The sequence below is a fragment of the Granulicella sp. WH15 genome (genome assembly GCF_009914315.1).
Taxonomy (GTDB): domain Bacteria; phylum Acidobacteriota; class Terriglobia; order Terriglobales; family Acidobacteriaceae; genus Edaphobacter.
The window spans coordinates 1-57,671 of the sequence record NZ_CP042596.1 but is presented as its reverse complement, the minus strand read 5'-3'; the positions used below and the strand labels follow the sequence as shown (position 1 = coordinate 57,671).

Below are 57,671 nucleotides of genomic sequence, written 5' to 3'. Positions count from 1 at the left end.
CCCACGTCGCCACCGATGGCGAGTCCTATGGGCACCACCACAAGCACGGCGAGATGGCCCTCTCCTTTGCCATGCACTGGATGGAGGAGCAGGGGCTGGCCCGGTTGACCAACTACGGCGAGTTTCTGGAGCTGTTTCCGCCCACGTGGGAGGCCGAGGTGGCCGAGGACACCAGTTGGTCCTGCGCCCACGGGGTGGAGAGATGGCGCTCCAACTGCGGCTGCAACGGCGGCAAACCGGGATGGAACCAGGAGTGGCGCGGCCCTCTGCGCGAGTCGCTGGACTTCCTGCGCGACGCCACCGCGCCCCTGGCCGAAAAGCTGGCCACCGGTCTGCTGAAAGACCTGTGGGCCGCGCGCGACGCCTACATCCACGTCGTGCTGAACCGCACGCCCGAGTCCGTCAACAGCTTCTTCAGCCTGCACGCCACGCGCCAGCTCTCGCCCGAAGAACGCACCACGGTGCTCGAGCTGATGGAGCTGGAGCGGCACACCCAGTTGATGTACACAAGCTGCGGCTGGTTCTTCGACGAGATCTCGGGCATCGAGACGGTGCAGATCATCGCCTACGCCGGGCGGGTTCTGCAGTTGGCCTCGGAGCTATTCGGCACTCCGGGTGCGGCGCTCGAGCCTGCTTTTCTGGCTATCCTCGGCAAGGCTATCTCCAACGTGCCAGAGCTGGGCACCGGCGCGGATATCTACAACCTCTATGTGAGCGGGATGCGCATCGGCCTGGAGCAGGTGGGAGCGCACTACGCGATCAGCTCTATCTTCCGCTCCTACCCCGAGGACGGCGAGCTGTTCTGCTTCGACGTGCATCGCGAGTCGCACGAGGTCTTCGCCTCGGGCCGGGGCAAGGTGGCGCTGGGGCGGGCGCAGATCCGCTCGCACATCACCGAGGAGACCGAGGATATCTGCTTCGCCGTGCTGCATCTGGGCGACCAGAACCTCTCGGCCGCGGTCAAGAGCTATACGGCCGCCGATGCTACCGGCTTCGACAACTTCTCCACCGATGTCCGCAACGCCATCCGCAAGGCCAACCTGCCCGAGATTATCCGGCTCATCGACCGCTTCTTCGCCCCGCCGTACGACCGCCGTGCGGGCGGCACTCCTGCCAATCTGCCGACCGCGCCCGACCACATCGTCCTCGACCCTGTCGACCCGCAGCCCGGACAACCTGAATCGGCTCCCGGAGCCGTGCAGCCGGGCGTCGCCCATACCCTCTTCATGCCGCCTGCGCCGCCGCCTAGCCAGCGCATCCCCATCGCCTACTCGCTCACCTCGCTCTTCGCCGACGAGCAGCATCGCATCCTCGAGACCATCCTGAACCAGACCATCGGCGAGATGGAGCACTCGCTACGCAAGATCTACGAGGACCATGCCTCGCTGCTGCACTTTCTGACCGAGGCAGGGATGACGCCGCCGCCCGCGCTGGCGCTGGCCTCCAGCTTCGCCATCAACGCGAGCCTGCGCCGCGCCATCCAGGAGGACGAGTTCGATCCGATCCTGATCTACGACCTGCTGGCCAGCGCCAATAACGATCACGTCACGCTGGACACGCATCTGCTCGGTTTTACCGCCGGGCTGCGGATGAAGCAGGCGATGATCCGGCTGGAGGCTGCTGCGGCAGAAGAGTATCCGGCGGCGGCGGCGCTGCATGAGTCGCTCAATGTCGCCAATACGATCCGAGACATGCCCTTCGAGGTGAACATCTGGCAGGCGCAGAATATCTGGAACGATCTGCTGCGGCGGGTGGATGCGACTTACTGGTCGGATGAGTGGAAGGAGGGGTTCAAGCGGCTGGGCAAGGCGATGAATATCTGCGTGGACCAGTTGGTGATCGAAGAGGGCGTCACCTCGTTTTGAGTACTTCGGCACTTCGTGCTGTTCTCGGGGCAGTATGGGAGAACCACGCGAAGCTGTAAAAGGCGTGCGAACGCCTGCCCGGCAGGATAAAGGCATAGATCGGGCCTATCCCCGGATCCAAAGACTTAGGGAACCAACGAGCTTCCAGCTCCGTATCCCATATAGTCTTTTCACACCCACCCTGTTCCCGCGAGCATCCAAACCCTATGAAAGCCACGCCCTTCTCCGCGTACGCCATACAGCTCACCCGCTTCGGCCTGGTCAACTGCTACCTCGTCCGTGAGCCCGGCGGCAACGGGGAGCAGGGCGACTCCTTCACCCTCATCGACACCGGCGTCTCGGGTGCTGGGGACGCTATCCTGGCCGCCGCGAAGGCTGCCGGTGCGCCCATACGGCGTGTCCTGCTGACGCACGCGCATGTGGACCACGTCGGCTCCGTCGATGAGCTGATGGCGAAGCTTCCGGCGGGCACCGTGCTGGCCATCAGCACCCGCTCGCTGCCACTGTTGCAGCAGCCTCCTAACAAGACGCTCGACCCCGGCGAGCCTGTTGGCGAGATCAAGGGCGGGCTGCCCGGTATCGTCTCCCAGCCTACCCATCTCATCGCCGAAGGGGAGCTGTTCGGCTCGCTCCGGTGCATCGAAACACCGGGGCATATTCCGGGACACTTTTCGTTTCTCGATGAGCGGGACGGCACCCTCTACGCCGGAGACGCGTTGGTTGGGGTGCGTCGGCTGGCGATTCCGGGGTTCTGCCATTGGTACTTTCCGCTGCCGAATGGCGGGACGTGGAACCGGGAGATGGCGCGGGCCAGTGCCCGCAAGCTGCTTGGGCTTCCCATCGAGCGTTTTGCCTGTGGGCATGGGCGGGTGCAGGAGGGTGGGACGACGGTGCTGCGGGAGGTTGTGGACGCGGCGGGCAGGGTTGGTTTGTAAGAAAAATTCTCAGCAGCTCAAGACGATACTTCTAGCTGCGCCAGTGCAGCGTTACCGGGCCGGTCAGCGGATGGGCTCCGCTGCCGCTCAGGCGGGCCTGCTTCAGGGCGAAGTACCACTTGGCGGGCTTGTCGGCGTCGTCGATCAGCATGAGGCCGGGGTGGAAGCGCAGCCCTTGGGCCTGCTCGATCATCGTCTCCTGATCCTGACGGACGAAACGCGCGCCGAAGAACTTGGCGATGGTCGTCACCAGCGGCACATGGTAGAAGATGTCCCATGCCGCGGCCACGTCGATTCGGCACGTTGATGGCGTCACCGGGGTTACGGTGGTCAGGCTGGCGAACCACTTGGGGCCGCAGCGGATCGTCTCGTAGCGGCGGTTGGGCAGCACGAAGTCGATCTGGGTCGTGATCGGCTCGCCGTAGACGCCCAGCAGCTTGTACGGCGCGCTGTTGCCGCTGGGGGCGTGCGCCGACATGCGGAAGCCCTCGGGAATCGGCTCGAAGTGCTTGGTCTTCTCGTGGATGGACGCGCGGCTGCGCCACCACCAGGCCTGATGGACGAACGGCCCGTGCGCCGGGTCCATCAGGCCGATGATGCCGTGGTCCACGTTGCAGGGCAGGTCGGCGGTCAGGTGCGCGGTGCGGTAGCGGCCGGAGAACTTGGGGACCTCCGGCACCGGCGGTAGCGTGCCCGTGACGCGGCCCACGCCGGGCGGGGGGACGTAGACCCAGGCGTAGCCGTCGCGTTCGACGCAGGGGTAGCTGGTGGTGAAGATCTTTGTGGGCTCCAGGGTGTCGAAGCTGGTCAGCGAAGGGATCTCCGTACACTGGCCCGAGCACGGCTCGAACTTCCACCCGTGGTACTTGCACTGGACGTTCTCGCCGTCGAACCAGCCCGCGGAGAGCGGGATGCCGCGGTGCGGGCAGAGGTCCTTCATGGCGAAGACGCTGCCGTCGTTCTTGCGGCCCACCAGCAGCGGGATGCCCAGCAGCAGCGTGGTGACGGTCTTGCCCTTGACCAGCCGATCCGACCGCAGGGCCGGATACCAGTCTCCGAAGATCAGCTCCGCCGGGGGAGCCTGCCCCATACGAGAATCCAGCGGGGTCGGGTTGTTCGTGCCATCCACTCGATCATCATAGCTGGCTAACCTATTCGAGAGCTGTGACGTGTACCCTAAACCCGTGACTCCACTCCTCCCCGAGCCGCGCCCCGCCCGTGGCAACCGCCTGATCCTGCTGGTGCTCTGGTTCGCCTTCTATGCCAGCTTTACGCTGTACGCACCGCCGCTGCTGGACGACGCGGACTCGGTCCACTCCGAGGTGGCGAGAGAGATTCTGCTGCGGCACGACTGGACGACTCTCTACGCCAACGGTATCCGCTACCTGGAGAAGGCACCGATCCTGTATTGGTCGATGGCCGCCAGCTTTAGGGTCTTCGGGGTCTCGGCAGCGGCGGCGAGGCTACCACTGGCGCTGGCAGTGCTGGCTCTGGCACTGACGCTGGAGAGTTTTGCGCGGCGGGCCTCACGCAGCGCAAAGGCGGGGCTCTATGCCGGGCTGATTACTCTCTCGAGCTTCGGCATCTTTATCTTTTCGCGGATCACTATCCCTGACGTCGTCGTCTGCCTGTGGCTGACGCTGGCGCTCTTTTTCTTCTGGCTGTCGGAGGAGTACGAAGAGGCTCCGCTGCTGCTTTGCTGGCTCTTCGCCGCTGCCTGCGCGCTGAATGTGCTGACCAAGGGATTGATCGGCATCGTCTTCCCCATCGCGATTGTGGCGGTTTATCTGCTGCTGACGCGCGGGTTCAGAGGCGCATGGCGACGGATTCGCCAGCTTCATCCGCTCTCGAGCCTTGTGGTCTTCTTCGTGCTGGCGACGCCGTGGCACATTCTGGCGGGGCTTGCTAATCCCACTCAGGGGCATCCCGGGAATCTCTCGTACGGCAACGGGCACTGGTCCGTGCCGCTGCCTACCGACGGCAACGTCCACGGCTGGTTCTGGTTCTACTTCGTCAACGAGCAGGTGCTGCGCTACCTGAACCTGCGCGTGCCGAGGGACTATGACACGGTTCCGCTGGTGCTCTTCTACGGGCTGATCTTCATCTGGCTGATGCCGTGGTCGATCTTTCTGCCCTCGGCGATTGGCCGCGCCCTGCGCAGGGTTCTCGCGCCCGAGAGCAAGGGCAATCTGCTGCTGCTCCTGTGGGCTGCAATTCCACTGCTCTTCTTCTCGCTCTCGACGCGGCAGGAGTACTACGTGCTGCCCGCGCTGCCCGCGTTGATCCTGCTCATCGCGATTCATCTGGCCCAGCCCGCAGAAGCTCGCTCCGGTATGCGTGTGGCTGTTGCGCTCTTTGGCGTCGGCACAGTGGCCGCAGCGGCGGCGCTCTTCTTTGTCTTCCACTCCAAAGCGCCCAGCCCTGACACCGACCTTGCCAGCCTGTTGCAGCAGAACCCCGGCGACTATGCGCTCTCCTTCGGGCACTTCCTCGACCTGAACGCGCAGGCCATGGGGATGTTCCGCGTGCCGCTGATCGTGACCGCGATCAGCCTCTTCGGCGGCACGCTGGCCCATCTGCTGCTGCGTCGCAGTGGCAGACCCCATGCGGCTATGCTGGCCTTGGCTGCTGGGGCTTTTGGCTTCCTGTTGGCTGCTCATCGTGGGCTGGTCATCTTCTCGCCTACACTCACCTCATATCAACTGGCGCAGGCCATCGCGCCGAGGCTGCGCTCGGACGACCTCATCGTCCTGCATGGCGAGTACGAGGCCGGATCGACGCTGGGCTTCTACCTGCGGCGCAACGACCTGCACATCTGGGATGGACGCTCCTCGAACCTCTGGTACGGCAGCTTCTTTCCCGATGCGCCGAGGATCTTCGAGACCAACGCATCCATCGCCCAGCGTTGGACCGGGCCGCAGCGCATCTTTCTGTGGCAGGACCCCGGCGACCATGACCGTCCGCTACCCGCGCTACCGGGGCCTGTTTACACAATCGCAACGTCGGGGGGCAAGACTATCCTGAGTAACCAACCTGACCGACCTTGAGCTGCTAAGTGTTTCTAATTTCTTTGTTTGGCTATCTTTGCTATCGTCCGAACGAGACCCCATACCCGAGGCCCTGACCGATGGCATGTCAATCCCATGAACTCCGCCACATCCCGCTCTTTGCCCTGCTCGACGACGATGAGCTTGCCGTGCTCGCCGCGCAGGTGGAGCTTCGCACCTTTGCGCCACGCCAGCGGATCTACAAGATGGGCGACCCCGGACGCGCCGCCTACGTCCTGATCTCCGGCACCGTGACTGTGAGCACGGTCGATGAAGACCATCAGGAAGTCGTCGTCGATGAGCCGCTGCACGGCGACTTCTTCGGGCTGGCCTCCATGCTGGAGCAGACGCCGCACCAGACCAGCGCCACGGCCCAGGAGGAGTCCAGCTGCCTGGAGCTGGACCGCAGCGACATCGCCGTGCTCATTGAGAAGAAACCCATGGCCGGGATGGACATGCTGACCGTGCTGGCGCGGCAGTTTCACGCCTCGCAGCAACTGATCCGCGACCGCGCCAGCCGCAACCCGAACGAGTTGATCGAGGAGGAGTCCACATTCGGCGAGCGGATTGCCGATTCGGTCGCCCGGTTTGGAGGATCGTGGACCTTCATCATCACCTTCGGCGTCGTGCTTGCGGTCTATACCGCCCTCAACGTCGCGCTGCGCGGCAAGGCATGGGACCCGTATCCGTTTATCCTACTGAACCTCTTCCTGTCGATGCTGGCTTCGATTCAGGCTCCGGTGATTATGATGAGCCAGAACCGGCAGGATCAGAAGGATCGGGTGCGCAGTGAGCTGGACTTTGAGGTGAATGTACGGGCCGAGAGTGAGATCAAGGAGCTTTCAAGGAAGCTCAATTTGATTGAGGATAAGCTCGATGACCATGATGATCTGTTGAGAGGGCATCTCTCCAGCGGCAAGCCCACGACTGAGGATGGAGAAGCGATCAATCCTTCGTAGCACTTCTATCTCCGACCAACGGGAGGACCACGCGAAGCAGTAAAAAGGTGTGCGAACGCCCGCCCCGAGCGCAGCGGGCCCGCCCGGCAGGGCTGTCTTTGCGGCTTTTGAAGAAAGCATACCTCGGGGCTAAAGCCCGAACCTACCCCAGGAGCAACAGCAAAGACAGAAGCAGATTCCTCCGCTTCGCTCCTGAATGACAACCAAGAAAACAGGCAACGGCAACCGATAAAGAACAAGCAACGGCAACAGCGCCCTTGCGCCGGGCGGGCGGCACTTCGTGCGGTGCTCGACGCTACGCGTGTTTTTCTTTTTTAGCTGGCTTTGGCTATGCCCTTGTTCACCAGGGCGATGCGGCCCTCATGTAACCGGAACCGGTCGCCACGCCAGACCACCGTGTCCCCGGCAAAGCTCCAGATCCAGAACAGCAGGCCGAACAGGTCGCGCACCGGCAGCAGCCAGAGATCGCGCAGCACCTGATCGTCGCGCAGCACGCCAACCCCCACCACCAGCGCCACCGTCATACGGACCAGCACCACCACAGCCAGCAGCGTGAAGCTCCACAGAGCAGCTCCGCTGGCCAGCACCGTCATCAGCGCCCAGGGGACGCAGTAGGTGACCCCAAGACCCACGTAGCCCATGCGGCGCGAGTCGCGTGTGGAGCGCGCCCAGCGCATCTGGTGGTCCCAGAAACCAATCAGGTCGTAGGCAGGCACTGTCGTCTCGACGATCTCGCCGCACAGCTCCACGCGGTAGCCCGCGGCGGCGATGCGCTTGCCCAGCTCGTAGTCGTCGGCGAGAAACTCGACCAGTGGACCCAGGCCTCCGGCAGCCACCATCGCCGTGTGCGTGACTGCCAGGGTCGAGCCCAGGCCGAAGCGGATGCCCTGTTCGAGCTTGCGGGCCGTCAGCACGCCGGGCATGAAGTCGGTGGAGATGCCCAGCGCCTCGAGCTTGGCCCAGATGGTGACCTCGCGGCCGCCCAGACCGGTACGGCCCAGGTAAGGCGCGGTCACCATGCCGACGGGGACCTCATCGGGCGTAGACCCGAAGTAGCGCATGACGCCGGTGAGGTAGTGCGGGGTGACGTAGATGTCGCTGTCGTTGATGACCAGGTGCTCGTACTCGGCCGCGGCCAGCATCTGGACCAGGTTGCTGACCTTGCCGCTGGTGCCGAGACGATCGCTGCACTCGACCAGTTTGATGGGGACGTCTGGGAACTCGGCGCGCAGGCGCTCGACCTCGGCGACGGCGGGGTCGTCCAGGCTGTGGACGCCGAAGACGATCTCGAACCGGCCCGCGTACTGCTGGCGGCAGTGGCTGGCTAACCCCTCGTACATGCGGGCGTCGACGCCCTTGAGCGGCTTCAGCAGGGTGACGTCGGGAGTGTACTCCCGCTCGGAGGCGCGGCGGCGTACTGTGCGGGTGTAGTCCCGTGCACCCCACAGCGCCAGCAGCATGTATGCCAGACCCGCGAGTGCCAGCAGAGTCGTGATCAGCTCGATTGCGCTCGCCATCCTGATAGTCTAACCAACCGCCTCGCGCAGGAACACCCGAGAGGAACCAAAGAGGCTCCTTTATTCACAGTACTTCGTACAGTTCTCGGGGCGACATGGGCAGGATCGTCTTCCTGGGCCTCCCGTTGGCCGGCAGCGAGAATCTTTATTCCCGACCAACAGGAGGGCCATGCGAAGCCGGGTACAGCACGAAGTGCCGCTCTCCTCGCGCGTAGCGGGCCTGTCCGGCAGGACTCAGCGGGCGTAGTAGCCAGCGCGGGCGCGCACTATCAGGCCGGGCCGGGTCGATTGGATGACCACCTTGCGGTATGATCCGTCGCGCACCCGGTTGGTGGACTGGTAGGCGACCCCGTACAACGACCGCAGCTCGCCTGCAATCTCCGTGAAGGCCTGGCTCACCTTCATCTGGTGGGCGTCGTACTGCTTGCCCCCGGTCTGGCCGGTCAGGTGCTCCAGAGCCCGGACCCCGTAGCGGTCGCGGGCGTTCATCTTGCCGTGCTCGAGATCCGTATAGCGGATGGCGTAGACCAGCACGTCGGCATTCTGGGCGGCTTCGATGGCGTCGAGCAGATCATGCTCGCTGGAGTTCTCCTCGCCGTCGCTGAAGACCAGCAGGACGCGGCGGCGCTGATGCACGTTCGCCATGCGCTCGGTGACCGAGTAGTACACGGCGTCATCGAGGGCGGTGCCAAGCTCGCGCTCCTCTATGGGGCCAAGCTCGGGAAAATGGCCTACGTCCTTATCGAAGCTGCGCAGCCCGTCCATGATGGCAGCGCCGGAGCCGGTCCAGTCGCTCACCAGACGCAGGTGATTGCCGAAGCAGACCGCGAAGGCCTGGTCGCCGGGAGCGAGGACCTGCCGTAGAAATTCGGCGATGTCGCGCTCGTGCTCCTTGACGAACTTCTCCTGGCTGCCGCTTGCGTCGATGACCAGACCGATGCTCAACGGAAGCTGCTCGGCTCGGGAGAAGAACCGGATCGTCTGGGGCACGCCATCCTCCACGATGGAGAGTTCGTCTCGGGTGAGATCCTGCACCAGGCCGCCGTCCGGCGTGTGGACGCTGACGGTGGTGTCGATCAGGTGGGTCTCCACCTTCAGGACCGGGATGCTCTGCGCCCTTGCTTGCAGCGCTAGAACGCCAAGCGCCATACCAATTGCCAGACCAAACCCAAAAAGCCGCACGCCTGCCTCCTTCGAAGTATCGAAGATAGCCACAGGTACGTTGCCACCCGGCGATCCGTTCCCCCCTACGTGTGATGCCCATTATTGAACCGAACTGGCCCAGGTTGGGCCTGTTCCGTATGGGAGGCGACAGAGCGCGCAAGGAAAGTTCCAGTTACAACTTCGATTCGCGATAAACTCGGCCAACAGGAAAAATTTATTCGATGCAGATTCTCTCCTGGGCCGACCACCGTACCTTGATCGCTTGTCACTGCCTCCTCGCCGCCGTCTTTATGGTGGTGCTGCTGATCCTGCGACGCTCCCATCCTGAGCTGCGCGGCATCGGTTCGATGGCCCTCGGCTTCTCCTTCGCCATCCCCGCCACGGCGCTGCTCTCGGTGCGCGGCGTGGTCTACTCGACGTTCAGCCTGGTGGCCACCAACACCTTCGCCTTTCTCTGCTACATCTTCTTCTACCGGGGTATTCTGCACTTCTGTCAGTCGCAGTTTCCCGCGCCGCGGGAGGAACGCTCCGTGGTGGGAAGGTTCTGGGGACGCAACGGCTTCGTGCCCGTGCTCTGGCTATCCAGCCTCCTCTCCACCGCCGCTATCTTTTACTTCAGCCAGGTCCACCCCCTAGTCGTTCCCCGCATCGTGGCCGTCTCGATGACGGTAACGCTGGCGCGCGTGCTGATGGCGGTAACGCTCTTCCGCTATGCCCACGGACGCCTGCACATGATCTTCTTCGGCAGCTCGCTGCTGGGCTTTGCGATGCTCAGCAGCTCGTTCGCCGCCACCATCATCCTCAAGGGCTCGCCCCGCGACTTTATCCTGAGCGACAGCACCCAGAGCTTCGTCCTGCTGGCGGGCTTCGTCTTCATCTGCATCGACGGCATCTTCTACGTCACCATGATCGGCAGCGCGATAGCCCGCACCATCGAGCAGCGGGCGCAGCTCGACTTCCTGACCGAGACGCTGAACCGGGGCGGCATCGAGAAGGCCCTGGCCATGGAGATTGCCCGGACCCGCCGCAGCCGCAGGCCGTTCTCGCTGCTGATGATCGACCTCGATCACTTTAAGCCGATCAACGACCTGTACGGCCACGCGGCGGGAGATGAGGCGCTGCGCACCGCTGCCCAGGCCATCGGCTCGGTGCTGCGCCTCTACGACAAGCTGGGGCGGTTCGGAGGAGACGAGTTCCTGGTGCTGCTGCCGGAGACCACGGGCGCAACAGCGATGCAGGTGTCCGAGCGCATACGCCAGGCACTGCGGACCCGGAGCATGGGCACGCAGGAGAGACGGTATCCCAGCCATGCGCCCGGAGCTGCAAACGCCATGCCGCCTTACCTGACCCTCAGCATCGGCATCACGCACTGCGCCTATGAGGAGGACGCCATCGATATTCTGGCGCGGGCCGACTCGGCGCTCTATGTAGCCAAGAACGATGGGAGAGACTGTGCGCGGCTTACGCTGCCTGCCAATACCAGGGGGGCGTATATCGAGTCCAGTACGGAATCGTTGTCCTGAGCGCATGAGGGGCAGCCACTCGCGGTACACTTGAAGAGCAGGCGGCCGGACGATCGCTGCCCTCCGCACGCAAGTGTCTATCTTGGGTGTCGGAGGGGGGAGGAAAGTCCGAACTCCGCAGGGCAGTGTGCCGGATAACGTCCGGGACGGATGCTTCAAGGCATCTGGACGGCCAGTGCAACAGAGAATATACCGCCTCGTCTTTCGCAAGAAAGACAGGGTAAGGGTGAAAAGGTGCGGTAAGAGCGCACCGGTTTTTGCGTAAGCAAAAACGCTTGGTAAACCCCACACGGAGCAAGACCAAATAGGCAGGGAGTCCGGTTGCCCTCTTCAGAGCAGCCGGCGCGCATCGGCCCGGTGCGCCCAGGTGAAGAGTGTTGTGCCGGAACCTGCGGGTAGGTTGCTAAAGCGCCGCAGTAATGCGTCGCGTAGAGGAATGATCGTCTAGAACAAAATTCGGCTTACGGGCCGTCTGCAGAAGTAATGGTCCCGAGGTCGCTGATGCGACTTCGGGACCACCAACTCTCTTACTCTTTCATCTGCGGGAGCTGCATCAGCATCTGACCGTTGCCGGTCTCGACGCTGGGCAGGGCTCCGTTCCAGCGGTCGATCAGGGCCTTTTGGTTCTCGATCTTGCGAAGCTCCAGAAGCTGAGGGGTCAGGCTCGTCTGGCGGATGCGGTTGGCCTCCGCCTCGCCCTGGGCGCGGGTTACGGCTGCTTTGGCTTCGCCTTCAGCCTCGGCTACGGTCTTGGCTGCCTCGGCCTGGGTCTTCTGCAGCTCGTTGCGGGCGCGTTCGGCGTCCTGCACGGCCTGCGCCTTGCCGGTGATGGCCGCGGCGATGACCTCCGGCACGCGAGGCGCGCCAATGAACCCGAACTGCTGCACGACGACGCCGACAGGGTCCATCTTGGTCTGGATGAGCGCCTGTACCTTACCCAGGAACTCGGCCTTCTGCTCGCCGTAGATCTGCTCGACCGAGTAGGTCGAGGCGACCTCGTTGAGCGAGTTGCGGACCACGTCGCGCAGGATGCCGTGCGTGAAGACGTCCAGGTCGCTGACCCGGTACTTGACGTAGAAGTCGGGCACGCGCTTCGGCTCGATGGCGTAGCTGAGGCTGACGTCCGAGTAGATCTCCATACCCTCCTTGGAGTTGAAGCTCATCTCCTCGTTGGCGGCGCGGCCCTCGCTGACGTCGCGCGTCCACTTGACCGTCTGGACGAAGGTGGGGAACTCGATGATCTGCGAGCGCAACGGGCTGTAGAAGACCCAGCCGGTGCGGATCGGGATCTCGCTGGCGCCGCGCTGGGAGCCGCTGAGCACTACCTCCACGCCCTCGTAGCCCGCGCCGATGCGGGTGAGCGCCGCCACGTAGTTGAAGAACAGGATGACTGCGATCAATACCGCGAGTCCGGCGGTTCCGAAGCCGATGGCGCGACGCACCGTTCTGCTCTGCGCATCCAGATCCTTTTGATTCGACGACGGCGTATTGAACTGATCGAACAGCGACATACATGCCCCTTTCGGGCTGGATAAAAGCCCGGGTTAGAGATTCACTCCGGCGCGTCTGGACTGCTTGCGGACGCGACGGGTCCACGCCGCGGAGAGATGTCTCCGCGGCAGCAAAGTTGGTGAGATGGAGGTCAGTCGATGGTGGTGGGGAACCGCTGCTTCAGCCCGTTCGTTGCGGTCGCTTCCACCAGACAAGACGAAACGCGGCAAAGCCACCCGCCGCAGTGAGCAGCAGCAGGCACACGCCCTCCAGGACGGCTCGATCACTTGGAAGATTGAGGAGGTGGAATGCGGTCACCATGCCTTCGAACATCAGCAGGAGCACCAGCAGAGAAGACAACGACTTGATCAGCAGGTACGACACAGGTCCTCGGCCATTCTTTCCCGGCCCAACAACCGTCATCCATTATAACGCCTTTTGGTTTTTCTCGCGAGGCGTCCGGTACCTCACAAAGTGCTGCTCGCCCGGTATTAGGGAGTTTTTGCGGTTGGATGCCAAGGACAAATCCTTGGCATCCAGACCGGAGCTACCTATTCAGGCTGGCTTCGAGTGCTGCCGGGTTGTGGCGCTCGGCGCTCTGGACTACGGGGTGGGCCGTTACGACCGGGTAGGTGCCGTAGTCGATCGTGAGGATGGCCTCGCCGCCGATGCGGACGTGGGTGGTGGAGACGTTCTGCGCGGGGAGCCAGACGCCGGAGCGACGGAGGTAGCGCGAGTCGAAGTGGGCGCGGTTGGTCCACCAGGAGGGAGCCTTGGCAGGCTCACCCTGGATCCGCACAATGGCGTAGTCATCCTGACTGATCCAGACCCGGCCGTGGTAGGTGAACTTATTATCGACGCGCGGGGTGACGCGCAAAACCCATGTTTTGAGACCGTTAGGAGAATCGGGAAAGGCTACGGTCTCTTCGCCGATCAACTCGGCCTTGTAGTTTTCGGGGCTGATCGTAGTCTGCCGATTGGAGTTCTGGACCGCCTCTTCTTCGCTCTGCACCAGCTTGCGCAGAACCTTCTCGCAGAGGAATTTAGCTCCGGACTCGGAGACGATGGTCAGGTGCTTCTGGTCGGGGCGGGTGTACTCGGCGTGGACGGCGATCTCGGCTCGATGCTCGCCGCCGGTGCCGTGGTACTCGACGCGATAGGTCCGCTCGGTGGTGTAGCTCTCGAGCGCGGCAAGGCGCTCTCGGTTGTGTTCGAGCATCCTGCCGACGATCTCGTCGGCCTTCGGGGCGGGGCTTGCGGTCGTGGTGCCCTGGGAGCGTACGGGCACGGCTACCGCCATCGTGAGGCACATCACTAACGGAAATACACGCCACTCTCGCATGGAAGTCACCTCTGAGTCAGATTGCAAACCTTGTGCCCGTTTTTTGTGCAAACGGTTCGAGATAAAGTGAAGATTTTATGGTGAATTGTGTACCACGTGCGGTTCTCAGGCCGATAGAGGGATTTTGATTCCGCGCGAAGTGCGTGTGAACACCCGACCAGCGCGTAGCGGGCCGTCCGGCAGGACAGGTCTGTGGCAGGGATGGGCCGGGCCTTCAGCCCTCATTTGTCGCCCCATACGTTTACTGGTTATAGGGTGCGCCTTCAGCGCTTTTTGGAACAGACGAAGGTATGGATTGGGGAAAGAAAGCATACCTCGGGGCTAAAGCCAGGACCTACCCCAGGGACAAGAACAACGGCAACAGCAAAGGCAGAAGCAGATTCCTCCGCTTCGCTCCTGAATGACAACCAAGAAAACAGGCAACAACAAAAGCCAGTGCTGATCGTGGCTGCGGAAATAGCGTGGGTTTGGGTGGGTTAGCCGGTTACTATGCCCAGCGCCAGGATGGCGAAGCCTATGGCGATGGCGTCTTCGACCAGGGCTACGGCGAAGTCGCGGAATCCTTGGGTGTGGACCATCCAGTGGCGGAGGTGGAAGCCCAGAAAGGCTCCTGCGATGGCGCTGATCGCGCCCAGGATCGTGCCCTCTACTGCCGAGCCCGACAGGCCTGTCGCCGCAAGTGCGCCGACCAGACCGCCAAAGGTGATTCGCGCCAGCAGCGGGCCGAGGGAGATACGGTCCACCATCTTAGGGTGCTTGTCGCCTAGAAGCTCGCAGAGGGCTAACGCGGTGAAGATGAGGGTTGTGACCGGGTTCGCGACCCAGAAGGCCCAGGTGCCGCTGACAGGCAAGTTGCCGAGCCAGGCGAACCAGCACAGCACCGCCATCGGCGTCATAGTGCGCAGGCCGGTCATGCCGCCGAGTAGGGGAATCGCGAGAATCCAGGACAACACCGCCATTGCCATGGTGTGGAGCCTCACAGTTGCTGAAAAAAAGTCGATCCTGCAGGATGATCCTACAAGATCGACTCTCGCTTGCCGGAAGTGGTTGTCTTAAGACTGCCGCAGCCAGCCGTAGAGGGGGAAGCGCTCGGCCAGCTCGAGGACCTCGGCGCGGACCTTGGCCAGCTCGGCGGCGTCGGTGCGGTGCTCGAGAGCGCGGACGATCCAGGCGGCGATCAGGCGCATCTCCGGCTCCTTCATGCCGCGCGTGGTGAGAGCGGGCGTGCCGATGCGGATGCCGCTGGGCTTCATGGGCGGGTTGGTGTCGTAGGGAATCGCGTTCTTGTTGACCGTGATGCCCGCTTCGCCCAGAGCGTGCTCGGCTTCGGAGCCGAACATGCCTTTGGCGAAGACGTCGATCAGCAGGAGGTGGGTGTCGGTGCCGCCGGAGACGATGCGGAAGCCCTTCTCCGCGATGGCTTCGGCGAGGACCTTGGCATTTGTAACAATTTGGGTTGCGTATGTGGCGAAGTCAGGCTCGAGTGCCTCGCGGAAGGCTACGGCCTTGCCCGCGATGACGTGCATGAGCGGCCCGCCCTGCTGGCCGGGGAAGACGCTGCGGTCGACACCGGCGGCGAACTCGGCCTGGCAGAGGATCATGCCGGCGCGGGGGCCGCGGAGTGTCTTGTGCGTGGTGGTGGTGACGATGTGGGCGTGGGGCACGGGCGAGGGGTGCGCTCCTCCGGCGACCAGACCGGCGAAGTGGGCCATATCGACGAAGAGGTAGGCTCCGACCTTGTCGGCAATCTGGCGCATACGGGCGAAGTCGAACTGGCGAGGGTAGGCGCTGCCACCGGCCACGATGACCTTGGGCTTCTCGCGCTCGGCCTGCTGCTCGAGGGCATCGTAGTCGATGGTCTCGGTGTCCTGGCGGACCTGGTAGCCGACGACCTTGTAGAGCTTGCCGGAGAAGTTGAGCTTGTGGCCGTGGGTAAGGTGGCCACCGTGGGCGAGGTCGAGGCCGAGGATGGTGTCGCCGGGGTTAATCAAGGTCATGTAGGCGGCGGCGTTGGCCTGGGAGCCGGAGTGGGGCTGGACGTTGACGTGATCGGCTCCGAAGAGGCGCTTGGCGCGGTCGCGGGCGAGGTTCTCGACGATGTCGGCGAACTCGCAGCCGCCGTAGTAACGCTTGCCGGGGTAGCCTTCGGCGTACTTATTGGTGAAGACGGTGCCGACGGCCTCGAGGACGGCGCGGCTGACGAAGTTCTCCGATGCGATCATCTCCAGGCCCTCGTGCTGGCGGGAGATTTCATTGCGGATCTGGGCGGCGATCTCAGGGTCGGCGCTGAGAAGAGGGGCGTTCAGGTCAATCGACATGAGTTCATCTTACCGCTTAGGTGTGGGGTGGCTTGGGCGAAAAGGCGCGTAGTTCGTTCCCGACCAACGGGAGGACCGATGGCGTTTGAGTTGGCAAGACAAGTGTGAAAGTCACGAAGTGACCGCCCTCCGCGTAGGAGGCCCGTCCGGCAGAACAGGGTTGTGGCGGGGATAGATCGGGCCTTCAGCCCTTGTCTGCCGCCCCATACGATGACCTAGGGCTTCGCCCTAGGCTGGTATAAAGCGCGCCTTCAGCGCTAAGAGCAACGGCAAGAGCAAAGACAGAAGCAGATTCCTCCGCTTCGCTCCTGAATGACAACCAAGAAAACAGACAACAGCAAAAGCAAGAACAAGCAAGGGCAGGACAGACAACGGCTTGTCGTGGCTGGGCAATTGTGCGCTTCCCCATCCTCACGATGATGATGCCGTCGTGAGGATGGGGCGCCCGGAATGTTGGGGTAGGGTTAGGCCAGGGCGGGTTGGGGTTGGGTGGATGTTTGGTGCAGGCGCTTGAAGGCCTTGTAGACAAAGGAGCCCAGGTACCAGCCGTCGATGTACTTGTAGGGCGTCTCGCCCGTGGTGTAGTGGCCGCAGGGCAGGACGCGGGAGACGTAATCGACCTTGTGTTTGTCGAAGTTTTTCAGGACATCGAGGGAGAACTCCGCGAGGAAGGTCAGGTCGTAGGTGGCATGGACTACCAGGACTTGCCGGGGGGCGGAGGCGAAGCGCTCCATGTAGGCCATCGGGCTGAGGGCTACGAAGATGTCGCGGACCAGGGGTTGGGTGAGGTCGGCCTGCTCGAAGGCGGCGCGGATGTGGCGGGTGCTCTGGCCCGTCCAGATGACGTCGCCGAACCACGTGGAGGCGTGGTTGAAGGCGCAGACCTGAATGCGCGGGTCGTGGGCTGCGGCGATGAAGGCGTAGCAGGAGCCGAGGGAGGTGCCGAGGACGCCGAACTGCTCGTAGCCCTGCGATTCGAGCCAGTCGATGGAGCTGCGGATGTCGACGACCGCCTGGCGGCAGGCTGAGAGCGTGCGGCCTATGTTGGCGCTGACGGCGTAGTCTGAGCGCTCCAACTCGGCGGGGCGGCGGATGTCGTGGTAGGGCTTCGAGAGACGCAGGCAGGAGATGCCGAAGCGGTTGAAGATCTCGCAGAGGGCGTTGTGCGAGAAGGCGTCGGCGTTCCACTGGGGCAGGACGATCATGGCCTGGAGAGGCTTGCCCGCACGGAGTAGCTCGGCCTTCTGGCCCTCGCTGATGGGATACCAGCGGGCGTTGACCTGATCGTTCTCCGGGTGGGGAGTGGTGACCGGAGAGGTGAAGCGAAGGAACTCGGCCTGGTCCAGTTCGCCCGAGGCGGCGCGGCGCTTGAAGTCGGCGTCCTGGGCCAGGGTTTCGGGCCGGACGTTAGTGGGGAAGAGCTGGGGGTGGCGACGCTCGAGCCGGAAGTCAGTCGGGGTGGCGTAGCCGAAGAACTCATCGGAACGCTCGGCGATCTGCCGGTTGAGGGCGATCATGTGATCGAGATCGGAAGAAGGAACTGCGCCGGAGAGAGGCGGGAGCCAGTCGAAACCCCACTCGAGGGGACGGACGATGCGGTTGGTATCGCGGGTGGTGAGCGCCGTCTCCCAGGCGAACATCCACTTTGCGTATTGCCTGGAGAGCATGGATTGAGTTTACCAAGAGGCGTGAGAAGGGGATGTCAATTTGGGAATTTTGCGGGCGCCGATGGCGAATAAAAAGCGAAACTACTAGGCGTGCATCAGCTTACCGGCGAAACCTTGTGGAAAATCGCCGGAAAAGCCCCCTAACTATTGAAGTGAATATTGTTAGTGGTTTTGCCAACTCTCTGGAAAAAACGAGCGTTGACACGGGTTTTTAGGCCAGCTATAACCTTGAAACTTTCCATCTTCGAGATGGCTTGAAGGAGACAGGTCCGAGGGGCCTGTATGGACCCCCTTCGGCTTGAACGAGATGGACGCAGGGGTGACAGATCCGCTCCCGGGATGCTGCATCCGTTGTGCAGAAGGAGAAACTGAGGTGCCTTTGGGGGTGTCGACCAGATCCGGGAAGAGGTCTGGCGATGTGACCGAAGGTAGCTCCAAGCAGCCCGAGCGAGCCCTATCCGACCGCGTAACTTTCTTGAGGCTCGCCGGGGGAGAAGAGAGCATTGGAGAACGAAATGAACTACTTGTGCATGGATCTGAAGGTGTGTGAGGGATGCGGAGCGTTGTGGCTGCGCTCGGGTTCGACAACTGGCGTCTACTGCCGGGGATGCACGGAGATGTTTTCGAACTTTCCACCGCCGCGGGGCCGAAGAGCGGGGCGGAGACGGACGAACGCGACAGCGCCCCACCGGAAGACGTCGGTGACGAGCACAGTAAGAACTACAGTACGGATGCAGGCGATCGGCTGCGTGGGAGGTGCACGATGAGCGCGGCTGTGGTGATTCTCCCGCGGATATGGGCTACTGCTGCACGGCAGGGGGCTATGGCAGGGAGGAAGTTCGGGCCAGGTTCTGTTGTGGGCGCCGTAGGGCTGGCGCTGGTTCGGCCGCTGCCTTCTGCAAAAACACCCACTCGGCTGGAGCTGGTGCAGGCTAAGGCTGAACCTGCTGCGCGGGTCGTGGCAGCGGAGCTGGCGTTCTACCGCAAGTACACCGAGGGGATGCTGAGGCGGTATATGCGGCTCTCGATGCAGGGGGGAAGGACGCCGTCGCTGCTGGGCCGCGAGCTGTTCCGCGGGAAGGTGACGAGCTACAAGATGAGGAGCTTCGATGACGTGGTGATCTTTGTCCATGACGTGAACAACTGCCTGGAGAGGCTGGGGATGGGGAAGCAACACCTGATCCGGCGGATTGCGCTGCAGGAGTACACGCAGGGAGAGACGGCTGCGATGTTGGGGCTGAGCCTGAGGACCGTGGTGCGGCAGTACTCGGAGGCGATCGACGAGCTGACGGCCATGTTCCTGGAGAAGAAGATGCTGGAGCCGCATAAGTAAAACCCGTGTCAAGGGGGTAAGGAGAAAGATAATTTCTAACTTACTGATTTGAAATGGGTTTCGGACAGACGGGAATGGCGTAGTTGATCGGCGCCGACTGCTATTCTAGAAAGGTAGCAAAGAAGCGGGAGCAGAGCCGAAGAGGCACTGCTCCCGTTTTGTTTTTGGATTTGTTTCTTGCTTTTGGGGGCTGCGGCATGGAGGGAAGAAAGAGAGACAGTACTGGACGCTTCGCACGGGTGGTGAAGGAGCGGGAGACAGAGGAGGCTAAGGAATCCCAGATTGAAAGTACAAAGGCTCCGCGGCCTCGGTACTGCCGCTTGTATGTGAGGACACGGCTGGCGAAGGAGCTGCCGGGGATCGTGGACAGCCTGATCAAGAAGGCGAAGGGCGGGAGCGTGCCGCATATGGCGCTGCTGCTGAAGACCGCCGGAATGGACAACAGGGATGAGCTGGTTCCGCCTCCGCTGAAGAAGCCGGAGAAGAGCCTGGCCGCGATCCTGCTGGATGGCTGGGAGCGGGAGAAGTCGAAGTGAAGCGCAGCAACGAAGAGGGAGGCAGGATGGCGCATGAGGTTTGCAGGCCGAGGGCGATTGGCTCTCGGAGCCGGACGATGGAGCTGCGGGCGATGGCGGTGGAGTTTCCCGAGGTGCAGGGGCATCCGAACCGGCTGCCGTTTGAAGGGTGCCTGACGCTGGTGGATGTGGCCAGTGATAAGGCTCCGAGTGGGGCGCGGGGGCATCGGGTCGTGCTGACCAGGGCGGCGGCGGAGGCGGCTCTGCCTAGTCTGCTGGGCATGGCTGTCGACTACAAGGCCGGGTGGGATGGGCATGACGCTAGGCAGAAGTGCGGGATCATTACGTCGGCTGAGTTGGTGGGCAGCAGGCTGATGGTGAGCGGGTTTCTGTTTGCGCGGGACTTTCCGGAGATGGAGCCCGCGATGGATGCGGCGGCCAGCCAGTCGATGGGCATGAGCTACGAGCTGGCCGATGCGCATGTGGCCGATATGAGGGCGCAGGTGTGGACGCTGACTCGGGCGACCTTTACCGGAGCGGCAATTCTGCTGCGGGAGAAGGCCGCTTATCGGGGGACTAGCTTTCGAGTTCGGCGTGAAAGCGCAGGGCACGCGCGGGCGGCGAGTGTTGGACGGTAACGAAAACCAAGGAGGATGAGTGAGTTTTCTGGGTGTACTGGAGACGATTGGTAAGGGGTTTGCCAAGGGGCTCGCGTGGGCGGTGACCTATGCGATTCCCGTGGAGAAGCTGGTGGCGCTGCTGTTTCCTGCGGCTGCTCCGGCGGTGGATGGGCTGGCGGATGCTACGTCGCTGATCCAAAATGCGGTGCTGCTGGTGGAGCAGAAGTATGCCGCCGCGGGTGTGCAGAGCGGCACGGGCGCGCAGAAGCTGGCGGAGGTGGTGTTGCTGACTGAGCCGGTGGTGACGGGTCTTTTGAAGCAGGCCGGGGTGACCGTGGACTCGAACTATCTCGAGAGCCTGGTGTCGGCTGTGGTGGCGATTTTGAATGTCCAGGTGGTTGCGCCGGTAACGGCATAGGAGAGGAACATGGAGATGGAGATGGAAGTGAAGGACGAGTTGAGCGTGGCGATGGAACGGCTGATGGCTGCGGCGGGCGTGCTCGAAGTGGCTGCTGAGAAGCTGGCTGGCCTGGAGATTGCTGCGGTTGGCTCGCGCGAGTTGGAGCTTGAGGAGAAGCTGCGGGTGGCAGAGGCTACGATCTCCGCGCTGCGGGCTGAGGGTGGCCGGAAGACTCTGCCTGCGGGTGTGAGCGCGCTGCTGGCGAAGCAGGGTGAGGGGAAGAACGTTGATGGCTCGGGCGTGGATGCGGCGCTGGTTGGGCTCTCGATGGAACAGCGGATTGCAGTGAAGGCGCAGTTGATGCGGGCTGGGTTGATCGGCTAGTTGTTTGGGGGTTGCTTTTGGCAGAGCTGCCTTAGGGAGAAAGCATATCTCAGGGGCTAAAGCCCGCGTCGGTGGTGGGGTTTAATGTCCGGGCTAAAGCCCAGACCTATCCCAGGAACAACAGCAAGAGCAAAGGCCAAAGCAACAGCAAAAACAGAAGCAGATTCCTCCGCTTCACTCCTGAATGACAACCAAAGGAACTGGCAACAGCAAGAACAACTGCAACGGCCTCTGTGGCTGAGGTTGTGAGGCGGGAAGAGACTTTGTGGCGCGGCTGAGGCCGTGTTCGTAAGGGCAACCATAACGGAAAGGGCCACCAACGCTTGAGGCGATGGTGGCTTTTGTTTTGAAAGGGAGAAGAGATGAACGCGAAGTTTACTGAAATTCATGGCGCTGCGGATTACATTGGACCCGGTGCGATTGAAGTGCCGATGTACCAGACCGAGATCACCGACCTGGTGCGTCGGCGTGGCCTGTTTGGGCAGCGTATTAAGCAGGTTCCGGCTACTGGTCATCCGTCGCGCTACTTTGAGGAGACTGCGATTCCGGCTCCTTCGGCTACCGGCGGCTTTGTCGATCCGCGCAATATCGTCGCTCCGCTGGTGAGCCCGACGCGTGTGGAGCGCAGCGTTCCGCTGAAGGCTCTGGTGGCGCAGATCAACTACAACCTGTTCGATATCGAGCTGGGCCAGCAGCAGAGCCAGTTCGCTTATCTGCAGGCGAAGGACCTGACCGATACCGTTGAAGGCGTGCTGCGCACGCATGATGTCGCGCTTTGGAATGGCACTGACACCAGCCTCAGCACTCCTACAACTGCGCAGTACTTTGGCGCGATTGGGCAGATTGCCGCTGGTGGCAACTCGGTGACGATCGGCACGACGCAGAGCATCGTCGATGGGCTGAAGTCTTCGGTCGCGAATATGATTGCTAACTCGGGCTATGGAGTGCGCCCGACGGCGATCTATGCCAACCCTGTGCTGCTCGACCTGATCGACCGCGAGATGAAGAGCGAGTTCAACGTGGTGCTGGGCTCGAAGGAGATCACCAGTGGCTTCACCGTAAAGATGCTCTCGACGCAGGCGGGCGATCTGCCGCTGATTCCGGATTGGACGCTGCCCTACACCGGTACTCCTGGCTCGGGTTCGGCTGTGCTGCCCGCGTATATCGTGACCGAGGACATGATCGAGTACCACTGGCTGAGCGACCCCAATCCGCGCATCTTCCAACTGGGTATGCCGGGTTCGCTGGCTTCGCAGTACGTCGTCGTGAAGTTTGGCGGCGTGGTGGTGAAGGGCGCGAACTACGCTCATGCGCAGGTTCTGGTCGACCGCTAGAGCGGGCTGAACCAGAAAGGAATGGGGACTGGCGCTATATGTGCCGGTCCCCGTTACTTTTTCATATGTGACATTTTTAGTTACCTTTTGATGCGTTGGGGAGAGGCGCTCGAGAATGGGATATTTGTTGCCGACGGAGTATGTGGGGTATGGGCTGGCGGCGGAGACATCGGATGACTGGGTGACGATGGCCTCGGCGCTGGTAGAGGCGCAGTGCAGGCGGCCCAGCCTGATGGCGCAGCAGTACACGGAACGTCTGCGAATTACGGCGGGGGCGCAGACGGCGCGGTTGAGCTATGGGCCGCTCGCGCCGGGGGCTTTAATCAGCGCGAATGTGCGCTATGCGCGGCCGCGGCGGGGCGAGCTGGAGGGGATTGGGTTTCAGGCGCAGATCGCTACTGCGTTTGGTCTGCCGGGAGCGTGGACTACGTTGGATGTGGCTACGATTGACGTCGATTGTGGCGCGCGGGAGCTTACGTTTCCGACTAACTTTCTGGGGATTGCTTACAACGAGGCCGAGATTACTTATACGGCTGGATTTGTAACTGTTCCGGTTGCAATCAAGATTGCCTGTGCGCAGATTGTGAAGAATGCCCAGGCTACTCCGGCGCTGAACGTGAAGTCGAGCCGGATGGACACGATGCAGATGCAGTACTTCAGCGGAAGTTTGATTGATCCGCAGGTGGAGATGCTGCTGAAGCCGTATCGCGCGGAGAAGCTCGGGTGACCGGGGCCGCGGGGGTAAGGGCTGCGGAGGCTTTGTTGCGTGGGACCGGCGGGCGCAAGGTGCTCGTGAGGATGCCTGCTCCGGCGATTGCGGGCGATGACGGCGAGCAGTTGGGGCTGGAGGCGCCGCAGTTTCAGGACTTCGAGCTGGAGCCGGTAGTGTTTCGCAAAAGCTCTGCCGCGCTGCTGGATACGGAGATGCTGGTCTCGGCGAAGGCGGTGAAGAGAGTCGTTGGGTCGCTGGGGTATGACTCGGCGAAGACGCTATTTCGAGAAGCGCTGGGGATCGTGGTGGGCGACGACCTGTTCGAGGTGGAGTGGGTACGAAGCTCGGAGGTGTTCGGCGTGACGTATTTGTATCAACTTGGGTTACGTGGAGATTTGAGCCTGCTGACGTAAGGGTCGCGTTCGGCGCGAAGAGGAGGATGTGTGCAGAGTGCATGGGATACGTTTTATGTCATGCTGCGTGACCGGGTGGCGGCGGGGAATCCGGGCCGAACGATGGTGGTGCGAGGTACGACGCGGCCTGCGGTGTTGGTGGTAGAGAACGAGCTGGTAGGCGCGGCGGTGGATGGGCTGTCGGTGCTGAATGCGTTTTGTCTGCGCTGGACCGAGGTGGCCGTGGATGGCAATGGGCCGCTGCCGCTGGTGACGGCTACTTGCGAGATTCGGTATGGGACGGCGGGGACCGCTGCGGCTGGGGCTATGGATCGCGGCAGGGCTTTGGCTGCTATGGATGGTGAGCTTGTGGCTGCGCTGATGGAGGCTCCGCGAAGCGTGGTGAAGACGAAGTACGCGAGCGGCGCTGCGGCGGTGGCGATGGGGACGATGGTCTTCTGGGGCGATCCGGTGTTTGGGGCGGTGACGGCTAATGGCGAACGGCTGGAGCGGACCGCGGTGGTGAAGGTTTACAGCTACCAGGAAAGTAGCCAGGAAGCGGGTGAGGCGTGAGCGAGTTGATAGCGGGGACGGCTCCCGTGATGCGGCGGGTGAGGGCTTACTTTGCGCCGGTGGATCGTGTGGCAGGTACGCCGACGGTGTTCGATGCTGCGGGGATGGCGACGTTTGTGCTCGATGCTCCGGCGGCTCCGTGGGTCGATCTGGGTTGGGGTACGGGATTTGCGCGGAAGAGTGGCTCGAAGATTGAGGCTCTCGTTGCTGGGGTTCCGGGGCAGGTGGTGGGACAGGTAAGGACTGAGGTTGAGGCCGAGGTGAGACTCGAGTTTGAGAGCTGGGGCAAGCTGCAGATGGCGCTGGCCGCGGGGTCGCAACAGATGAATGTGCTGGGCTTGGCTGCTGGTGCTGCGGCTAATGGAAGCGGCGGGTTGGCGGGGGCGGCTGTGCCTTTGCTGTCCGGGTCTACGGCTACGCAGTTGAATGTGGGGGCTACGGCTGCGGCGGGGTTCGGTGTTGGCGAGCTGGTGGCCGTGGATGTCGACTATGCGGGGCAGGTTGGGTTTGTCGGCAGCGGCGTGAGTGGCGGGTATGTGAAGAGCGCGGTCTCTGTTGGCAGCAATGCGAACTATGTGCGGCGGGTGACGCTGAATGTGGCACGGATTACCTCGATTGCGAATGGCGTACTGGGGCTGGGGAGTGCGTTGATTGCGGGCGTGCCTGCGGTTGGGATGCAGGTGAGTCCGGTGGTGGGGTTCTGCGATCGCGAAGGCGGTAGCTTCTTTCAGGAGTGGTCGGCTTTGTTTGTGGTCGAAGGGGAGCAGGGGGATCGGGTGATCTTTCACTATCCGAGGCTGCAGGCGATGCAGGGCGCGGCTGAGGAGATGGTGGCTGTGGGGGCTGGGCTGGAGAAGGTAAGGCTGGCCGGGGCTTGGAGGGCGCTGCCTGTTGTCGATGCGAATGATGGGGAGATGGTGGTTTGTTTTCGGAGTTATCTGCCGGGGAGTGGGCGGGCTGTTTGAGTCGTCGATACAAGTGATGGGCGTCACGAAGAATTTGTGGCGGCGATAGGTCGGGCCTTCAGCCCGTTTCTGTCTGTGGGTTCGGTGACCTAGGGCTTCGCCCCAGGCTGGTATAGAGTGCGCCTTCAGCGCTTTCTGAGCCCCTAAATCGGTCATGCCTCGAGTGAACCAGTGCCTCAGACGCGAGACAGGGACACAGGGATTGGAGACTGGGAAAAGAAGGCATACCTCGGGGGCTAAAGCCCGCTTCTGGGAAGGGTTTTAATGTCCGGGCTAAAGCCCGGACCTACCCCAGAAGCAACGGCGACGACAAATGCAACGGCAACAGCAGGAACAAAGACAGAAGCAGATTCCTCCGCTTCGCTCCTGAATGACAACCAAGAAAACAGGCAACGACAAGAACAACGGCAACGACAAGAACAACGGCAACGGCAAGAGCAATGGGGTTGTGGGTGTGGGTGTGGGTGAGATTTTAGAGGAGAGTGGGATGGGTGCTAAGAGTAGAAGTTGGGGGCGGGTGGGTGAGTACCTGCTGGCCTGGTCGCTGCTGCTGGGCGTGCTGGGTGGATTTGGTGCGATGCGCGCTGGGGCGGCTATGGGCCAATCCGGGTCCGCTACGACCGAGGTGACCGATACCGTGTATCGGGCGGATGGTACGGCCGCGGGTGGGACGGTGTTGATTAGCTGGCCTTCGTTTTCGACGGCCAATGGGGCTTCAGTTCCGGCGGGAAGTACGTCGGTGACGATTGGGGCGGGCGGTGCGTTTGAGGTGTCGCTGGTGCCTAATGCGGGTTCGACGCCGATGGGGAGCTACTACACGGTGGTGTATCACCTGGACGACGGCAGCACCACGCGGGAGTACTGGGTAGTGCCGGTGAGTGCGGCTCCGGTGACTGTGGGGTCGATTAAGAGCACCGTGCTGCCCGCCAGCGTGGCGATGCAGACGGTGAGCAAGGCTTATGTCGATACGGCCATTACAGCCGCGCAGTTGGGGCATCCGCTGGATGCTTCGACGCCGTATGTGTTGAAGACCGGAGATACGATGACGGGCGCGCTGGTGTTGCCGACGGACCCGACGACGCCGACGCAGGCAGCGGATAAGCACTATGTCGATACCCAGATTGCGGGCGTGATCGCGGGCAGCAACCAGAAGGTGAACACGATTCCGGTGGCGACGCAGACGGTGATTCAGCCGGTGGGGACGACGCTGGGAGTGAGCAATCTGAATGGTGTGGAGAGCGCGAGCCAGTTTGTGAGCGGGGCGGGGAACAACGGCATCGCCAATGCGACCGCGACGGCTGACTGCGCGAGTGGATGCACGGTGGCGGTGGAGCCTACCTATGCTTCGAGCGAGAAGGCAGTGCCCGCGAACTGGGCTCCCGAGACGCATGTGGAGGATATGCGGAATGGGGTTCGCGACGACAGCTTTCGCGATCCGCTGAACTTTCAAGGCAACTCGGTGAATGCGGCGCAGGAGATCAACCTGGTGGCGACGCGAAGCTCGTTAGATCAGTTTGCGCTTACGCGCGGGAATTCCTATTCGACCGGCCTGCTCATCAATACGACGGGGCTTACGGGCGGCAATAATGCCTATCCCGAGCATGTACAGGGGACGGTGCCGTACTTCAAGTCGAACTATGCCGGAGAGATTCTGCAGGGGACGTACAACACGCCGGGCCAGCATATTCAACTGGGGCAACAGCAGAACTGCTTCGGAGTCGGCGACTGCCTGCTGGGGTCGCAGTTTATGTACTCGTCGGGCGGGTTCAGGGACGATACCGACGAGGGAGCGCATCCCTCCGACTTCCAGATACTGGAGGATACGCGGGTACTGGAAGGAACATGCCAGAGCGGCTGTACGCCGGGCTCGACGCAGGTGCAGCTTACGGTGACGGCGAATCCGGGAACAGAGGGCGAGGGGCGCTACCTGATCGACCTGAACCCGGCGCATGTGCTGACGACCGGCACCATTACGGGGGGAACGGATGGTGTGGTGGGTAGCCTGCCCGTGGTTACGTTCAGCGGCACGGCCTTTCCGGTGAGCGTGATGCTGGAGACGGCGCAGACCATTACGACGCAGACCAATTCGATACTGCCGGGAACGGTGACGGTTCCGATTGTGACTTCGGGCGTGCCCGCGGGCTATGCGACGAGCACCGCTTCGTTGCCGGGCAATAGCGGCGTGGCCTGCGTGACCGACTTTATGGAGCAGGACGACCGCTCGTTGAACTACGAGATGGCCAGCTACAGCGTGATGGATGCGAGCCACCTGACGATGACGCTGAACCGCGCGCATGGTGCCGGGGCCACGATTGCTGTGGGTGGGTTGTGCGGCTATGGCATTGAGGAGACCGCCGATACTACGGCCGGGATTCGGCAGGTGTTTCCGGTGGCGGCTTCGACTTCGGCGACGAGCCTGATGTATGCGGGCGGCATTACGCGGGTGCTGGGAAGAAGCGGTACGACGGGCGCTTACCTGAACGTGAATGGGACGATCGGCTCGATCTCGCGGAATGGCAATGTGGTGACCGTTACGACCTCGAGCAATTTGCCAGCGGATGTGAATGGGCTGACGGTGGCGGTGGCAGGGGTGGCGGATTCGAGCTTCAACGGCAGCTTTGCTGTGACCACGACTGGAGCCAACTCGCTGACCTATGCGCAGACGGGAGCGAACAGCACGAGCAGTGGCGGAACGATCGGCTATGTGAATGGCTCGTTTGCGCTGTACCCAATGGCCGAGGTGATCGGCGTATACAACACGGCGACGAAGGCCGTGGATGGGCTGATGACGCTGGCTCCGAACACGGTGCAGTGGGCGCAGAACGACCCGGTGGAGCACCCGCACTACTTCCAGGAGAAGGTGGCTCCGGATGGTCACTATTTCCAGCAGTTTACGGCGAGACCGGGGAGGACGGTGGCTTCGAGCCTTGTCTATGAGGGCAATAACGGACCCGGCCTGACGGGCTTTGCGGTCAGTAATGCTTCGGATCCGACGCAGTACCTGGGAGATGGCGGAACGCGCACGGCTCCGGATGCGGCGTATGCAGCTACGGGCGTGTGGAACAACGCGATGTCGGTGACGGCGGGCGTCTCGTCCACGTTTGCGGTGCATTGCAACCTGCATGGGTGCGGGCGCTGGGACTCGGTGTACAACCTGTTTGCGCTGGACAGCGTGGGGGGGCAGGATGTGGTGACGTACGCTCCGGCGACCAGCACTCTGGACTTCAGGCTGAACGGGACACATTATGGGTTTACGCCACAGGCGCTGACGGCGGGAACGATCAACGTGGGGACGTTGAACGCTACGTCGGTAAATGCCTCGAGCATTCAGGGGGCGATTGCGGCTTCGAGCCTGCCGGTCTTCAAGGCTTCGGGCAGCTTGCACGCGGCCGGTGCGGTGCCGGACCCGGGAGCTACGGCGGGAACTAGCCGCTATCTGCGTGAGGATGGGACGTGGAATGCGGTCGTAGGCGGAGTGGCTTCGGTGAATGGCCAGACCGGCACGGTGGTTGTGGATGCGGCGGGCGCGGCGGCGGCGGTGCAGACGAATCTGAATGCGACCAATGTGACGGTGACCGCTAATACTGCGGCTCTGGCGGCGCTGGCTCCAGTGGCTACGTCGGGCAATGCGAAGGATGTGTCGGGCATCGGCGGAGTGCCGCAGCGGGCGAGTCTGCTGGCGGAGTATCTGTTGAACGAGGGCACGGGCACGGTGGCTCACGATACCAGCGGCCAGGGGAACGATGGGACGATCTCGGGCGCTACTTGGGAGGGGACGACGGACCTGAACTTTACGGTGCTGGGGGAGTACATCCAGATGCCTACGGCGGTGAACCAGGCGAATACGTTTCAGTTTGCGGTGTATGAGCCGACATTCGGCTCGGGATCGGGCGCAATGCCGCCAGGGTATGGAGAGCCTGCGGCCTTTGGAGTCAATGCTTCGCTGCTCTGCGGCACGGACACGGCGCACACCTGCCTGATTGCGATGTCGAATATCTCGTCGGGTAAATCACAGCGGTTCGAGGCCTTCAACTCGGACCACACGGAGTCGAAGGAGCCGCTGAGCGCGGGGTGGCATATCGTCACGATCGTGAATGGCGGATCTGGGAAGCTGGACCACCTTTACTACGATGGCGCGGAGGTGAATGGCTATATCACGCAGGGCTCCAACATGCTGCTGCACCCGGCGACGGGGAACTACCAGATCGGCGGCTCGACGGCTTACACCGGGTCGTGGTGGCTGGGGAAGGTGGCGGCGGCCTGGGCGTGGAGTACGTCGCTCTCTTCGACCGATGTGCAGGCGGCGGCGACGGCGGCAACCGCTTATGTGAAGGGGAAGGGTGGCTTCGTAAACTATCGGCCGGCGCAGCATGATGGGGGATTGATTATCGGAGGCATCGACTCGCGCACGGCGGGCAGCAATGGAGTGAGCAGCTCAGCCAATGTGTGGCTGGCGAACCTGACGCTGACCGATTCGACGTATACGACGGTGAACCTGGGGATGCCGGGCTCGATGGCCTATGACGATGCGGCGATGTTCGACATGCTGTATGCGCCGTTGATTGGAACGAACTCCGGACCCACGATCACGGTGCTGTGGGGCGGGGTGAACGACTTTCCGCATAACCAGAGCGCGCGGCAGATAGCCAACTACCTGAAGACCATGGCGCAGAAGGCGAAGGCGCTGGGGTCGAAGGTGATTGTGGCTACGGAGATCAGCTCGAACAACAATGGCGATACCTACAAGGATGGCCTGGACCCGATTATCCGGGCGGAGGCGTTTAGCTGGGGTGCGGATAATATCGCAGACCTGGCGACGATTCCGCACCTGGGAGCCGATGGCGCGTATGCGAACACAACCTACTTTGCCGATGGGCTGCACCCGAATAATACGGGCGAGCTTTTTCTGGATACGGTGTTCAGCAATGCGATCAATGAGCTGATTGGATCGAACGAGACATCGAACCGGCATACGACGGCGGCGGCTACCTATGCCGAAGTGGCGGGGGATCGGTTCCTGGATCTGACGGGTACGGCGGCGCAGGCGGTGACGCTGCCGGGCTGCATGGGGTACTCTCTGCCGCGGCAGATTGTGAACATCGGCTCGGTGGCGGCGACGGTGGCTCCGGCGAGCGGGGATACGCTGGTGGGGGCTACCTCGATTGCTGTGGGGGCGAAGGCGATGTTTGTTCCGATTCCGGGAACTCTGGCTGCGGCTGGATGCAACTGGGAGCGGACTCAGTAGCGCAGTAAGAAGAATGGGGCCGGTCCTTCAACGGGACCGGCCCTTTTTCAGTTCTTGAGGGAAAGAGATGCGTGGGAGCAGGGAGATGCTGGCTCTGAAGGATGGGCTGGAGAGCAGGCTGGCCAATAGCGAAGGGATGACGTGCGGGATGTACCTGGCGGAGAAGCTGCTGCGGGTGCGAGGGCGGGATGGAAGTCTGGCTCCGCTGCGGGCGAATGCGGTGCAGAGGCGCTATGAGCAGCAGCGGGGGAAGGCGAACATTGTGCTGAAGGCTCGGCAGATGGGCGTGACGACCTGGGTGGCGGGGCAGTTCTTTCTGAAGACGATTACGCAGCCGGGCGTGTTGACCGTGCAGGTGGCGCATACGCAGGAGGCCGCGGAGAGGATCTTTGCGATGGTGCAGAGGATGTGGGAGAACCTGCCCGCATCGCTGCGCGAGGGGGAGCTGGCGCTCTCGCGGGCCAATGCAAGGCAGATGGTATTTCCGGAGCTGGATAGCGAGTTTCGCGTGGCCAGTGCGGCGGATGAAAATGCCGGCCGGGGGTTGACGATTCAGAACCTGCATTGCAGCGAGGTGGCGAGATGGCCGGGGGATGCGGCGGCTACGCTGGCGGGGTTGCGAGCGGCGCTGGCTCCGGGGGGTGAGGTTTGTCTGGAGAGTACTCCTCGGGGGGCTTATGGGTGCTTTTATGAGGAGTGGATGGGGGCTCGGGAGACTGGGGCTGTAAGGCATTTCTTTCCCTGGTGGATGGAGGAGGCTTATCGCTCGGAGGCTGCTATGGAGCTGCGGGAGGATGAGCTGGCGTTGATGAAGGCTGAGGGGCTGACGGCGGAGCAGATCGGGTTCCGGAGGGAGCTGGAGCGGAGCTATCGGGGGCTGCGGTCGCAGGAGTTTGCTGAGGATGCTGTGAGTTGTTTTAAAGCTACTGGTGACTGCTGCTTCGAGGTGGAGGCGGTGGAGGCTCGGATGGCTGAGGTGCCTGCTCCGGCGGAGCGTAGAAGAGGCGGGGCGTTGTTGGTGTGGCTGCCGCCGGTGGCGGGGCGGGAGTACATCGTCGCTGCCGATACGGCGGGCGGTGGCGTGGATGGTGACTTTGCTGCCGTGCAGGTGGTGGAGGTGGCTACCGGGTTGCAGTGTGCGGAGTTACAGGAACGGATGACTGTCGCGGAGTTGGCGCGGGTGTGTGCGGCGCTGGCGCGGGAGTATGGCGGGGCGATAGTCGCCGTGGAGAGGAATAATCATGGGGCCGGGGTGCTGGCTTATCTGGATGCCTCCGAACGCTGGAGCCGGGTGTATGCGCAGGATGGAGTGGCTGGGTGGTTGACTACCGCAGGGAATAAGCCGGGGATGGTTAGCCGGATGGGGGCTTTGCTGATGGAGTCGCCGGGACTCTTTATGAGTGGGAGATTGCTGGGGGAGTGTCGGACGTTTGTGACCTGGGGTGGTGGTCGGACGGGGGCTGCGCAGGGGGCGCATGATGATTGTCTGATGGCTATGGCGGTGGCGCAGGGGGTCAGGGCGGAGTTGTTGGGGCACTTCGTGCCGCTCTCGGGGCGGCATGGGTGAGTCATTCGCATGGGGCCTCCTGTTGGTCGGCAGCGAGATTTTTTATTCCGACCAAAATGGCAAGAACAACAGCAACGGCAAAAGAAAAAGCAGATTCCTCCGCTTCGCTCCTAAATGACAACCAAAAGAACTGGCAACAGCAAAGGTGAGAACAGGCAACAACAAGGGCAACCGCAGATTCTTCGGCCTCGCTCAGGAGAATAGAGTGTCTGGAAGTGGCTGGATTTTGTGGGTTTTCGGGATCTTGGGGTTGGTGCAGTATTCTGCTGGCACGGGGGACGGTTTGGCGATACTGGCGGTGCAGGCGATTCGCCGGATGAGGGGTGGAGCGCAGAGTCAGCTCATGCTGGGGGCTGATGGGAACCTGTGGGTGGTGAAGTTTACCAATAATCCGCAGCATGTGCGGGTGCTGGCCAATGAACTGATCGCGACCAGGCTGGCGGCGGCGACGGGATTGACCGTGCCGTTGTGCGATGTGGTGGAGGTGACGCCGTGGCTGGTGGAGCATACCGATGGGATGAGCATTGAGCTGGGCAAGGGGATGCGGGTTCGGTGCGCGTCGGGGTTGCAGTTCGGCAGCATGTTTGTGGGTGGGCTGATGCCGGGGCAGGTAGTCGATTATCTGCCGGAGCAGCAGCTCGAAGAGGTGACCAACCTGGCGGAGTTTGCCGGGATGCTGTGCGTCGATAAGTGGACCGGGAACTGCAATGGGCGGCAGGCGGTGTTTGAACGGAAGCCGCGAGGGAAAAGGTATCGGGCTACGTTTATTGACCAGGGGTTTTGCTTCAATGCAGGCGAGTGGAGTTTTCCCGACTCGCCGCTGCGGGGAGTGTATGCGCAGAACAATGTCTACCGGAAGGTGACGGGATGGGAGAGCTTTGAGCCGTGGCTGACGCGGGTGGAGGAGATGGACGCGGGGGTGCTGTGGGGGATCGCAGAGGCCGCGCCGCCGGAGTGGTATGGCGGCGATCCGGCGGCGATCGAGGTGCTGATGGAGCAGTTGCTGGCGAGGCAGAGGCGGGTGCGAGGATTGATTGAGGCATTTCGGGACTCGAACCGGGAGCCGTTCCCGATGTGGGCGCGTGGTGTGAGTATTGTGGTGCCGCAGCAGTTTGCGGGGAGTAAAGTGCTGGGAAGATTTGTGATGTAACGGTTGCGGGAGAGGCGCTTTGAACGAGAGGATGCCGTGCGAGTTCTTCCTGATCCGGTATGTGCCGGATGTGGTGAAGGGCGAGTTCGTGAATATCGGCGTGGTGCTGCGGGAGGCCGGTGGAGCCGCCAGGGCGGACGTGCGGTTTACGCGCGACTGGGCGCGGGTGCGGTGCATGGACTCGGACGCCGATGTGGCGTTGCTGGAAGGGCTAGAGCAGGAGATTGGGGCTCGACTGCAAAGAGCTGTGACGGCGCAGGACCCGAAGCGCGTGATGGATGTGCTGGAGGACTCGCTCTCGAACTCGGTGCAGATCACCGAGGCGCGGGCTTGTTTGGCGGAGAACCTGCCGACGGAGATGGAGCAGCTGATGCGGATGTATGTGGAGCCGCTGAAGGTTGCCAAGGTGAGGGCGCAGCAGACTGGGCGGGCCGCGATCTCTGCGGCGGTGCGGGGGGAGTTCGAGCGGGCCGGGGTTTGGCGGATGATGCGGAAGAGGATTGCTGCGGCGCCTTATACGCAGGCGGGTGATCCGATGAAGATCGACTGCGGGTATCGGGTGGTCTCCGATGAGGCGCGTGGGGTGGTCAGGATGTTTCATGCGGTGTCGCTGGACGGGGATGTCGAGGCGGCTAAGGTGCTGGCTTACTCGGCTCCGCAGTTGCGGGATGGCGTGGGGAGGGTGGAGGCGGCGGAGCTGCTCCTGACGGCGGTGGTGGAGCCGATCAAGATGGTCGCGGAGGATGAGGGCGAGGCCTGGGAACGGTATCGGTTTGGGGTGGAGACGATGGAGCGGCAGCAGATTCGGGTGGTGACGTTGAGCGATCTGGCCAGGGCGGCGGAGACGGCGAGGCGGGAGCTGCGGGTGTAGGTAAGGCGAGAGTTTAGTGGGTGTCGGGCGTGGCCGTTAGGGCTGCGCCCGTTTTATTTTGCGCAAAAATTACATGGGGGTGCGACTTGGGAATTGGTGAGAAGGTTCGGAGTGTGTTGCGGCAGATGGCTGGGGGCAGTGAGGCGAAGGTTGAAGGGCCGAGGAAGACGGTGCCGTTGCCTTCGATTCTGACGCCCTACAACGTGAGTGGGCGGCCGGGGCTGGCGGTGTCGCCGAAGCCTACGGCGGCGAATCTGCGCCGGTTTGCCGAGACGCCGGTGGCGCGACGGGCGATCAATGTGGTGAAGGACAAGATCGCCAGCATGGACTGGCAGATACGGGTGCGGCGTGGGTATCGTGAGGCCGATGTGCCGGATGCGCAGGCGAGGATGAATGCGCTGCGGGCGGCGCTTGAGGAGCCGAATGATTCGGACTCGTTTCGTACGCTTTGGGAGCAGGTGATCGAGGATGTGCTGGTGGGCGGGTTCGGCTCGGTGGAGATGAAGGCCACGGGGGATGAGAACAGGCCATTTGAGCTGTATGCCGTCGATGGCGCTGCGATCCATGTGGACGCGCGGTGGCAGGCCGGGGTGGATACGCCTCGGTATGGGTTCTATACGGGGATGCCGGGCGCGGAGGCTGTGACGCCGCTGCGTGACGATGAGTTGATGTATATACGGCTGAATCCGCGGACGCATACGCCGTTTGGCCTGGGGCGGCTGGAGGTGGCGTTCGATACGGTGAACCAGTTTTTGAGTGCGAACCGGTATGCGGGAAGGCTGGCTTCGAACAGCGTGGTGCAGTATGCGCTGTGGCTGGATGAGGCGACGCCGGAGCAGCATGATCGGCTGATTCGGTGGTGGCAGGACGAGATTGAAGGCACAGGGCGGGTGCCGGTGTTGAGTTGCGAGAAGAAGCCGGAGGTGCTGAAGTTTGCGGGCGGCACCGATGCGGACCTGCGGATTCAGTGGCAGGAGTTTCTGGTCACGATGATCGCCAATGCGTTTGAGCTGCCGCCGATGATGCTGGGGTTGACCAGTGAGGTCAATCGCTCGACCGCGGGCGAGCTGGCGGATGAGGCGTTCCAGAGCGCGGTGGTGCCGGTGGCGAAGCTGCTGGCTGAGCATATTACGCGGGACCTCTTTGCGAAGAAGCTGGGGTGGCGGGAGTTTGAGTTCAGCTTCAACGACCTGGATGAGAGGGATGAGAGCAAGGAGGTCGCGATGCAGATACAGCTATTGCAGGCTGGGGTGCTGAGTGTGGCCGAGGTGAGGGCGATGCGTGGGTTGCCTCCGGTTGAGGAGGTGGGTAGTGAAGCTGACGATCGATAACCTGGATGGGAAGGGGGCAGTGGACTACAGTGGGGCTGTCGACAGGTCGAACGTTCGTTCTAGTCCGCTGAAGATTCAGCGGGTATTGAATGAGCCTTCGATTTTGAGCGGGATGCTGTGCCTGGAGGGGACCGCACTGCCGGGGCCGGTGCGGCGCGGGAGGGTGGTGGTTGCGGCTCAGAATGGGACGGTGCTCTTTACTGGGTATCTGGCTACGGAGCCGGAGTCCGTGTATGCCGGGGTGGGTGGCGCGGGGCCGGTGTATCGGCTGGCGTTTTCGGCTGTGAGCGATGAGTGGCTGCTGGATAAGCAGCCGGCGGTGCCGTTTGCGGGGGCTGGGCTTAGCGTGGAGGGTGGCACGCTGTTGCAGACGCTGGTCCAGCGCGCGGGCGGCGGGGTGACGATCAGCGTTGCGACGACGCAGGCGGTCGGGGTCTTTCAGCCGAAGGTCGCAGCGGCGTGGTCCGTCAACACTGGGGAGATGGCGGCGGCGGCTTATAGCAGCTATCGGGCGCTGAACGGCGTCGTGAGCCTGGAAAAAATTGGGACGACGACGCATAGCTTCTCGGATGGAGATGGCACACTCACTGTTGCCGCGTTGAGGACTGCGGCTGTGCGGGAGTTGGCCAATGATGTGATGCTCTCGGGCGATATCGAGCCTTGGGCGTATGTGACGGAGCTATTTCAGGGCGATGGCACTACGACTGCCTTCACGTTGGACCAGCCGCCGTTTGTAGCCAAGGCGAATCAGCGGAAGCCGATCGACGATAGCTTCAACACGGGCGTGTTCAATACCGATATCTGGGCCGTGACGGATCCGGGGTCGCATCTTGGATTTAGCTCTGCAGGGTTGCAGATGAGCGGCGGCAATGGGCTGGATGGGCAGACTACGCTGACCGCGATTGATGCGGTGGAGTTGGGCGGGGCGTTGCTGCTGGAGCTGGGGAATGTGCAGCTATCGGCCGCTAGCGATGGCGTGCTGGGGGGATTCTATGCGGGCGTGACCTCGCGGACGAACTGCTTTGCCGGGTTCAATGTGCGGCAAAGCGGCGGGCAGACGCTGGTGGTGCCGATGGTCGGTGGAGTCGAGGTCGGGACCAGCTTTGCGGTGCTGGGCGGGCACAGCTATACGCTACGGATTCGGTTACATTCTGTCGAGATGCAGCGGGTGGCCCAGAGCTACTATGCGACGGTCGATGGGGTGGTCACGCAGTTTGGTGGTGGACTGCGTGCCGCGCCGGTGACGGTGGTGATGGACCTCATTGATTTAGGGGCTGCTTCGAATACTCCGGCTACGGTGTTGTATGACGGCACCACGGCTGGAGCTGTGGCGAATGCTCCGGCTACTTGTAGCTTTGTGCCGGTGAACAGCGTGCAGTTGATCGGGAGCGTTGGCTTTGTTCGGTTGACGCAGGTGGGGTCGACCTGGGTGACGAGCACGCCGCCGGGAGGAGCGACAGCTACGCGGCTGATGGGGACTACGGGCGAGGGTGTGGACTGCAAGGTCGCGCAGGATGGTTCTGTATCAGGAAAGGTTACATTCTTTGCGGGGCGCGTTCCGGTGGCCGGAGAGACGATTGCGGTGACGTATCGCGGTCGGAACCGTGCGCTGGCTCGGATCGCTAATGCGGCTAGTGTTGCCGCGGAAGCTGCGGGCGGTGCGCAGGGGAGCGCGCGGTGGCTGGGGCATGTGGTGCGGCCTGAGGCTCGAAGCTCGGCTGACTGCGAGAGCGCGGCGATGTGCGTGCTGAGCTTTGCGACGGCGCGGGCGGCGGCGGTCTCGGGGAGTTATGCGGTGGCGCGGGCGGCGGATGTGTGGCCGGGGGATGTGCTGGCGCTGACGACCAATGGGGACAGCTTAAGCGTGATCGTGAGGAAGGTGACCGTCGAGGATGGCGGTGTGGTGCCCGAGAGCCTGAGCTATTCGATGGACTTTGCCAATGACTGGGCCGAAGGGTTGGGGATTGCTCTGTCGGAGACGCTGGCGGCCGATGCTGTGCCTCCGACTACTGCGCTGAGTGCTCCGGCGCAGGTGTTGGCGAATCTTCAGAGTTTGGCCGTGGTGTCGGCTACGACTACTGCGTTGCAGGTGGATGCTGGGGTGGCTCCGCCGAGCGGCGGGGGCTTTGAGGTGCGGCGGCGGGATGACGACTTTGGACCGGGGGTGGATCAGGACCTGGTGCTGCGGAGTCCGGTGAGGAGCTTCTCGATTCCTCGGGTGAGTGAGGAAGAACGGTTTTTTGTGCGGATGTATGACGGTGGCTCGCCGCCGCTTTACTCGAGGTGCTCGAGTGAGGTGGTGACGCATCTGCCGGTGTAGGGAGGAGTGGGGATGACGGATTTTGAGGGGCAGGTGCTGGCGGACCTGCACGTGTTGAAGAACCAGATGGACCAGTTGATGGGCGTGGGGCAGCCGGGGCGGCTGCACCATATCGAGGCCAGGGTGGCGGCGACGGAGCAGGGAGTGCAGCGCGTGAAGGGCGGCGTTGGGGTCTTTGGGATGGTGTTGACGTTGCTGCATCTGGCGGTGACGTACTTGGGTGGAAGGCATCACTGAGACGGGGGAGAGAGATGGAGTTTTTGAGGATGTTTTTGCGGAGCGTGACGCTGCTGCCGGGGGTGGTGCAGGACGTTGAGGCCATGTACGGGGCCGGGACCGGGGCGAAGAAACGGGCAGCGGCGATTGAGCTGGTGGGCTCGGCGATCAAGATTGGCGATGCCGTGGAGGGGAAGCAGATTGTGGATGCTGACCAGTTTATGGCTGCGCTGGGGGTCATTGTCGATGGGGTGGTTGCTTGTTTGAATGCCAGTGTCTGGGCTAAGAAGCTAAATGCTTAAAAGCGCCCTCGCGCCGGGCGGGCGGCACTTCGTGCGGTTCTCGGGGCGGTGTGGGTAAGTAATCTTCTGAGGGCCTCCCGTTGGTCGGCAGTAATCATTTTTGATTGCTGCCGACCATATAATCGAACGATGGATGCTATGCCGCTGGTCGGAGTAGTGATGGGAAGCCGCAGCGATTATGCGGTGATGAAGGCCGCAGTCGAGGTTCTGCGCGAGTTTGAGGTACCGTTTGAGGCACGGATCGTCAGTGCGCATCGCACGCCGGAACTGATGTATGAGTATGCGCAGAGCGCCTCGGCGCGGGGGCTCAGGGTCATCATCGCGGGTGCGGGTGGGGCGGCGCATCTGCCGGGGATGCTGGCGGCGCTGACTGTGGTTCCGGTACTGGGTGTGCCGGTGGCCATGACCGCGTTGCAGGGGATGGATTCGCTGCTGAGCATTGTGCAGATGCCCAAGGGCGTGCCCGTGGGGACGCTGGCGATCGGCGCGGCGGGCGCGGGGAATGCGGCGCTGCTGGCGGTGGCGATTCTGGCAACGACCGATGAAGGGTTGCGGGCGAAGTTGGTGGCTCGGCGGGAGGCTACGCGCGACCGCGTGCTGGCCGATAGCCTGGAAGATGAGGCACAGGCGTGAGCGCGATTCTTCCTGGGGCAACGATTGGGATTTTTGGTGGTGGGCAGCTCGGGCGGATGATCGCCATGGCGGCGCGTGGGATGGGGTATCGGATTCTGGTGCTTGATCCTGATCCGGGCTGTCCGGCGCGGTTTGTCGTCGACGGCTGCATTGAGGCGGGGTGGGATGACAGCAGAGGCGCGGCGAACCTGGCGCGTGGGTGCGACGTGGTGACGCTGGAGATTGAGCAGATCAGCCCGCGCAGCATGGAGGCCGCGGCCAGCTTCTGTCCGGTAAGGCCGGGTGGGGCGATGCTGGCGGTGATTCAGGACCGGATTGAGCAGAAGGACTGGCTGCGGAAGCATGGCTTTCCCGTCGGCGAGTATCGGGCGGCAAGGTCGCTGGACCAGGTGCGGGAGGCGATCGCCGCGCTGGGTGGGCGGTGCTTCTGCAAGAGCGCCACGGGTGGGTATGACGGGCGTGGACAGGGTAAGGTCGGGTTCGCTGGAGAGGTGACCGAGAACGACGTTCGCGGGGCCTGGGAGGCGCTGGGCGAAGGGCCGGGGGTAGTTGAGCAGGCCGTGGAGCTGGAGCGCGAGATCAGCGTGATGGTGGCGCGGTCGCCGAGCGGCGAGGTGAAGGTTTATCCGGCGGCCTGGAACCACCATGAGAATCAGATTCTGGACTGGAGCGTGATTCCGGCTCCGATTTCTTCGGAGATGGAGCGGGAGGCGCGGAGGATTGCTAGTGAGATCGCTGACACCTTTCAACTCGAGGGGCTGCTGGCAGTGGAGATGTTTGTTACCGACGGGGGCAGGCTGCTGGTGAATGAGCTGGCTCCGAGGCCGCATAACAGCTATCACCAGAGCGAGCGGGCTTGTGTGACCAGCCAGTTTGAACAGGCGGTGAGGGCGGCGTGCGATCTTCCGCTGGGGGATGTGGATGTGGTGCAGCCTGCGGCGATTGCGAATCTGCTGGGGGATCACTGGATTGCCGCGGATGGGTCTCCTCGGGAGCCCGCGTTTGATGCGGCGCTGGCGGTGCCGGGAGTGAGGCTGCATCTGTATGAGAAGCTGAAGCCGCGTAAGGGGCGCAAGATGGGGCACCTGAGCGCGGTGGGGAAGACGGCGGATGAGGCTGTGGCGTTGGTTTTGAAGGCTAAAGCGGCTTTGTAAAGGGGGGCCGTTGGTCGGTGATGAGGATTTTGTTTCCGACCAGCCGTGCGAAGCTTGAAAAAGGCGTGGGAACGCCCGCCCTCCGCGTAACGGGTGCGTCGGCAGGACAGATTTGTGGCGGGGATAGATCGGGCCTTCAGCCCTTATTTGCCTGTGCGGTCGGTTACCTAGGGCTTCGCCCTAGGCTGGTATGGAGCGCGCCTTCAGCGCTTTTCTCGGGTTCGACAGGGTGGTTGTGGCTTGGTTGGAACCCATGTCTCAGAAGAATCGAGACATGGGGCCCCGGAGTTGGGGCTGGGAGAGGAAAGCATACCTCGGGGGCTAAAGCCCGCTTCTGGGGTGGGTTTGATGTCCGGGCTAAAGCCCGGACCTACCTCAGAAGCAACGACGAAAGCAAAAGCAACAACAACAACAACAGCAACAGCAACGACAACAACAAAAGCAGGAACAAGGGCAAAAGCAGAAGCAGATTCCTCCGCTTCGCTCCTGAATGACAAACAAAAGAACAGGCAACGGTGAGGGCTGGGGCTTTGAGTTTGCTCGGGTGTGGTGTTCGAAGGTGCAAAAAACTGGCGGCGGACCTTGTGAGGTCCGCCGCCGTTTTTTGTGGTTTGGAGAGAGTTAGCCGATGTCTTCGGACCAGTTCTCGAGGTAGGCCTTGAAGTCCGACATGAACTTGCCCGCGTCCGCGCCGTCGACGATGCGGTGGTCGAAGCCCAGCGTGAAGCGCTGGATCGAGCGGATCGCGATGCTCTCCTGGCCGTCCTTGTCGGTGATGACCTCGGCTTCCTTGTTCAGGCCGCCGATCCCGAGGATCGCCGCCTGGGGCTGGTTGATGATCGGGGTACCGAACTGCTCACCAAAGATGCCCGAATTGGTGAGCGTGAAGGTGCCGCCCGAGACCTCGTCCGGAGCGAGCTTCTTGTTGCGGGCGCGGTCGGCCAGGTCGACGATGGAGCGGGCGACGCCGAGGAAGGACTTCTCCTCGCACTGCTTGATGACCGGGACGATCAGGCCCCAGTCGAGCGCGACCGCGATGCCGATGTTGATGTTCTTGTTGTAGAGGGTGGCATCGCCCTGGACTGCGGCGTTGACGATGGGGTGCTTGCGCAGGGCAGCAACGGCAGCGCGCGTGATGAACGGCATGTAGGTCAGCTTGACGCCGTTGCGCTGCTCGTACTTGTTCTTTTCCTTCTCGCGCAGCCGGACGATCCGGGTCATGTCGACCTTGAAGACCGTGTGGACGTGCGGGCTGGTCCGCTTGGACTCGACCATGCGCTGCGCGATGATGGAGCGCATCTTGGTCATGGGGACCAGTTCGCCCGGAGCCGGGGCGGAGACGGGTGCGGCGGGCTTAGCCGGGGCCGGAGCAACGGCGACAGGGGCTGCCGGAGCAGCAGCGGCGGCGGGCTTTGCGCCGCCTTCGAGGTGGCCGAGAATGTCCTGCTTGGTGATGCGGCCGGAGGCGCCGGTACCCGGAACCTGGCTCAGGTCGACGTTGTTCTCACCGGCGATCTTGCGGACCAGAGGCGAGGTGCGGCCACGCTCGCCAGCCGAGGCGCTGGCAGCCGGGGCTGCTGCGGGCGCAGCAGGTGCGGCAACGGGAGCAGCGGCCTTGGGGGCCGACTTGCCGCCGCCGATGATCGCGACCACTGTGTTGATGGTCACGGTCGAGCCTTCGGGGACCTTAATCTCAGTGAGCGTGCCCGCGATGGGCGAGGGGATCTCGGCGTCGACCTTGTCGGTCGAGATCTCGAAGATGGGCTCGTCGCGCTGAACGGTGTCGCCGACCTTCTTGAGCCACTTGGTGATGGTGCCCTCGGTGATAGACTCGCCCATCTGGGGCATCAGGACCTCGGCTCCAGCGGCCTCGGGGGCCGGAATTGCGGCTTCAACGGCAGCGACGGCTTCGGCGGCCGGGGTTACGGAGTCGATCTTCAGGTCGGCGGGCGCGGCAGCGGCGGAACCTGCCTCATTGATGGTGCAGACGACTGTGTTGACCTGGACAGTGGTGCCTTCGGCGATCTTGATCTCACCCAACGTACCGGCTACGGGCGAAGGGATCTCGGCATCGACCTTATCGGTCGAAATCTCGAAGAGAGGCTCGTCGCGCTCGACGACGTCGCCGGGCTTCTTGAGCCACTTGGTGATAGTGCCTTCGGTAATGGATTCGCCCATCTGGGGCATGATGACATCAGTTGGCATGAAGATCCTTCTCGCAAGTAGGCTGTCTGCGTGACGCAGTTACGCCACTGGATTATAAGACTGCGGGGTTGGAATTGGCGTGAGTTGTGCGATTATCAGACCTCTTGGGCGATAGACGGTGTTAGAAGCTCTTCGAGGGACTCGCACCAGAGCATCTGGCGCTCGAAGACGCGGCCGAAGTTGCGTGCGGTTGCGTTTAGCGCATCTTCAAGAGTGGGCAGGGGTTCCAGCGGCGACTCCAGCTCGAGCGACGTCACGGTGCGGTCGGTGATGCCGCAGGGAATGATCCAGTCGAAGTCGCGGAGGTCGGTCGTGACGTTGAGGGCGAAGCCGTGTGAGGTGACCCCCTGGGAGACGTGGACGCCGAGGGCCGCCACCTTTTTTTCCTGGATGGAGCCGCCTGCTATCGTCCAGACGCCGGTGCGGCCGGGGATGCGCTGCGTGGGGACGCGGAAGTCGCCGCAGGTGCGGATGAGCACCTCTTCGAGCATACGGATGTAGTCCACCGGACCGAGGTGCGGGCCTTTTTTGCCGGGCAGGTCGCCGCGCAGGTCGATGACGGGGTAGCCGACCAGTTGGCCGGGGCCGTGGTAGGTGACGTCGCCGCCGCGGTTGATCTCGTGCAACTCGACGCCCTTGTGCTGAAGCAGCTCGTCGGAGGCTAAGATGTTCTCGCGTCGGGAGTTACGGCCCAGGGTGAGCACGGGCGGGTGCTCGAGCAGGAGCAGCGTATCCGCGATCAGGTTCTGCTTGCGCGCGGCGACGACCCGCTGCTGGATGGCGAGGGCCTCGAGGTAGGGAACGCGGCCGAGCGAGAGCAGGTGAACAAACATACCGATACAAGCTTACGGGAGTTTGGCCCGCGTGCGCGAGTGCGGCGGCGGGGGTGCAGTTGCCGGATCGTCTTCAGGTGCGCTCGGTAGCCCGCCAGCGACGTGTCGCGGTGCCGCATCAGAGCTCCGGTCAGGGGCGATTTTTTGCCGAGGCGCTGACCGGCCTGGGCGAAGAGCGTCAGCCAGTCGTGCCAGCGGCCGCCGGACTGTTGCACCTCTTCGAAGGCTCTGGCCAGCTTTCTGGCCTTGCGGGCCGAGGCGGGGGCCGACTCCAGCATGTAGCGGGCCAGCTTTGCCGATTTGCGGATGTCGTGCAGGCGCTCTGCGTTGGACTCCTTCCCCTGCAACACAGCCAAAGACTCGTGCTCGAACCAGGACTGGACGGCGGCGATCAGGTCCGAGGCGAGGATGGTGAGGGGTTCAAATGGTTTCAGTACTTCGAACAGGCGCTCGAGCGAGCGGGTGAGCTTGCGCTGGAGCTGCTGGAGGAGCGACTGTAGCTCGGAGGCCTCTTGCTGGCGCTCCTCTGCGAAGAAGCTGCGCAGCTTGTGGCTGTGCCGCTGAAGCTGCGTGGAGGCTGTTCCGCCAATGAGCGATGCCGGATCGTCGAGCAGGCCAAGCTGGACGTCGAGATCGCGGACTCGACCTGCCGCTCGACGCAGTTCGCGCAGGTGCTTGCGGACTCGGTTTACAACTTTTTCGGGGAGGGTGAGGTTGGGAAGCAGGCTCAGAAGCGTGAGTTGGGCTTCGATCCGCCGGGTGCTGGTGCGCAGATGGTGCGCCGCCCGGGGCTGCGGGTCCGCCAGGCAAAGGGTGATGGAGGACTCAAGCTCTTCGACGTACCGCCGCAGCGTCAGGATCGGGCGGGCGGCGGTGTCGGCGGTTTTCATGGATGCCTATGATGCCAGAGATAATTTCGGGTGTCACTGACGGGGATCACATCCGGAGCATAAGTGCCACGAGGGAGGAAAGCATACCTCGGGGGCTAAAGCCCGCATTGGTGGTGGTTTTTAATGTCCGGGCTAAAGCCCGGACCTACCCCAGAGGCAAGAACAACAGCAAAAGCAGATTCCTCCGCTTCGCTCCTGAATGACAAAAAAACAGGCAACGGCAACAACACCCTCACGCCGGGCGGGCGGCACTTCGTGCGGTGCTCGACGCTTCGCGTGAAAAACCAATCTTCGCGTGAAAAGAAAAAAAGCCGGGCGCGATGGCCCGGCTCTTCTCTCTCAAATAAACAACGACTAGACGTTGACCGCCAGGCCCTCGACGCTCGAGAAACCATCCAGCAGGCTCTCCGACAGGGTCGGGTGCGCGTGGATCGTAAACATCATCTCCTCCACCGTCGCCTCCAGCTCAATCGCCGTGACGCACTCGGCGATCAGCTCCGTCGCCTGAGGCCCGATGATGTGCACGCCCAGCACCTCGCCGTACTTCGCATCCGAGACCACCTTCACAAAGCCGTCGTGCGAGTCCACAATCGTCGCCTTCGAGTTGCCGACGAACGGGAACTTGCCCACCTTGACCTGGTAACCCTTCTCCTTGGCCTGCGCCTCGGTGAGGCCGACCGACCCGATCTGCGGATCGCAGTACGTGCAGCCCGGAATGCGCTGGCGATTGACCGGCCGCGCATACTTACCGGCCAGCTTCGACGCCACCACCAGCCCGCACATCGCTCCCACGTGCGCCAGTTGCGGCAGCCCGCCGACGATATCGCCGATGGCATAAACGCCCGGCTCGGTCGTCTCCATCCACTCGTTCGTCATAATGAAGCCGCGATCCGGCGTGACTTTTACCTTGTCCAGCCCGCAGTCGTAGGTCCGCGGAGCGCGTCCCACGGCTACCAGAACCTTCTCGGCCTGCTTGGTCTTGGTCTTGCCGGTCGAGTCCGCGTACGTAATCAGCGCGCCCTCGGCGTTCTTCTCGATCTTCTCCACCTTCGCGCCGACGGTCACGTCGATGTTGCGCTTCTTGTACAAGCGCAGCAGCTCCTTGGAGATGTCCTCGTCCTCGGCGTTCACGATGCGGGGCAGCGCCTCGATGATCGAGACCTCCGCGCCGAAGCTGTTGAAGACCGAGGCGAACTCCACGCCCACCGCACCCGAGCCGATCACCACCAGCGACTTCGGCATCTTGTCGATCGCCAGAATCTCGCGGTTGGTCATGATGGTCTCATCGGCGGTGTAGCCGGGCAGCATCCGCGCATCGGAGCCGGTGGCCAGCACTACGTTCTTGGCCTTCACCTCGGTGACGGTCTGCTTGGTGAAGCCCTCGCCCTGCAAGTCCTTGGGCTTGCTCTTATCCTCGTCGGTCACCGTAATGGTGTGGACGCCGCCTTGAGCCGACCCGGTGAGCCGTCCGTGCCCGGAGAAGACGGTGATCTTGTTCTTCTTCATCAGGAACTCGAGACCCTTGGTGTGCTTGGTGATGATCTCGTTCTTGCGCGCCAGCACGTTCGTCCAGTTGAGCTGCGGCGCGTCCACGCCGTCGATGCCGTACTTGCCCGCGTGCTTCAGGTGATCCCAGATCTCGGCCGAGAAGAGCATCGCCTTGGTGGGGATGCAGCCCCAGTGGAGACAGGTGCCGCCAAGTTTGTCGGTCTTTTCGATCAACGCGACCTTCAGGCCGAACTGCGCGGCGCGGATGCCGCAGGTGTAACCGGCGGGTCCGCCGCCGATGATGACCACGTCGAAAATCGTCTCTGCCGCCGTCTTCTCTGCCAAGGAATACTCCAATCTGCTACGCATTTTTAAAGTGCCAACGCTTTATTTTACGCCCGTCGGCGCAACCCGGTCCCGGACAGGCCGCCACGCGGGGCGAGCTACCCTCATCTCCACAACAACAATGAAGTAGAACAAGTATGCGGCAGTGTCCTAATTTGCACTCTCTCAAAACAGTTCGATCAGCATGCCGATACGTTTTATACGACACAAATATGGAGAGCCTGTGTGCCAGAACGGAAGGGCATTAGAGGAAGAGTGGCAACTATCGGAAGCACCTTTTTCAGATAGTCGGCCGGAAGCGGTTGCATGGTTCTATGAACGTCGTACCGAAGCCAGAGCCACCTGGATCGAGCACAGGAGGACCTGTACGGAATGTGAAAAATCTCGGTCAGAAACGGTCCCGACCTCAGTTGTGCCCCCTCTGGCTCCCCGTTCATGGGGAGTCAGCCGGATCGAGCATAGGCGCGGGCTACCTTCAAGCCGCTAAACCTCGTCCGTAAACTTCCTCAACTTGCAGTTGTGGCAGATCTCATCGAAGAGCCCGCCCGACCACATCTCCAGCTTCTTCTTCGATCCCAACGCCCCGAACCGTCGCCAGCAGCGAGGACATCGAAACTCCCCGGACCACCAGATCGCCGCCCCGGCCGCCCCCAGCCACAGCAGCATCACAAGCCCGGCCACCAGCACGGGACTCAGCAGCAGGGCCGCGGCCACGCAGAACGGCAACAGTCCGTACAGAAAGAACAGCGCCAGAGAGCGCCGCAACCGGTACGACCGCCATTGCAACACATAGCTCTTTGCCACACCTGGCGCCATTTCCAGACCTCAGTTCAGCAGTTCAGCGTATCTCCTGCAATGTACTCCATCGCCGCCGTTCAAAATTGAAATGCTCGCTGCCGACCAGCGGAAGGCCCTCGGGTATTGATCTACCCATACCGCCCCGAGAACGGTACGAAGTACTACGCAAGCACGCGCGCCGCAGCCTTGGCGAAGTAGGTGACGATAAAGTCCGCCCCGGCACGCCGGATCGAGAGCAACGACTCCATCATGGTACGCTCCGGCTCCAGCCAGCCGCGCTGAAACGCCGCGTGCAGCATGGAGTACTCGCCCGAGACCTGGTAAGCGCCCATCGGCAGATCGCAGCGCTCGCGGGCCGCGCGGATCACGTCGAGGTACGCCATCGCGGGCTTCATCAGGATCATGTCCGCACCCTCCATCACGTCCTGCTCGACGTCGCGCATCGCCTCGCGCAGGTTGGCTCCGTCCATCTGGTAGCTGCGCCGGTCGCCGAACTGCGGGGCCGAGCCAGCCGCCTCGCGAAACGGGCCGTAGAACGCCGAGGCGAATTTGGCGGAGTAGCTCATGATCGGCGTGCGGTCGCGTCCGACGGCATCGAGCGCCGCACGGATGCCCGCGACACGGCCGTCCATCATGTCGCTGGGCGCGATGATATCGGCCCCAGCGCGTGCCAGCGAGACCGCCGACCTGGTCAGCAGCGCGACGCTGGCGTCGTTGTCGACGATGTAATGTTCGCCGTCCCGCACCACCACGCCGCAGTGGCCGTGCGAGGTGTACTCGCAGACGCAGACGTCGGCAATGATGAGCAGGCGGTCGAGCGCGCGGTCCTGCTTGAAGGCCCGCAGCCCGGTCTGGACGATGCCGTCATCGCTCCACGCGCCGGTGGCCTGCTCGTCTTTTTCCGACGGAATCCCGAAGAGCAGCAGCCCGCCGATCCCCAGGGCCGCGCACTCGCGCGCCTCCTTCAGGGCCTCGTCAATCGACAGGTTGAAGCAGCCGGGCATGGAGCTGATGGGCTTGCGGATGCCCTCGCCGGGGCAGAGGAAGAGGGGGTATATCAGGGAGTCGGGGCGAAGATGCGTCTCGCGGACCAGCGAACGCATCGCCTCGGAGCCACGCAGACGCCGCAGACGGGTTGTCGGAAATTCCATGTAAACAGTTTACGGCGAGACAAGCGCCAAGGCTGTATCGCCAGAAGTCGCACTCCAGTCTTATAAAGTCCACCGAGTCTAAGGGCACGGCATCAGCCATGCCCTCTCCTGTGCGGGGCAAAAAAGCATTTGCCGTTGCTTCCGGGGTAGGTCCGGGCCTTAGCCCGGACCTACCCCAACAACAAAATCTGTCCGGCCGAACGAATCTCCTGCCCTAATCCACCAGCGCCTGATACTCCCTCTCCGAACGCTCCGGCGCGAGCACCCAAAGCGTATAAATCCCCAGCGCCGTGCCCACAGGGATCTTAATCAGCGTCAGCACCGCCACCACCAGCGCCAGGGTCCGTCCCCACGGCTTCCGCGCCAGCAGCGAGTAGCCCGCAACTGCCGCCAGAGCTGCCCACAAGATCGTAAGAATTCCCAACACCGGCACCAGCGGAGCCAGCCAGCTCAGATGAAACCCTCCGCTCCCCGGCCAGCCGTCGCCCCACTGATCGCCATGCAGCAGCACCGAGTGCAGCATCAACATGCCAAAGATTCCATGCATGATGCGATAACCCGCATAGACGCACCACAGAATCCCCAGCGTCTGCAGATGGCACGCGACCCGGCCACGCGCCGCGGGCAGCGGAGCGGGCGAAGGCCCGGTGAGCGGCATCCAGGCGGGCGGCTGTGTCGCCTCCCGATAGATCGAAACCCCGCAACGAGGACAAAACCTGACGCCCGCCTCAGCAGGCGTACCGCAACCCGAACAGACCATCCCAAGCCTCCACGCGCGTCGACGTGCCTGCGCGCTGAGTTCCGTTACGCAGCGTACCGAGGAATTGTTCCCTACATCACTCTCGCCACGTACGATAGAGCTTGGCGCCACCATGAATCTCATCCCCAACATTCCCGCACCACTGGCCGACTCCAGCAGCATCGCGCTCGAGTGGCCGCGCCTGCGCCGGCAGATCGCCGGTAAAGCCGTCAGCCCGCTCGGCCGCGAGTGGACGCTCGCCCTCGAGCCCTCCACCGACCTCGGCTGGATCGACGCCCAGCAGACCCGCACGGCCGAGATACGCGGCTTCCTGGCCCGCGGCGGCAGCTTCGACTTCCACGGCCTCTTCGACCCCGCGACCCTGCTCGACAAGGCCCGCATCGACGGCAGCGCGCTCGAGGCGCTGGAGATCCGCGACCTGCTCGAAGTGGTGGAGCGCGTGGCCGCCTGGCGCAACGTCCTGATGCCCGGCACCGCTCAGCAACAGGAGGCCGCCCAGCGCCAGATGGGCTCCGGCATCACCGGCCTCTCCACTCCGCTGCTGCACCACGACCTCGCCGGGCTGCTACGGCTGCTGCGCGGCAAGATCGAGCCAGACGGCTCGCTCTCCGACGACGCCAGCCCCGAGCTGCGCCGTATCCGCCGCGCCATGGAGATGCAGCACCGCGCCATCGAGGCCAGCCTGCGCCGCGCCGTCCGCACCCTGCGCGAGGAGGGAAACACGCAGGACGACGTCATCACCGTGCGCGGCGAACGCTTCGTCATCCCCATCAAAGCCGAGTTCAAGCGCCGCGTCCCCGGCGTCATCCACGGCTCTTCGTCCTCCGGCCAGACCGTCTTCGTGGAGCCGCTCGAGACCATCGAGCAAAACAACGAGCTGGTCCGCCTGCTCGACGAAGAGCAATCCGAGATTCACCGCATCCTGGTCGCCATGACCCGCGCCCTGGCCGCCGATTCGCCCGCCATCGGCGTCGGCACCGAGATCCTGGCCGAGGTCGAGTCGCACTTCGTCCGCGCCAAGTTCGCGCTGGACCTCGAGTGCACACGGCCCATCTTCGGCGAGTCGCTGAGCCTGCGCTACGCCCGCCATCCGCTGCTGGAGCTGCGCATGAGGAGCGAAGGCTCCCGCCCCGTGCCCCTCACTCTCGCGCTCGAACCCACGGCGCGCCAGCTCATCATCTCCGGCCCCAACACCGGCGGCAAGACCGTCACGCTCAAGACCGCCGGGTTGCTGGCCCTGATGGCTCAGGCTGGGCTGCCCGTGCCCGCCGAAGAGGCCATTCTGCCGCTCTTCACCGGCATCTTCGCCGACATCGGCGACGCGCAATCCATTGAGCGCAACCTCTCCAGCTTCTCCGCGCACGTGGTCAACGTGGATGCCATCGCCCGCCGCGCCGACGAAGGCTCGCTCGTCCTGCTCGATGAGCTCGGCTCGGCCACCGACCCCGAAGAGGGCGCGGCTCTGGCAGTCGCCGTGGCCAGCCACTTCCTCGGCCTGCGCGCGTGGACCTGCATCACCACCCACCTGACCTCGCTGAAGGTCTACGCGGCCAACCACGCGGGCGTCCTGAACGCCGCCGTCGGCTTCAACCAGGAGACGCTCTCGCCCACCTACGAGCTGCGCCTCGGCGTTCCCGGAGCCTCCGCCGGACTCAACATCGCCGAGCGGCTCGGTATGGACGCGGGCATCATCGCCGCGGCGCGCTCCCAGATGACGACCCAGCAGGCCGACATCGGGGCCTTCCTCGACCAGTTGCACGATCAGATCTCCGCCGCCACCGCCGAGCGCGTGAGCCTGAAGAGGCGCGAGGAGCTGCTGGCCCAGGAGCGGCAGCGGCTCGAAACCGAGGGCCGCAACGAGCAGAAGCAGCGCACCCGCGAGCTGGAGTCCAAGCTGAACTCGCTGCTAGAGGACTTCGACGCCCAACTGAAGGACGCGGTGAAGGCCATCGACGACAAAACCGTCGCGGCCAAAATCGCACGCGGATCGGCGCTGCGCATGGCCACGCTGCGGCGGGAGTTCTCCGAGCAGTTCAGCTCCACCGTTCTGGCCCACAACACCGGGGCCGACCGCAACGATCCCAAGGCCGCGCCCAACCCGCTGAAGAACGAGACTAAGCCAATCAAACCCGGCGATCTGGTGACGCTGAAGTCGCTGGGGCGGCAGGCGCGTGTGGACCGGATCATCGACGCCACGCACTTCGAGGTCTCGATGGGACAGATGAAGATGCGGGTGGCTCGAGGCGATATCGGCGAGGTCGAAACCGTGAGAGTGGCAACACCGCTCGAGGCCGCGCGGCGCAGAGGTGGGGTCACGGTTCAGACGCGGGACGACTCGGATTACCTGAGCCAGGAGATTAATGTGATCGGGCGCACAGCGGCTGAGGCGGAGGATGAGGTATCACGGTATCTGGACCGGGCGTTTCTGGCCGGTCTGCCTCGAGTGCGGATCGTGCACGGGACGGGAATGGGAGTGCTGCGGCGCACATTGCGCGAGTTCCTGAAATCTCACCCGCACGTCGCGACCTTCGCCGAGCCAAGCCACAACGAGGGAGGCCAGGGAGCAACGGTAGTCGAGCTACGTCAATAGCGATTCGCACCGTTCTCGGGGCGAAATGAGCAATGTTCGCTGCCGACCAACGGGAGGCCCTATGCGGATGATCCCGCCCATCCTACCCCGAGAACGGCACGAAGTGCCTTGACCGAAGCAGGATCTGGGGTATGATTTACCCAGCCAGAGTGGCACTTCCTGCCAGTCTCAACCGACCAAGCCAGACAACGTCGCCTCCAAAACCAGCCTGCAGCTCCCTTCAAACGGAACCGGACTTTCGACCCGTTGTTTGCATCGCTATTCCCCTATTCCAAGTTTGCCCCGACATTTTTGAGGCGAAGACACATCAGCCAACGTCCAAAGCAGGAGACAAAGAGATATGCAGAGGACCGATTTGCTAACGACTGAGACAACCCAGGTTCGCTGGCCCGAACGCTACCTTCCGGCGAAGGCCGACGTGTTCTGCCACAACGAGATCACCATCGCCGCGTCGCCCGAGACGATCTGGGCGTGGCTGATCCGCGCCGAAAGCTGGCCGGATTGGTACTCCAATGCGGCCCACATCCACTTTGTCTCCACCTCCGGCCCCAACCTGCGCAACCGCAGCCGCATCCGCTGGAACACCTTCGGCGTGCGCATCACGTCCAAGGTGCTGGAGTTTGAGGCCCCCGCACGGCTGGGCTGGGACTGCCACGGCATCGGCCTGAACGCCTATCATGCGTGGGTCCTGACCCCGCAGGAAGACGGCACGACGCACGTACTGACCGAGGAGACTCAGACCGGCTGGCTCGTCCGTCTGGGCAAGATGCTGATGCCCACACGCAAGCAGCGGATGCACCAGATGTGGCTGGAGGGCCTGAAGGTCCGGGCCGAAGCTGGAGCGCCCAGCGGCGGAGCACGATCCGCAACCGCCATTCTCACTTGATTCGACAGACTTTAACCCGGGAATCAAGCATCCCTTCTTTTATCCTCGGGGTCTTATGGCTTGAGTTATCTTCAAGGTAAGCTCATGCCGTAGGACACCGAGGAGAGACCTTGGCCGATCTGGAACATGACAGCAACTGGCGACCGAAGGCGAATCCCTGGCTGATCGCCGCAACGGTCGCGCTGGCCGCGTTCATGGAGGTGCTCGACACCTCGATCGCCAACGTCGCGCTACCGCATATCGCGGGCAACCTGGGTGCCTCCACAGACCAGGGAACCTGGGTCCTGACCAGCTATCTGGTCTCGAATGCCATCATTCTGCCGGTGGGCGGATGGGCGTCCTCGGTCATCGGCCGCCGCAACTTCTTCATGACCTGCATCGTGATCTTCACGATTGCCAGCTTCCTCTGCGGCATCGCACCCTCGCTGCCGATCCTGCTCATCTGCCGCGTCATCCAGGGCATCGGCGGCGGCGGCCTGCAACCCATGGCGCAGGCCATCATGGCCGACAGCTTCGAGGAGAAGAAGCGCGGCCAGGCCTTCGCGCTGTATGGCCTCGTCGCCGTGCTCGCGCCCTCCATCGGGCCCACGCTGGGCGGCTGGATCACCGATAACTACTCCTGGCGCTGGATCTTCTACATCAACATCCCGGTCGGCATCCTGGCGCTGATCCTGACGCAGCGGCTGGTGCAGGACCCGCCCTGGATCAAGGCCGACCGCGACAACCTGCGGCGGCTGGACTACATCGGCCTCACCCTGCTGAGCCTCGCCATGGGCGGCCTCCAGATCATGCTGGACAAGGGCGAGGAGAATGACTGGTTCGCTTCCAGCTTCATCCGGTTCTTCGGAGTGATGTTCGTCGTGGGCATGATCGGACTGATCTGGTGGGAGTGGCGGCATAAGGCCCCGCTAATGAACCTGAAGCTCTTCAAGTTCAAGAACTTCGCCATCTGCTGCTTCCTGATGATGCTGGTGGGCGGCGTCCTGAACGCCGCGACCGTGTTGCAGCCGCAGTTCCTGCAACAACTGCTGGGCTACACCGCCACCAACGCGGGCATGGCCCTGACGGCAGGCGGCGTGGCGCTGGTGATCGTGATGCCGCTGGCAGGCATAGCGACGGGTAAGTTCGCCGCGCGTAATCTGGCCGCGTTGGGCTTTACGGCCTTTGCCTGCGCGTACTACTGGGTCTCCACTCACGTGACGCTGGATATGAGCTTCGGCCAGGCGCAGTTTCTGCGCGTGTTGCAGATGGTGCCGATCCCGTTCTGCTTCATCTCGATCACGAACGCGGCCTACGTGGGGCTGCCGCGCGAGGCCTCGAACCAGGTCTCGGGTCTCATCAACTTCGCGCGCAACGTGGGCGGCAGCATCTTTATCGCGGTGACGGGCGCGCTGGTCACCAACCGCTCGCTCTTCCACCAGAACCGACTGGCCGACCACATGCAGTTCGGCAGCCAGCCCTTCCAACAGGCGGTGACGATGTTCAAGGGCTATCTGGGCGGCGGCGCGGCGGGCGAACAGGCGGGGCAGGCGATGATCTATCAGCAACTGAACCAGCAGGCCACCGCGCAGGGCTACGTGGACGTCTACCGGATGCTGGCCTGGATGTCGTGCCTGATGGTGCTGCTGGCGTTCCTGCTCAGCAAGAACAAGCCCGGCGAGGGAATGCCCAAGGGCGAGGCCGTTCACTGATTTGGGTAGTCCATAGCAACAAAAGCAAAACGCCCTCACTCCAGAACACTTCATACGGTTCTGGACGCAGCGCGTGTTTCTCCAATAACAAACGGCCCCCGCATGTAACGAGAGCCGTTGCCGTTGCTGCTGTTTTTTAAGGTTTCACGCCGAAGGCGTAGTGCCTCGATGGCAGATCGTCAGATGCGCATGGGCATCAGGATGTAGCGGTACTTTACGTCTTCGTTGCCGTCTTCAGGCCGCATCTGGCCAGCCGATTGGGCGTCCTTGAACTCCAGCCGAACCTCTCCCGTGTTGCCGATGGCCTTCAGGAAGTCGATCAGGTACTGCGAGTTGAAGCCCACGACCAGCGCGTCGTAGTTGTACGGCGTCTCGATAGAGTCCTCGGACTCGCCCGAGTCGGTGGAGGAGCTGGAGAGCTTCAACTCGTTCTGCTCCAGACGAATCTTGATCGCGCCCGAACGCTCGTCGGCAAACTGCGCCACACGCTGGATGCAGGCCATCAGGTCTTCCGAGCGGACGATGACGAACTTGTTGTTGTCGCGCGGCAGCACGGCCTCGTAGTTGGGGAACTGGCCGGTGAGCTTGCGGCTGGTCAGAACACGGCCACCCACGCGGAAGAAGAGTGTGGACTCATCATCGGCGAAGTCCAGCGTCTCAGCATCGCTCGAGCCCAGCAGCGACGACAGCTCCGCAAGCGCCTTGCGCGGGATCAGCGTCTTCTTCTCGCCGGAGATGCCCTCGAGCACCTCGCCATGCTTCTCCACGTGCGCCAGGCGATGGCCGTCGGTCGCCACCATAGCCATCGACTCCGCCTTCAGGACCAGCAGCGCGCCGTTGAGTGTGTAGCGGCTCTCCTCGTTCGAGATGGCGAAGATGGTCTTCGAGATCATGTTCTTAAGCGACGCAACCGAAACCTTATAAGCACCCGTGACCGGAAACTCGGGGATCTGGGGGAAGTTGGCGCGCGCCATGCCCACCATTTTGGTGTTCGAGCGGCCCGCGCGGATCTGGACCCAGTGGTTGTCCATCAGCTTGATGGATATCTCGCCCTCTGGCAGCAGCTTGATGTAGTCGAAGAGCTTGCGCGCCGGGATCGTGCAGGCACCGGCCTTCTTCACCTTGGCCGGGCAGCTCGTGCGCAGGCTCTGGTCCAGATCCGTGGCCGAGATGGTCAGGCGACCGCCGCCCTCACCCTCGGTCGTCGTCTCAAACAGGAAGTTCGACAGGATCGGGATGGTGGTCTTGCGCTCGACGACCGACTGGGCCGCGGTCAGCTCGCGCAGCAGCTCGGCGCGGGAGACCGTGATTTCGAGGTTGCCGGTCGGGACAGATGCGGAGGTAGAGGTCTCGGGGGTCTCGGTCGTGGTCGTGGTCGTCAAAGGGAGTTCTCCAGGAGGAACTTGGATCTTGCAACGGCGGATTCACCGGATGAGTTTGATTCTAGTGGGCACGGACCTTTTTGGGGTAATACAAGTGCCTGTGCAAAAGATACCGGTTATGTGGGGCGCGGGGACTTTACTTTTGCGGCCAAAACCAATGCCAAAGGGACGGGCGCGAACGCTTCTAAGAAATAACAGTGAAAAGGCAATAAAGAACAGAAGCCTTAACCGTTTGCGTTTGAAATGTGGATATAAGGCTAGAGCCTTTTGGAATGAAGGACTTAATGGCGTGTCTCGATTTAGAAATGTGGACAACCGGATTCGAATAGAAGGTAAAGCAGGGTGGAAACCTTTGGAAGTGTCCCAGGATGTCCTATTTATCCACAAGGTGTTTTAAAAACCGGGTAGAAAACCCTGTTCAAAAAGTGGGAATAGGTTCCAAGTCATTGAATGCTTAACCAGATATAAGTGTCCATTTTTCCACTCTTTGCACCGCTCCCTGTGGATATTTGGATTGTTTCTCTATTTGGGCAAGGCGGCAACGCGGAGATGGCCGCGATGAAGGTTGCCCTCTTTGGAGCTTCGGATGCTACGGGTTTGCTGTTGATGGAGCGATGCCTGGCTGCCGAATACGAGGTGACGGCGCTGCTGCGGAGGCCTGTGAAGTTTCCCTACCTGGACCACCCGACCGTGATCGGGTGCGACATTTTCACATTGCGAGCGGTCTACGACACGATCCATGGGGAGAACGCGTAGCCCTCGGCGTTGGGTGCCGAGTCGCTGAGGTGAGCGGGTGTTCTCGAGCGAATAGTGCCGTCCATTGTGGACGCGATGGGTGAGTTCGGGGTGGTCGGATCGTCACACTGGGGTCAGCGGGGCATTGGACTCGTCGCTCGACCGGACGGTGGTAATGTCGCCAATGCTGACGAGCGAGCCTGCGAGGGGCGTTACCGAGTGGATAGGGAGGCTTTGCCGCGGGGTGGGACGAGAATCTCGTGGGCGGATGTGGCGGAGTTACTGATAGGGCAACTAAAGAGTGAGCGGTGGTTGCGGCGGATGTTTATCTGTATTAGTGAGCCGGGCTGAATTTGTAACATTTTTTGTTCTTATATGAAACATTAATTGTTACAAATTAAGAAGAGTCCAATATTTGAAGATTTATCAGCATATCCGGCGTAAGAGTGTTGTTGCTGGTTGACTCCAAGGTATGCTTTCTTTTCTCAGCCATAAGGACAGCAGCAAAAGCGCCCTAGCGCCGGGCGGGCGGCACTTCGTGCGGTTCTCGACGCTGCGCGTAAACAACGCAAAGGCCGCAACCTTTTGGGCTGCGGCCTTTGTCATTCATATTCAGAAACAACCTAGTTCAGCGTCTCCATCAGCTTATTGATCGTGCGGTTCAAGTCCTTATCCGAGCGCCTCTGTTCGTCGATCTTGGCGATCGAGTGCATCACCGTAGTGTGGTGCTTACCGCCGAACTGGCGTCCGATCTCCGGCAGCGAGGCCTCGGTCATCTGCTTGGCCAGATACATCGCAATCTGCCGCGGCACCACGATCTGCCGCGAGTTGTTCTTCTGCTTCAGCTCCGGCACGCGCATCCCAAACTGCTCGGCCACAGCCCGCTGAATCGCCTCAATGGTGATCTTGCGGACCTGGCTGTCGATGAACTGCTTCAGGCACTGCTGGGCCACGGCGAGCGAGCACTCGACGCCGTGATGCGAGCACCAGGCGATGACGCGGATCAACGCGCCCTCAAGCTCGCGGACGTTGGTCCGTACATTCGACGCAATGAACATGGCGACGTCGAGCGGCACCTGGCTCTGCTCGATCTCGGCCTTGCGTTGCAGGATGGCGACCTTGGTCTCGAGATCCGGTGGCTGGATATCGGCGATCAGTCCCCACTCGAAGCGCGAGCGCAGACGGTCTTCAAAGTCGGGCAGTTCCTTGGGCGGCCGGTCCGAGGCGATGACGATCTGCTTGTCCTGCTCGTGCAGCGTGTTGAAGGTGTAGAAGAACTCCTCCTGGGTACGCTCCTTGCCCGAGAGGAACTGGATGTCGTCGATCAGCAGCACGTCCACGTTGCGGAAGCGGTCGCGGAAGCTGGTCATCTTGTCGTACCGCAGCGAGTTGATCATTTCGTTGGTGAACTTCTCGCCCGAGACGTAGCTGACGAGCGCGTGAGGCTGCCGGCGCTTGATGTCGGCTCCGATGGCATTGAGCAGGTGCGTCTTGCCCATACCGGCGCCGCCGTAAAGGAAGAGCGGGTTGTAGGCCTTCGAGGGCCGCTCGGCGACCGCCTTGGCTGCCGCGGTGGCGAACTGGTTGCCGCTGCCGATGACGAAGGTGTCGAACTGGTAGCGGGGGTTGAGCTGGGCGGCGCTGTTCCAGTCGAAGCGGGCCTGCTCGACGGCGGGCGGCGGGGTGGCCTGGTTGCCGCGCAGAGGGCCGGTGTTGCTGGCGGAGCTGCCGTTGCGCGGGGCGTTGGCGCTGTGGCTGGGCAGCGGCGCAAAGCCGCCATCCTCGCGCAGGCGGGGCGCGGCGGGATCCTGCTGGGGCGTCTCAAAGGTAACGGTCTCGATCTCGAGCCCGAGGTTCTCAATAGCTTCTTCGATGAGGTCGCCGTACTTGTCGCCGATGTGCTCGAACTCTGCCGAGGGGATACGCACAAAGAGCGTCGTGCCGACCGTGCGAGAGTAGCGCGTGGGCTTAAGCCACGTCTCAAAGGACTGCCGATTGATCTTCTTCTCGAGTGCAGCGAGAATGCGGACCCAATGGTTCAACACAGCCTGAGCTGTAGGGACAAATGACAT

At 62.7% G+C, this 57,671-nt stretch carries 49 protein-coding genes and 1 other RNA gene (1 of these 50 running past the window's edge); 32 read left to right on the top strand and 18 right to left on the bottom strand.

All coding sequences use genetic code 11. The features are described 5' to 3' along the window. Both FTO74_RS00250 and FTO74_RS00245 read left to right on the top strand, forming a co-directional pair. A protein-coding gene (locus FTO74_RS00250) for a DUF3536 domain-containing protein (RefSeq protein ID WP_162536343.1) crosses the window boundary here: on the top strand, window positions 1-1,865 show its 3' portion. 895 nt of this gene lie to the left of the window's left edge; only the last 1,865 of its 2,760 coding nucleotides appear in the window; its start codon lies off the left edge, out of view; it ends in the stop codon at window positions 1,863-1,865. 206 nt (window positions 1,866-2,071) lie between these two features. Continuing rightward, on the top strand, window positions 2,072-2,800 hold the full coding sequence (locus FTO74_RS00245) for an MBL fold metallo-hydrolase (RefSeq protein WP_162536342.1): 729 nt from the start codon (window positions 2,072-2,074) through the stop codon (window positions 2,798-2,800). Between the two features lie 31 nt (window positions 2,801-2,831). Here FTO74_RS00245 and FTO74_RS00240 read toward each other — a convergent pair whose 3' ends face one another. Further along, the gene (locus FTO74_RS00240) at window positions 2,832-3,890 is read right to left on the bottom strand and encodes a Rieske 2Fe-2S domain-containing protein (RefSeq protein ID WP_162539613.1); all 1,059 of its coding nucleotides are present in this window, start codon (window positions 3,888-3,890) and stop codon (window positions 2,832-2,834) included. Window positions 3,891-3,984: 94 nt separating this feature from the next. Between FTO74_RS00240 and FTO74_RS00235 the strand changes: the two genes are divergently transcribed. After that, window positions 3,985-5,847 (top strand): phospholipid carrier-dependent glycosyltransferase, encoded by a 1,863-nt coding sequence (locus tag FTO74_RS00235; protein ID WP_162536341.1) that lies wholly within the window; start codon window positions 3,985-3,987, stop codon window positions 5,845-5,847. Between the two features lie 80 nt (window positions 5,848-5,927). Then, window positions 5,928-6,806 (top strand): DUF1003 domain-containing protein, encoded by an 879-nt coding sequence (locus FTO74_RS00230; RefSeq protein WP_162536340.1) that lies wholly within the window; start codon window positions 5,928-5,930, stop codon window positions 6,804-6,806. Between the two features lie 314 nt (window positions 6,807-7,120). Here the strand turns inward: FTO74_RS00230 and hpnI are convergent, their stop codons facing one another. Both hpnI and FTO74_RS00220 read right to left on the bottom strand, forming a co-directional pair. Beyond that, on the bottom strand, window positions 7,121-8,323 hold the full coding sequence (gene hpnI / locus FTO74_RS00225) for a bacteriohopanetetrol glucosamine biosynthesis glycosyltransferase HpnI (RefSeq protein WP_162536339.1): 1,203 nt from the start codon (window positions 8,321-8,323) through the stop codon (window positions 7,121-7,123). A 234-nt stretch (window positions 8,324-8,557) separates the two neighbouring features. Beyond that, window positions 8,558-9,505, bottom strand: coding sequence for a VWA domain-containing protein (locus FTO74_RS00220; protein ID WP_255462409.1), 948 nt, complete (start codon window positions 9,503-9,505; stop codon window positions 8,558-8,560). 203 nt (window positions 9,506-9,708) lie between these two features. Between FTO74_RS00220 and FTO74_RS00215 the strand changes: the two genes are divergently transcribed. Continuing rightward, window positions 9,709-11,010, top strand: a complete 1,302-nt coding sequence (locus tag FTO74_RS00215) for a GGDEF domain-containing protein (RefSeq protein WP_162536338.1) — start codon at window positions 9,709-9,711, stop codon at window positions 11,008-11,010. 37 nt (window positions 11,011-11,047) lie between these two features. Then, window positions 11,048-11,490: RNase P RNA component class A (gene rnpB, locus FTO74_RS00210), an RNA gene on the top strand. Between the two features lie 47 nt (window positions 11,491-11,537). On the opposite strand, the gene FTO74_RS00205 is transcribed toward rnpB, so the two are convergent. The 6 genes from FTO74_RS00205 to FTO74_RS00180 form a co-directional block, all read right to left on the bottom strand. Continuing rightward, entirely contained in the window at window positions 11,538-12,521 is a 984-nt protein-coding gene (locus FTO74_RS00205) for an SPFH domain-containing protein (protein WP_162536337.1), read from the bottom strand. A 160-nt stretch (window positions 12,522-12,681) separates the two neighbouring features. After that, complete coding sequence (locus tag FTO74_RS00200; RefSeq protein WP_162536336.1) at window positions 12,682-12,924, bottom strand: hypothetical protein; 243 nt, start codon at window positions 12,922-12,924, stop codon at window positions 12,682-12,684. A 124-nt stretch (window positions 12,925-13,048) separates the two neighbouring features. Beyond that, a complete protein-coding gene (locus FTO74_RS00195) occupies window positions 13,049-13,843 on the bottom strand; it encodes an outer membrane lipoprotein-sorting protein (protein ID WP_162536335.1) in 795 nt (264 codons plus the stop codon). Between the two features lie 476 nt (window positions 13,844-14,319). After that, a complete protein-coding gene (locus FTO74_RS00190) occupies window positions 14,320-14,808 on the bottom strand; it encodes a DUF4126 family protein (RefSeq protein WP_220399058.1) in 489 nt (162 codons plus the stop codon). Between the two features lie 87 nt (window positions 14,809-14,895). After that, entirely contained in the window at window positions 14,896-16,161 is a 1,266-nt protein-coding gene (gene glyA, locus FTO74_RS00185; protein WP_162536333.1) for a serine hydroxymethyltransferase, read from the bottom strand. A 464-nt stretch (window positions 16,162-16,625) separates the two neighbouring features. Further along, the gene (locus tag FTO74_RS00180; RefSeq protein WP_162536332.1) at window positions 16,626-17,828 is read right to left on the bottom strand and encodes an alpha/beta hydrolase family protein; all 1,203 of its coding nucleotides are present in this window, start codon (window positions 17,826-17,828) and stop codon (window positions 16,626-16,628) included. 553 nt (window positions 17,829-18,381) lie between these two features. Between FTO74_RS00180 and FTO74_RS00175 the strand changes: the two genes are divergently transcribed. The 21 genes from FTO74_RS00175 to FTO74_RS00075 all read left to right on the top strand — a co-directional run bounded on the left by FTO74_RS00175 (window position 18,382) and on the right by FTO74_RS00075 (window position 40,364). Beyond that, window positions 18,382-19,161, top strand: coding sequence for a hypothetical protein (locus FTO74_RS00175; RefSeq protein WP_255462406.1), 780 nt, complete (start codon window positions 18,382-18,384; stop codon window positions 19,159-19,161). Window positions 19,162-19,523: 362 nt separating this feature from the next. Then, window positions 19,524-19,697 (top strand): hypothetical protein, encoded by a 174-nt coding sequence (locus tag FTO74_RS00170; RefSeq protein ID WP_162536331.1) that lies wholly within the window; start codon window positions 19,524-19,526, stop codon window positions 19,695-19,697. Window positions 19,698-19,723: 26 nt separating this feature from the next. After that, complete coding sequence (locus FTO74_RS00165) at window positions 19,724-20,314, top strand: hypothetical protein (protein WP_255462405.1); 591 nt, start codon at window positions 19,724-19,726, stop codon at window positions 20,312-20,314. 19 nt (window positions 20,315-20,333) lie between these two features. Further along, the gene (locus FTO74_RS00160; protein WP_162536330.1) at window positions 20,334-20,714 is read left to right on the top strand and encodes a hypothetical protein; all 381 of its coding nucleotides are present in this window, start codon (window positions 20,334-20,336) and stop codon (window positions 20,712-20,714) included. A 9-nt stretch (window positions 20,715-20,723) separates the two neighbouring features. Then, window positions 20,724-21,080 (top strand): hypothetical protein, encoded by a 357-nt coding sequence (locus FTO74_RS00155; protein ID WP_255462404.1) that lies wholly within the window; start codon window positions 20,724-20,726, stop codon window positions 21,078-21,080. Window positions 21,081-21,442: 362 nt separating this feature from the next. Further along, window positions 21,443-22,414 (top strand): hypothetical protein, encoded by a 972-nt coding sequence (locus FTO74_RS00150; protein WP_162536329.1) that lies wholly within the window; start codon window positions 21,443-21,445, stop codon window positions 22,412-22,414. Window positions 22,415-22,529: 115 nt separating this feature from the next. After that, the gene (locus FTO74_RS00145) at window positions 22,530-23,141 is read left to right on the top strand and encodes a hypothetical protein (protein WP_162536328.1); all 612 of its coding nucleotides are present in this window, start codon (window positions 22,530-22,532) and stop codon (window positions 23,139-23,141) included. Continuing rightward, entirely contained in the window at window positions 23,138-23,539 is a 402-nt protein-coding gene (locus FTO74_RS00140; protein WP_162536327.1) for a hypothetical protein, read from the top strand. Before FTO74_RS00145 ends, FTO74_RS00140 begins: the two co-directional genes overlap by 4 nt. A 30-nt stretch (window positions 23,540-23,569) precedes the next feature. Beyond that, a complete protein-coding gene (locus tag FTO74_RS00135; protein WP_162536326.1) occupies window positions 23,570-24,091 on the top strand; it encodes a hypothetical protein in 522 nt (173 codons plus the stop codon). Further along, entirely contained in the window at window positions 24,088-25,056 is a 969-nt protein-coding gene (locus tag FTO74_RS00130; RefSeq protein WP_255462403.1) for a hypothetical protein, read from the top strand. The genes FTO74_RS00135 and FTO74_RS00130 overlap by 4 nt, the downstream gene beginning before the upstream one ends. 370 nt (window positions 25,057-25,426) lie before the next feature. Beyond that, the gene (locus tag FTO74_RS00125; RefSeq protein ID WP_162536325.1) at window positions 25,427-30,301 is read left to right on the top strand and encodes an SGNH/GDSL hydrolase family protein; all 4,875 of its coding nucleotides are present in this window, start codon (window positions 25,427-25,429) and stop codon (window positions 30,299-30,301) included. A gap of 67 nt (window positions 30,302-30,368) precedes the next feature. After that, a complete protein-coding gene (locus FTO74_RS00120; protein ID WP_162536324.1) occupies window positions 30,369-31,868 on the top strand; it encodes a terminase in 1,500 nt (499 codons plus the stop codon). Window positions 31,869-32,151: 283 nt separating this feature from the next. After that, window positions 32,152-33,018, top strand: a complete 867-nt coding sequence (locus tag FTO74_RS00115; RefSeq protein WP_162536323.1) for a HipA family kinase — start codon at window positions 32,152-32,154, stop codon at window positions 33,016-33,018. 19 nt (window positions 33,019-33,037) lie between these two features. Next, window positions 33,038-33,889 carry a DUF3037 domain-containing protein gene (locus FTO74_RS00110; RefSeq protein WP_162536322.1) on the top strand — a complete coding sequence of 284 codons (852 nt, stop codon included), beginning with the start codon at window positions 33,038-33,040 and terminating at the stop codon, window positions 33,887-33,889. Between the two features lie 125 nt (window positions 33,890-34,014). Beyond that, window positions 34,015-35,220, top strand: coding sequence for a phage portal protein (locus tag FTO74_RS00105; RefSeq protein ID WP_174242200.1), 1,206 nt, complete (start codon window positions 34,015-34,017; stop codon window positions 35,218-35,220). Beyond that, a complete protein-coding gene (locus FTO74_RS00100; protein ID WP_162536320.1) occupies window positions 35,201-37,540 on the top strand; it encodes a hypothetical protein in 2,340 nt (779 codons plus the stop codon). Before FTO74_RS00105 ends, FTO74_RS00100 begins: the two co-directional genes overlap by 20 nt. Window positions 37,541-37,552: 12 nt before the next feature. After that, window positions 37,553-37,777, top strand: a complete 225-nt coding sequence (locus FTO74_RS00095) for a hypothetical protein (RefSeq protein ID WP_162536319.1) — start codon at window positions 37,553-37,555, stop codon at window positions 37,775-37,777. A gap of 29 nt (window positions 37,778-37,806) precedes the next feature. Continuing rightward, window positions 37,807-38,058 carry a hypothetical protein gene (locus tag FTO74_RS00090; protein WP_255462402.1) on the top strand — a complete coding sequence of 84 codons (252 nt, stop codon included), beginning with the start codon at window positions 37,807-37,809 and terminating at the stop codon, window positions 38,056-38,058. 129 nt (window positions 38,059-38,187) lie between these two features. Further along, window positions 38,188-38,691, top strand: coding sequence for a 5-(carboxyamino)imidazole ribonucleotide mutase (purE, locus tag FTO74_RS00085; protein ID WP_162536317.1), 504 nt, complete (start codon window positions 38,188-38,190; stop codon window positions 38,689-38,691). Continuing rightward, the gene (gene purK / locus FTO74_RS00080) at window positions 38,688-39,845 is read left to right on the top strand and encodes a 5-(carboxyamino)imidazole ribonucleotide synthase (RefSeq protein WP_162536316.1); all 1,158 of its coding nucleotides are present in this window, start codon (window positions 38,688-38,690) and stop codon (window positions 39,843-39,845) included. Before purE ends, purK begins: the two co-directional genes overlap by 4 nt. A 348-nt stretch (window positions 39,846-40,193) precedes the next feature. Beyond that, on the top strand, window positions 40,194-40,364 hold the full coding sequence (locus tag FTO74_RS00075) for a hypothetical protein (RefSeq protein ID WP_162536315.1): 171 nt from the start codon (window positions 40,194-40,196) through the stop codon (window positions 40,362-40,364). Window positions 40,365-40,466: 102 nt separating this feature from the next. On the opposite strand, the gene FTO74_RS00070 is transcribed toward FTO74_RS00075, so the two are convergent. The 7 genes from FTO74_RS00070 to FTO74_RS00040 all read right to left on the bottom strand — a co-directional run bounded on the left by FTO74_RS00070 (window position 40,467) and on the right by FTO74_RS00040 (window position 48,315). After that, a complete protein-coding gene (locus FTO74_RS00070) occupies window positions 40,467-42,050 on the bottom strand; it encodes a 2-oxo acid dehydrogenase subunit E2 (protein WP_162536314.1) in 1,584 nt (527 codons plus the stop codon). Window positions 42,051-42,145: 95 nt separating this feature from the next. Continuing rightward, on the bottom strand, window positions 42,146-42,883 hold the full coding sequence (lipB, locus tag FTO74_RS00065) for a lipoyl(octanoyl) transferase LipB (protein WP_162536313.1): 738 nt from the start codon (window positions 42,881-42,883) through the stop codon (window positions 42,146-42,148). Beyond that, on the bottom strand, window positions 42,790-43,773 hold the full coding sequence (locus tag FTO74_RS00060; protein ID WP_162536312.1) for a CHAD domain-containing protein: 984 nt from the start codon (window positions 43,771-43,773) through the stop codon (window positions 42,790-42,792). Before FTO74_RS00060 ends, lipB begins: the two co-directional genes overlap by 94 nt. Window positions 43,774-44,127: 354 nt before the next feature. Next, window positions 44,128-45,606, bottom strand: a complete 1,479-nt coding sequence (gene lpdA / locus FTO74_RS00055; protein WP_255462401.1) for a dihydrolipoyl dehydrogenase — start codon at window positions 45,604-45,606, stop codon at window positions 44,128-44,130. 483 nt (window positions 45,607-46,089) lie between these two features. Further along, the gene (locus FTO74_RS00050) at window positions 46,090-46,410 is read right to left on the bottom strand and encodes a hypothetical protein (RefSeq protein ID WP_162536310.1); all 321 of its coding nucleotides are present in this window, start codon (window positions 46,408-46,410) and stop codon (window positions 46,090-46,092) included. Between the two features lie 155 nt (window positions 46,411-46,565). Further along, the gene (gene hemB / locus FTO74_RS00045; protein ID WP_162536309.1) at window positions 46,566-47,555 is read right to left on the bottom strand and encodes a porphobilinogen synthase; all 990 of its coding nucleotides are present in this window, start codon (window positions 47,553-47,555) and stop codon (window positions 46,566-46,568) included. Between the two features lie 214 nt (window positions 47,556-47,769). Beyond that, window positions 47,770-48,315, bottom strand: a complete 546-nt coding sequence (locus tag FTO74_RS00040) for a hypothetical protein (RefSeq protein ID WP_162536308.1) — start codon at window positions 48,313-48,315, stop codon at window positions 47,770-47,772. 112 nt (window positions 48,316-48,427) lie between these two features. On the opposite strand from FTO74_RS00040, the gene FTO74_RS00035 reads away from it, so the two are divergent. The 3 genes from FTO74_RS00035 to FTO74_RS00025 all read left to right on the top strand — a co-directional run bounded on the left by FTO74_RS00035 (window position 48,428) and on the right by FTO74_RS00025 (window position 53,482). Further along, complete coding sequence (locus FTO74_RS00035; RefSeq protein WP_162536307.1) at window positions 48,428-50,905, top strand: Smr/MutS family protein; 2,478 nt, start codon at window positions 48,428-48,430, stop codon at window positions 50,903-50,905. A gap of 340 nt (window positions 50,906-51,245) precedes the next feature. Then, entirely contained in the window at window positions 51,246-51,791 is a 546-nt protein-coding gene (locus tag FTO74_RS00030; protein ID WP_162536306.1) for an SRPBCC domain-containing protein, read from the top strand. Between the two features lie 110 nt (window positions 51,792-51,901). Further along, window positions 51,902-53,482 (top strand): DHA2 family efflux MFS transporter permease subunit, encoded by a 1,581-nt coding sequence (locus FTO74_RS00025; protein ID WP_255462400.1) that lies wholly within the window; start codon window positions 51,902-51,904, stop codon window positions 53,480-53,482. 179 nt (window positions 53,483-53,661) lie between these two features. Here FTO74_RS00025 and dnaN read toward each other — a convergent pair whose 3' ends face one another. Continuing rightward, window positions 53,662-54,864, bottom strand: a complete 1,203-nt coding sequence (dnaN, locus tag FTO74_RS00020; protein WP_162536305.1) for a DNA polymerase III subunit beta — start codon at window positions 54,862-54,864, stop codon at window positions 53,662-53,664. A 21-nt stretch (window positions 54,865-54,885) separates the two neighbouring features. Between dnaN and FTO74_RS00015 the strand changes: the two genes are divergently transcribed. After that, window positions 54,886-55,059, top strand: a complete 174-nt coding sequence (locus tag FTO74_RS00015) for a hypothetical protein (RefSeq protein ID WP_162536304.1) — start codon at window positions 54,886-54,888, stop codon at window positions 55,057-55,059. Between the two features lie 273 nt (window positions 55,060-55,332). Further along, window positions 55,333-55,620 (top strand): hypothetical protein, encoded by a 288-nt coding sequence (locus tag FTO74_RS00010; RefSeq protein WP_220399057.1) that lies wholly within the window; start codon window positions 55,333-55,335, stop codon window positions 55,618-55,620. 602 nt (window positions 55,621-56,222) lie between these two features. On the opposite strand, the gene dnaA is transcribed toward FTO74_RS00010, so the two are convergent. Continuing rightward, window positions 56,223-57,671, bottom strand: a complete 1,449-nt coding sequence (dnaA, locus tag FTO74_RS00005) for a chromosomal replication initiator protein DnaA (RefSeq protein WP_162536302.1) — start codon at window positions 57,669-57,671, stop codon at window positions 56,223-56,225.

Bases quoted from the DNA above. Each gene is read 5' to 3' on its own strand.
- FTO74_RS00245 (WP_162536342.1), top strand. From the start codon at position 2,072: ATGAAAGCCACGCCCTTCTCCGCGTACGCCATACAGCTCACCCGCTTC.
- FTO74_RS00240 (WP_162539613.1), bottom strand. From the start codon at position 3,890: ATGGGGCAGGCTCCCCCGGCGGAGCTGATCTTCGGAGACTGGTATCCG.
- FTO74_RS00230 (WP_162536340.1), top strand. From the start codon at position 5,928: ATGGCATGTCAATCCCATGAACTCCGCCACATCCCGCTCTTTGCCCTG.
- hpnI (WP_162536339.1), bottom strand. From the start codon at position 8,323: ATGGCGAGCGCAATCGAGCTGATCACGACTCTGCTGGCACTCGCGGGT.
- FTO74_RS00215 (WP_162536338.1), top strand. From the start codon at position 9,709: ATGCAGATTCTCTCCTGGGCCGACCACCGTACCTTGATCGCTTGTCAC.
- FTO74_RS00205 (WP_162536337.1), bottom strand. From the start codon at position 12,521: ATGTCGCTGTTCGATCAGTTCAATACGCCGTCGTCGAATCAAAAGGAT.
- FTO74_RS00200 (WP_162536336.1), bottom strand. From the start codon at position 12,924: ATGACGGTTGTTGGGCCGGGAAAGAATGGCCGAGGACCTGTGTCGTAC.
- FTO74_RS00195 (WP_162536335.1), bottom strand. From the start codon at position 13,843: ATGCGAGAGTGGCGTGTATTTCCGTTAGTGATGTGCCTCACGATGGCG.
- FTO74_RS00190 (WP_220399058.1), bottom strand. From the start codon at position 14,808: ATGGCAATGGCGGTGTTGTCCTGGATTCTCGCGATTCCCCTACTCGGC.
- glyA (WP_162536333.1), bottom strand. From the start codon at position 16,161: ATGTCGATTGACCTGAACGCCCCTCTTCTCAGCGCCGACCCTGAGATC.
- FTO74_RS00180 (WP_162536332.1), bottom strand. From the start codon at position 17,828: ATGCTCTCCAGGCAATACGCAAAGTGGATGTTCGCCTGGGAGACGGCG.
- FTO74_RS00175 (WP_255462406.1), top strand. From the start codon at position 18,382: ATGCGGAGCGTTGTGGCTGCGCTCGGGTTCGACAACTGGCGTCTACTG.
- FTO74_RS00165 (WP_255462405.1), top strand. From the start codon at position 19,724: ATGGCGCATGAGGTTTGCAGGCCGAGGGCGATTGGCTCTCGGAGCCGG.
- FTO74_RS00155 (WP_255462404.1), top strand. From the start codon at position 20,724: ATGGAGATGGAGATGGAAGTGAAGGACGAGTTGAGCGTGGCGATGGAA.
- FTO74_RS00150 (WP_162536329.1), top strand. From the start codon at position 21,443: ATGAACGCGAAGTTTACTGAAATTCATGGCGCTGCGGATTACATTGGA.
- FTO74_RS00145 (WP_162536328.1), top strand. From the start codon at position 22,530: ATGGGATATTTGTTGCCGACGGAGTATGTGGGGTATGGGCTGGCGGCG.
- FTO74_RS00125 (WP_162536325.1), top strand. From the start codon at position 25,427: ATGACAACCAAGAAAACAGGCAACGACAAGAACAACGGCAACGACAAG.
- FTO74_RS00120 (WP_162536324.1), top strand. From the start codon at position 30,369: ATGCGTGGGAGCAGGGAGATGCTGGCTCTGAAGGATGGGCTGGAGAGC.
- FTO74_RS00105 (WP_174242200.1), top strand. From the start codon at position 34,015: ATGGCTGGGGGCAGTGAGGCGAAGGTTGAAGGGCCGAGGAAGACGGTG.
- FTO74_RS00095 (WP_162536319.1), top strand. From the start codon at position 37,553: ATGACGGATTTTGAGGGGCAGGTGCTGGCGGACCTGCACGTGTTGAAG.
- FTO74_RS00090 (WP_255462402.1), top strand. From the start codon at position 37,807: ATGTTTTTGCGGAGCGTGACGCTGCTGCCGGGGGTGGTGCAGGACGTT.
- purE (WP_162536317.1), top strand. From the start codon at position 38,188: ATGGATGCTATGCCGCTGGTCGGAGTAGTGATGGGAAGCCGCAGCGAT.
- FTO74_RS00075 (WP_162536315.1), top strand. From the start codon at position 40,194: ATGTCCGGGCTAAAGCCCGGACCTACCTCAGAAGCAACGACGAAAGCA.
- FTO74_RS00070 (WP_162536314.1), bottom strand. From the start codon at position 42,050: ATGCCAACTGATGTCATCATGCCCCAGATGGGCGAATCCATTACCGAA.
- lipB (WP_162536313.1), bottom strand. From the start codon at position 42,883: ATGTTTGTTCACCTGCTCTCGCTCGGCCGCGTTCCCTACCTCGAGGCC.
- FTO74_RS00060 (WP_162536312.1), bottom strand. From the start codon at position 43,773: ATGAAAACCGCCGACACCGCCGCCCGCCCGATCCTGACGCTGCGGCGG.
- hemB (WP_162536309.1), bottom strand. From the start codon at position 47,555: ATGGAATTTCCGACAACCCGTCTGCGGCGTCTGCGTGGCTCCGAGGCG.
- FTO74_RS00040 (WP_162536308.1), bottom strand. From the start codon at position 48,315: ATGGTCTGTTCGGGTTGCGGTACGCCTGCTGAGGCGGGCGTCAGGTTT.
- FTO74_RS00035 (WP_162536307.1), top strand. From the start codon at position 48,428: ATGAATCTCATCCCCAACATTCCCGCACCACTGGCCGACTCCAGCAGC.
- FTO74_RS00030 (WP_162536306.1), top strand. From the start codon at position 51,246: ATGCAGAGGACCGATTTGCTAACGACTGAGACAACCCAGGTTCGCTGG.
- dnaA (WP_162536302.1), bottom strand. From the start codon at position 57,671: ATGTCATTTGTCCCTACAGCTCAGGCTGTGTTGAACCATTGGGTCCGC.